This window comes from uncultured Algibacter sp. (assembly GCF_947490405.1).
Classification (GTDB): Bacteria; Bacteroidota; Bacteroidia; order Flavobacteriales; family Flavobacteriaceae; genus Algibacter_B.
In genome coordinates this window covers 1-57671 of sequence record NZ_CANLGU010000003.1, presented here as the reverse complement: position 1 = coordinate 57671, position 57671 = coordinate 1, and the positions used below count along the sequence as shown (strand labels likewise).

Below are 57671 nucleotides of genomic sequence, written 5' to 3'. Positions count from 1 at the left end.
GCCATATAACGTAAAGAAACAGCTGTACCAATAGGTAAATACTTAGTAGACATAAAAAATAAACTCATAGAGGTTACACCTACTAAACCTCTTAAAACCAAAAGTTTTCTTTGATTACCAAAAATGGAAATATTGTTCTTAAGTAAATAACCAAATGTAAAAAACAACGAACTAACTGACCTAAAAAACACAATTTGAAAAGCACTCATATGAACCAAATCTTTAACAATAGCGTTCATACATGCGAACGCCATGGTACTAATAAGCATAAATTTAATAGCCTGTTTAACGTGCAATTCTTTTGAGTTTAAAAGGGCGTTTTGTATTTATAAAATACACTCCTGTTAATAAAATAAAAGCTGCAATTATAGATTGCAGTGTAATATGTTCATCTAAAACCCACCAGCCCAATAGTAAAGCTATTATGGGGTTTACATAAGTATTTGTTGCTACTTTTTCTGGAGAGACTTCTTTTAAAAGGTAATTAAACGATGTAAAAGCAATAATACCACCAAAAACAATAAGACCAAGCATAGACCATAAAACATCTTCCTGCCATTCGTTTGGCATCAACCAAGGCTCATTTAAGCATAAACTAATAATAGCAAGCAATATACCACCAGTAAACATTTGGTAACTAGTATTTACAAAATGATTTTTAGGTAAATCAGCATTTCCAACAAAAATACTACCATAAGCCCAACTTAACATACAAGTAAATATTAAAACAATCCCTAATATTTGCCCCTCTTTAGTAATGATTTCTTTTTGGCTAACCAAAAGAAATATACCAATAAATCCTAAAACTACACCTATATAAGACATTGCTTTTATTCGCTTACCAAGAAACAAGCGCATCATAATTAATATGACTAAGGGTTGAGCAGAAATTTGTAACGCAGCAAAACTACTATCTACGTACATTAAAGCTAATACCGCCAAACCATTACCAAGTGTTAAAAACAAAAATCCAGCAATTATAGTATTAAATAGCTGCTTTCTTGAAATGGAAAGACTAATACCTAAAGATTTAGCAATTATAAAAATAAGGATGCTGGCAACAATAAATCTAATAGCAGCAAGAAAAAATGGAGATAATTGCGAAACCGCAATTTTATTAAGCATATAGGTAGAACCCCAAATAACATAAATAGCAAAAAAGGCTAAAATGATAAGAACCGTTTTTCGCGATACATTCATAATAACCTTTTAGTATAAAGTCTCCGGCTATAACACCAGATAAAATTTAAATTTTCTTAACTCTAACAGCGTTCATGCCTTTCATTCCACGTTCTAACTCGTAAGTTACTTTATCATTTTCCTCAATATCTTCAAGCAATCCGCTAACATGTACAAAATATTTTTCTTGGTTTATACTATCAATAATAAACCCAAAACCTTTAGAGTGATCAAAGAAAGATACTTTCCCTTCTTTATCAACTGGCTCCTCCACTTCTCTATCCTCTTTCTTTGGAATACCAAGCTCAATACTCTCAGCCTCAACTTTTTCACGCATTGCCGGATCTGGTGGCGTGTCAGTTAAATTTCCATTAAAATCTACATACGCAAACTGAATACCAGTTGTACCATTTGCTTCCTTTTCTGCTTTTCGAGCCTCTTTCTTCTTAAGTTTTTCTTCTCTTTTCTTTAAGCGTTTTTTTTCTTTTTCAATTTTGTTAAATGTAACTTGAGATTTTGCCATAGTTTAAAGTGTACTGTGTGTTTTATAAATTAGTAGATTGTAAAGATACATCTAATATTCCTGATGCTATAATAATCAAGCCATTAATAGCCTTTCAGCAAAATAATAAGTTATAATACCCAATTAGTATTTGGGCGTTACCACAAGGGTCGGGCTTTCCGTTGCAAGTCCTCGCTTCTGCGCTAAGGCGCAAAAGCTGTGGGCTTTCCTCTGCAATCCCTAACGCGAGTCTGTTTGCTAAGGTTTGGTTATATAAGGAAATATTTGTGCTGTCTAACTAGTTTCTTTAAATTTTTAAGCACCCAATTTTGCTAATACAAACTAAAAATTCATGATGATTTTCAGAAGTAAATAATAACAAATAATTACTTAAAACCATTATCGTACATAAGTACTATTATTCAGGCTTATGGACTTCAAGTTCAATTTCTACCATAAATTCAGGTAAGGCTAATCCCTTAACTTCAAGCCAAGTGCCAGTTGGAAATCCCTTTTTGTAAATTTCAGATCTATATGCAGATTTTTCAAGCATTTGTGGCATATCAGTTGTAAAAATATCTTCTTTTACTACATCATCAAATGTGCAACCAAAATGTTTTAATATTTTTCCCAAATCAGCATAACAGTTTTTTATCTGCTGTTCTATATCACCAATAGCAGTTGGGTTTCCATTATCGTCCATACTTACTGCTCCAGAAATTTTAATACTATTTCCAATTTTCACAGCATGAGAATATCCGTAAGCCTTTTCTACATCAGGGCGCAATAGGAAATATTCTGGTTTATCAGATTTAACTATCACTTCTTTAGTTTCTTCCTGTTGTTTTTGTTCGCAGCTCTGGAAAATAAAAGCCAATACAAAAAGTGTAGTAAGTAAAGTCAGCCGGTTAATTATTTTTTTCATAATTCTGATTATTTAGTGCCTACTTTAGTCGGTTTTCGGCTATCCCGTTTTGTATTGATTTTCGTTTTCAGTGTGATGCAAAATGCTCTGATAAAAATCACTTCAAAGCTTTTCACCACTCATCAAACGAAATTATCATTTCTTATAAAAAAAATCAAATAAATAAAAACCACAAATAGTAGAAAACCTAAACATTTTCAGTAAAAACCAATAAAACAACTGATTAATCCTCAGGCGGATATCCATGAATCTGCTCAAAAACGTCATCAAAATTCTGACGCAAATACGAGTTTAGTTTCTTTCTGTAGTCGCCTTTTAACCACTCCACAAAATTATAAGTACTTTTACTAATACACTTGGTGTAACGCTGTATTCTAAAGTCTATATCATCACCAAGTTGTTTTGCTAAAGCTAAGGCATCATAAACATCTTCGCTGTTTTCAATACAAATTTTAGCGTGCTGCTCTATCGAGCGTTCTAAAACTACTTTTGAAGACTCACCGCCTCTAATAGAATCCACATAGGTTTTCTGAACATCAAAATGCACATCTTCAGATTTAGCAAATTCTGCTCTTAAAGCATCAGGCATTTCATATCTAAAATTGCTTTCAAGCTCTTCATCACTTAAAATAGCATCCAGATAATAGGTTGGCGATTTAAATATGCGTTGCCAATCTAAATTATCACCCCAAGGTCCAAACCTATGGAAGTTATTACCTAAATCTACAACCGTAAATGATTTTTTGTCCTTTAAAATACGTGACCCACGACCAATCATTTGATAGTAAAGCGTTAAAGATTTTGTAGCTCTGTTTAAAATAATACTTTCTACGGTTGGCTCATCAAACCCAGTTGTTAAAATACTTACCGATGTTAAAATTGCACCTGGGGTCTTTTTAAACCATTGCAAGATTAAAGCTCGTTCCTTTTTGGTATTAGTATTATCTAAATGCGCTACTGGGTAGCCAGCTCTTCTAAACGTATCATACACGTGTAAAGAGGTATTAATACCGTTATTAAATATTAATGTTTTTTTGTCTTTAGAACGTTCTTCGTAAGCCTGTAACAACTTAGATAACATATCGTTATCTGTATATAAGTCTTCTGATGATTTAACAGTGTAATCACCATTAGCGCCAACTACTAAAGAAGTTAAACCTACATTATATGTAAACATTTCAGCTCGTGCTAAAAATCCATTTTCTATAAGTGATTCTATACTTTCTCCAACAATTAATTCATCATAATTATCAGTCATTGGTAATTCAATACTAGAACTTAAAGGTGTTGCAGTAACACCTAAAATAAACGACTGACTAAAAAACTTAAATAATTTAGTAAAGGAGTTATAGTGTGCTTCATCAATAATTACTAATCCAATATCAGAAATATCTAGTTTATCATCATTTAAACGATTGTTTAAGGTTTCAACCATAGCTACAAAACAACTATAATCTGCTTGATCGCTTAAATCTGCTTTACTATCTACTACCTTATTGTGAACACCAAACTCTGTAAGCATATTTGAGGTTTGCTTACATAATTCAATTCGGTGGGTCATCACCAAAACTTTCTTTTTATGGTGTTTTAAATATTGTCTTACTATTTCAGAAAAAATAACTGTTTTACCACCTCCTGTGGGTAATTGATATAATAAATGGTAATCTTTAGGAGATTCTTCAAAAGCTGTGAAAATTTTATCAATCGCACCTTTTTGATAACTATATAAATCTTTGCCCTCTTTTCTTTCTTCTAACTCTAATTCTGTATTTGTAACCGACATACTTTAAATTTAGCAACGTGCAAAAATAACATCTTTAAAGGGTTTAGCAAGCATGTTTAACTTGAAATTATTAAAGGAATATTAACAGACTTAAAAAAATCTTTTCATCTTTGGGACAAGTTTATTTTATTTTAATCATCTAAACTATTGAGCTACAAATCTTTTAATACTAAGAAGTAAGCTCAAATAAAAATGTTTACAGTATATAAATGCTATCAATACATTTTGAACTTAAAAAAATAATTGATGAAAAACTTACTTTACTTAACCTTATACTTGCTAACCTTAATAGGTTGCAGTAGTAATTCTGAAAACACTACAGAAATGGAGGAAGAAATGGAGGAAAATGAAAACCCAAGCACCTCCCCTAATATTCTTTTAGTAATTGCTGACGATATGGGACTTGATGCATGCCCTGGCTATGATATTGGTAGTATAAAACCCAATATGCCAAATCTCCAAAGTTTAATAAATTCTGGAGTTAAGTTTAATAACCTATGGTCTAACCCTACATGCACACCAACAAGAGCGGGCATAATTACTGGGAAATACGGACTTAGAACAGGTGTGTTAGAAGTTGATGACCCACTATCAACTACCGAAGTATCATTACAGAAATATTTAGATTTAAATAAAAATGAAGAATATGCTAATGCCGTAATTGGGAAGTGGCATTTATCCAGAGACGCCAATCATCCAAATGATATGGGAGTCGATTATTTTGCAGGTTTCATTGGAGGTGGCGTTAGGTCTTATACAAACTGGACATTAAATATTAATGGCTCTACAACCACATCAACAGATTATACAACGTCTAAATTCACAGATTTAGCTATTGATTGGGTTAACCAACAAACAAAACCATGGTTTTTATGGTTAGCTTATAATGCACCGCATACCCCTTTTCATTTACCCCCAAACAACTTACACTCACAAAGCAATTTACCGTCAGATCAAGCAAGTATTGATAATAATCCGCTACCTTATTATCTGGCAGCCCTAGAGGCTTTAGATACAGAAATGGGCAGGTTGATAAACACTTTATCCGAAGAAGAAAAACAAAATACCATCATTATTTTTATTGGTGATAACGGAACTCCAGGTCAAGTTGCTCAAGAATATAATTCTAGACGTGTAAAAGGAAGTATTTATCAAGGTGGTGTGAATGTACCCATGATAGTGTCTGGAAATGGGGTATCTAGAACAAATGCTGCTGAGAATGCATTAATTAATACTACAGATTTATATGCTACCATAGCAGATATTGCAGGTACAGGAACCACAGAAATCCATGATAGCAAAAGTTTTAAAGGTTTATTTAATGGCGCTACTTTAAATAATCGTGCCTATACCTACACCGAAAATGATGATTACACGATAAGAAATGAAACCCATAAATACATTTATTTTAGTGACGGATCTGAAGCACTCTATAATTTAAGCACTAATCCTTTAGAAAATCCAAATTTATTAAACGCAAATCAGCTACCATTAAGCACTGATAACGAAGCTGTCAAAGATGAATTAACTTCCAAATTAGCTGAGATTAGAAATTAAACTAAAAGTTTAAAATTTTATTAGAAAAGCCATTTAATAATTCTATTATATGGCTTTTTTTATTATTTAAAATACTAAGAAGTTATTTATACATTTACTGTAAATTAAAAACCATTATGGAAATCAACGATAAATCAAGAGTAACACATTATTTAGCAAATGAGAATCGCTACAAAACGATGACTTATAATCGCTCAGGAAAAAGTGGCGTGTTACTTCCAGCAATATCTATTGGTTTATGGCATAATTTCGGTTTTATAGATGCCATCCAAAACGGTAGAGATATTTTAAGAACTGCTTTTGATCTGGGGATTACGCATTTTGATTTAGCCAATAATTACGGACCACCTTATGGTTCTGCTGAAGAAAATTTTGGCACCATTCTTAAAACAGATTTCAAATCATATAGAGATGAACTTTTTATCGCTACTAAAGCGGGTTATGACATGTGGCCTGGGCCTTATGGGAATCTAGGTTCCAGAAAGTATTTAATAGCTAGTTTAGATCAAAGCTTGAAGCGTATGGGCTTAGATTATGTAGATATTTTTTATCATCATAGACCAGATCCTGATACGCCACTTGAAGAGACTATGGGAGCTTTAACCGATATTGTTCGCCAAGGGAAAGCTTTATATGTTGGGATTTCTAATTACAATCCAGAAGACACTGAAAAAGCTGCTAAGATTTTGAAACATTCCAACACCCCTTTCATCCTGCATCAAGCTAGATACTCTATGTTTGACCGCTGGATTGAAAATGGACTTTTAGATACTTTAGAAAATAATGGAGTTGGTTGTATAGCGTTTTCACCCTTAGCTCAGGGTATGCTTACTGATAAATACTTAAACGGAATTCCTGAAGGTTCACGTGCTGCTAAAAACTTGACGTATTTAGATAAAGAAACTGTTGCTGATAATATTGAGAAAATTCAAAAACTGAACAATATAGCACAAGAACGTGGGCAAAAATTGTCTCAAATGGCTATTGCTTGGATATTAAGGCAACCACAAGTAGCATCAGTATTAGTTGGAGCAAGCTCTTCTAAACAATTAAAAGAAAATGTAAAAGCTTTGGATAATTTAGATTTTTCTGAAGAAGAACTACAAAATATTAAAACGATTATTACTTAAATTTTTATAAACTTTTTTGTTGCGGTGTTTCCAAGCTCATCTTTAATTAATAGGAAGTAAACACCTTTTGACAAGCTTTCAACGTTAACATTATCAGAACTTTTTAATGTTTTAGATATTTTGATTTTACCCAAAATATCATGGATTTGAATTTCGAAGTTGCTTAATTTATTATTTGAAACAATTGATAAAATATTTTCAACTGGGTTCGGGTAAGTAGTAACTAGTTGTGACTTATCTGAAATTGAAGTTGATAAAACACTCAAATGATATATCAATGAATCCCCATTATTACCCAATATTGATAATGTTTTTGGAGATATTGAGGTTTCTTCTTGTATCTGATATGTGAAAGAAGTATTGTTTGTAAATAGCTCTATAAACTTGTTATGAATATTATTGATTTCAGTAAAATTGACACCTTCAACTGGTATACAACCCCCTAAAGTAGTTCCAATAGAACTGTAAGTAAAACTAGATGAGTTTGAGTCGTATACCAGTTCTATACCAGTGGAATCACAAAACCAAGTTGAAAAATATTGATTATTCCCTGAAATTGAACGAAAACTTGAATATACCTGATTTCCATCTGCAGCTATAGGAGTTAAGTGTTGTTCAGAATTAATAATAATGTTATGCAATAACCAATTAGCATTCCCAATTCGTTTTATCTGAGAAAAAGATTTAATTGAGAAGATTAAAAACAAAATAAAGGAGATTTGCTTCATAAAATTAAAATATTATTCTTTAACAATAATAATTGTCACTTTAACACCTTTGGAAAGCGCCCATATTTTACCAGAAATAACTTTATTCCATTGGTCTGTTATTCTGTATTGTGCTGTGTTGGGTAAAAGGCTTCCTTCATTAACAGCATAAAATTCAATTTTGTTTAAACCCTCTTTCAATTTTAACTTAAAACCTTGAAAACCTCCTGTTAACGACACATTAGATTTAACGACATCATCATCAACAATAACTCTTAACAAATCACCATCTATACGTCCGTGATCTCTATACCCAATATGAATGTAATCAGATTTAGTGTAATAATCTCCCCAATATGCGTCTTCTTTTAAACCCGCATATAAACCATGACCCTCTGGTAAAAGTTCTTTTTCTAACTTATCTAATTTTTTAGTGTACAATTCCCCTGGGTTACCAAATTCTTCTTGGGGAAACATAGAAAATTCCTTTTTTGGTGCATCAAGATTCGGAGCAATCTTAGGTCTTTTAAACCCAACTGAAGCATTAGATTTTATTGGTTTTGATGGTGTCAATGGACTAGCATCCAAAGAATCCTTATCACTTACAATTGCAGGAATAGCTATAGACTTCTTTCTATTATCTATTTGAGCTTGTGTAGATAACGATAAGCAAATCAAAAAAATAAATAAAATATAAGGTTTCATCAACATGAAATTACTTTATGATAATAACAGTCATAATTTAGTCAAAGATATTTTATTTTGAATAATACAACTATTACAAAAAACATTTTAATAAGAGTTTAGCAATAACTGTTCCTAAAATCAATAATAAGTAGTGATTTCTTCCCTAAACTTACATACAAGTGTTAAAATTTGTTAAATTACTACTTTGTTATACATAGTACTGTAACAAAAATTGTTTTTGCTCGTCTCTCTAGTATAATCAAAAAATAAATAATCATTTATCAATCAAAATCAAAAATCATGAGAACTTTAAACAACAATCAATTAACCGGAACATTACAAGGAACTAAAAGTAACCAATGGAACACTAAAAGGCGTTATAGATAAGTAACATCTATAAAAACAAAACTTTCATCAATCAATCAATCAATCAATCAAAATCAAAATCAAAAATCATGAGAACTTTAAACAACAATCAATTAACTGGAACATTACAAGGAACTAAAAGTAACCAGTGGAACACTAAAAGACGTTACAGGTAGGTAACATCTTTAAAAACAAAACTTTCATCAATCAATTATTTTTATCAATCATGAAATCTTTAACTAAAATATCTAGACGCTTGGATCTTATTACGCAACAAAACTTGTTAAGTAATAAACGTATTGTAGATTTTAACACATCTTATTCTGGCATCTGGAAAGGAACAAATAGATATACGCACTAACTTGATATACTCATAGTTATGGTATTGTTTTTGTGACTTAATCAGCACATTAACATTTAAATACTATAATTATGAGACATTCAAAATTAGTTCCAGAAGTAAATGCGGGGTCTATGGCAGACATCGCATTTTTATTACTCATCTTTTTCTTAGTAACTGCAACAATATCTTCTGATCATGGCATTAATAGAATGCTACCAAGAGAATGCCCTCCGGGAATGGATTGCAAAAGCAATATTAATGAACGTAATATTTTACGAATTATAATTAATAATAACGATGAGGTTATGATAGAGAATGAAGTTATTCCTATTGAAAAACTAAAAGACCTAACTAAAGTATTTATAGATAATAATGGAACTGGTCATTGTGAGTATTGCAATGGTTTAAAAAGTAGTAATTCTTCAGATAATCCTAAAGAAGCCATCGTATCATTACAAAATGGGAAACAAACTACTTACAAAACTTTTATTGCTGTACAAAACGAACTTACTAAAGCTTATTATGAATTAAGACAAACTTACAGTTTAAACGTTTTTAATAAATCTTCTGATAAATTAACAAAGGAAGAAATAAAAAAAGTAAAAGATGCTTACCCTATTATTCTTTCTGAAGCTGAAATAAAAGATTAATAGTTTAGTAAAGCCATTAATTCTATTTCAAATCTCTCAATTGGTAAGTATAGAGACTCTAAATTACTAGCAAAAGGTATTGGAGTCTCAATACTCGCTATACGCTTTACGGGTGCGTCTAAAAATTCAAAACAATGTTCCATAATTCCTGCAGAAATATCACTGGCCATTCCCCCGAATAAAGAATCTTCTTGAAGAACAATTGCTTTTCCTGTTTTTTTAACAGAACTATAAATAGTTTCTGTATCCAGAGGCTGCAGAGTTCTTAAATCGATAAGATCTGCAGAAATATCCTGGTTTTTATCTAAAGTTTTTAATGCCCAGTGTATAGCTGCCCCATACGATATAATAGTTACATCTTCACCAGTTTTTAAAACTGAAGCTTTCCCAAATGGCAAGGTGTAATAGTTAGTGGGCACGTCCTGACGAATACTTCTATACAAACCTTTGTGCTCAAAAAACAAAACAGGGTTAGGGTCATTAATTGCAGTTGCTAATAAGCCCTTTGCATCACGAGGAAAAGCTGGGTAAACCACTTTTAATCCTGGTGTTTTAGTAAACCATGCTTCATTAGTTTGTGAATGAAATGGACCTGCACCAACTCCTCCGCCACATGGCATTCTTATAACAACATCTGCATTTTGACCCCATCTGTAATGGGATTTAGCCAAATAATTAACAATAGGATTAAACCCAGAACTCACAAAATCAGCAAATTGCATTTCTACAACACTTTTAAACGACGAAATAGATAAGCCCATAGCAGTTTCAACGATAGCAGATTCGCATATAGGCGTATTTCTAACACGATCCTTACCAAATAGATCTATAAAACCATCTGTGATTTTAAAAACACCACCATATTCTGCAACATCTTGCCCCATGATAATCAAATTGTCATGCTTTTCCATGCTTTGTTTTAACCCTTCTGAAATGGCATCAACAAAACGAACTTCCTTCAACTCTTCACATGCATTAATATTCTGATATTCAAAATCTTGATACACATCATTTAATTCTTCAGTTGCACTGGAAGTAATAGATTCTTCATTAAAAGCAATTTCTAAATGTTCATTAATTTCATGAATTATAGTTTCTTTTATTTTTACCTCTTGATCTTCTTTTAAAAAATCATTTTCTTTCAAAAAAGCCTGGAAATTTAAAAGAGGATCTTTAGATGCCCATAAATCCATGAGTTCTTGCGGAACATACTTAGTACCACTAGCCTCTTCATGTCCGCGCATTCTAAAGGTTTTAAACTCTAATAAGATAGGTCTCGGATTAATTCTTATACTTTCGGCTAAACTGCTAACTTTTTTATAAACTTCAATGATGTTATTACCATCAATAATATGAGATTCCATACCATATCCTAAACCTCGGTCTGCAATATGCTCACAATTGTATTGCTCTTTAGTTGGTGTAGATAAACCATACCCATTATTTTCAACACAAAATAAAACTGGTAATTGCCATACTGAAGCCACATTTAATGCTTCGTGAAAATCGCCTTCGCTAGTACCACCTTCGCCTGTAAATACAGCCGTTACATGATTTCTATTCTCCAATTTTGAAGCTAATGCTATACCATCTGCAACACCCAATTGTGGCCCCAAATGCGATATCATACCCACTATTTTGTATTGCTGCGTACCAAAGTGAAATGATCTGTCACGGCCTTTTGTAAACCCAGAAGCTTTTCCTTGCCATTGTGCAAATAACCTGTATAATGGTATTTTTCGAGTTGTAAATACACCCAAATTTCTATGCATCGGCAAGATGTATTCATCTTTATTTAGAGCCATAGTTACACCAACAGCTATGGCTTCTTGACCAATACCCGAAAACCATTTACTTATTTTACCTTGACGCAACAGAATAAGCATCTTCTCCTCTACTAACCGAGGTTTCAACATGCTTTTATACAAATCGAGTAGAATTTGCTCGTCTAATTCCTCAATATCATAATCTATTGTAGATGACGTTTTTACTTTTTTCATGCCAATTGAAAATTGTAGAATTTGCCTTTTATTCTGAAGCTTTCACAATAAAAGTCTTATTTCATTATCAAATATACTATAAATAGTGTTTGTTTATCTAAAAAATTGAACATTACTCAGCAACCATCAAACTGAATGTTTTTGTACATTTGTGTTATTCACTCTTTAAAAATCAAACAGCGATGAATACAATACCAAGTGTTAATTTAAAAGATTTTCTCTCTGATAATCCAGAAAGAAAACAAAGCTTTGTTGATGCCATTGGTAAAGCTTACGAAGAAATTGGTTTTGTGGCACTTAATGGGCATTTTTTAGATGACGATTTAGTTGAAAATCTATACAGAGAAGTAAAAAACTTTTTTAATTTACCAACTGAAACAAAGCAGAAATATGAAATACCAGGAATTGGCGGTCAGCGTGGATATGTTTCTTTTGGAAAAGAAAGTGCTAAAGGTAAAAAAGAAGGTGACTTAAAAGAGTTTTGGCATTTTGGACAATATGTAGAAAACAATGATGAATTGAAAGCTGAATATCCAGATAATGTGATGGTTAAAGAGCTAACAGAATTTAATGAAATAGGAAAGAAAACCTACAGAATGCTTGAGAAAACAGCTAAATATGTATTGCGAGCATTAGCATTATATTTGGGTTTAGAGGAAACCTATTTTGATGAATATATTCATAACGGGAATTCTATTTTAAGACCAATTCACTACCCACCTATCACCAAAGAGCCAGATGAAGCAGTTAGAGCTGCTGCACATGGCGATATAAACCTTATAACACTTTTAATGGGAGCTCAAGGTCGTGGATTACAAGTTAAAAACCATAAAGGCGAATGGATTGATGCTATTGCTAAACCAGATGAACTAATGATTAACGTGGGCGATATGCTTTCGAGACATACCAATAACAAACTAAAATCTACAATACATCGTGTAGTAAACCCTCCAAAAGAACTATGGGGAACATCACGCTATTCCATTCCATTTTTTATGCACCCCATTAGTGACATGAAACTGAATGTTTTAGAAGGCTGTATAGATAATAACAACCCGAAAAAGTTTGATGATATTACAGCTGGTGAGTTTTTAAACGAGCGTTTAATTGAACTAGGGCTTATAAAAAAATAGTTTACAGTTAAATCAAACTTAAACTACTACTGAATAATAAAAATGGATTTACAAGATCAACTTAAAAACTTATTTCCTGACCACGTTGAAGAAAAAACAACTTCAAACAATAATGAAGATTCAGGAATTTGGATACAAGACGCCCCCATAATATGTAAATACGAAAAGCGAAAAGGTAAACCAATCACTATTCTTGAAGGTTATACAGGAGCCACTGAAGATTTTAAAATACTCGCCAAAGACATTAAAACAAAACTTAGTGTTGGTGGGAGTTTTAAAGATGATAAAATTATAATTCAAGGCGATTTTCGAGATAAAATCATGCAAATATTAAAGGATAAAGGTTTTAAAGTAAAACGCGTAGGCGGATAATATATGGAGAATAATATTTTGCACATCACCAACGGCGGTGTTTTAACGTCATATTTACAGGAATTACAAATTGAAGGTGAAATAGTTACATGGCAGGAAATGCTTTGTGAAGGTCCCACTCAAGAAATTGTGCACTCCCCTAGTTTAATTAAAACAAGAGCAGATTTTTTAAATGAGTTTTACGATGTAGAACTTGATTTAAATAAAATAGACTTTGCCTTATCACAATTAGACAAAGCAAATGAACGTTATAACGAGGTTGTGATTTGGTTTGAATATGATTTGTTTTGCCATATTAATATGCTTGCTGTAATCAATCTGTTGAAACAAAAAGGAATTGAACTTCCATTATATTTAGTTTGTAGTGGTAGAATTTCTGGTATAGATGGATTAAAAGGCTTAGGTGAATTAAGTTCTCAGCAATTGCTAAAGCATTACAAAAATAAAATAAAACTAAAAGAAGAAGATTTAGATTTAGCCATAACACTTTGGCAAATTTATTGTGGCGTAGATCACAATCTTTTTAAACCTTACATTACCAAAACGTCTTCGTTTGATTACTTAAGTAATTGTTTAAAAGCACATTTAAAGCGTTTTCCAGATTCTATTACAGGATTAAACACATTAGAAACCAACGTATTGAATCTTATTAAAGAAAACGATATAAAATCGAAACACCATTTATTAGGTTACACACTTAACTACCAAGGTTTTTATGGTTATGGCGATTTACAACTCAACCGTATAATTGATTACTTAGCACCTTTTTATGTAGTAACTAAAGACAGTGTAAGACTCAATAGAAAAGGACATGAAATTCTTCTTGGTCAATACAATGCTTCCAAAGATTTTGATAGTGATATCGCTTTTGGTGGCGTTAAAAAAAGTCATTTTCAGTTCAGTAAAAAACAAAACAAACTTGTCAAAACTGTTATAAATGCCAATTAAAAAGTCTGAACTTATTTTAAATCCTGATGGTAGTATTTATCATTTAAATTTAAAACCTGAGCATATTGCAAATACCATCATTTTTGTTGGAGATCAAGATCGAGTTTCAAAAGTTACGACTCATTTTGACTCTATTGAATTTGAAACTCAAAAACGAGAATTCAAAACTCAAACTGGCATATATAAGGGTAAACGAGTCTCTGTTATTTCAACTGGTATAGGTGCTGATAATATCGATATTGTATTAAATGAGTTAGATGCTTTGGTGAATATCGATTTCAAATCAAGAACTATAAAAGATACGCTAACAAGCTTGAATATCATCAGAATTGGAACTTCTGGAGCTTTACAACCCGATATACCCATAGATTCTTTTTTGCTAAGTTCATACGCATTAGATATAAACGGTATGTTACACTTTTATGATATTAATAATATAGAAAACCCCGATATTCAAAATGCTTTTATAAAACAAACAAGTTGGTCTAAAAACAAATCGAAGCCTATAATAATTTCAGGCAGCCCTCTCCTAAAAGAAAAGTTTCAAAGTAATAGCATCTACGAAGGATTAACAGCAACTGCTGGTGGTTTTTATGGACCTCAAGGACGTGTTCTGAGGCTCAACCTACAAGACTCTAATTTAAATTCAAAAATGGATGCTTTTGAATATCGAAATACAAAAATAACTAACTTAGAAATGGAAACTTCTGCTATTTATGGGTTATCAAAACTATTAGGGCATGAGGCTATTTCATTAAACGCTATAATTGCTAACAGAGCCAATGGCACCTTCAGTAAAAAACCGAATAAAGTTATTGAAGATTTAATCCTATATACACTAAATAAAATTATAGAATAAACGATTGAACCCATGAAGAAAGTAAACATTGGTGGTGTGCCAGAGCATTTCAATTTAGCTTGGTACTTAACACTGAAGGAAGGTGAATACAAGGCACAAGATATAAACTTACGATGGCATGATTACCATGGTGGTACCGGAGCTATGTGCAAAGCCTTAAGGGAAGGTGAAATTGATATTGCAGTTATTTTAACTGAAGGCATCATTAAAGATATTATTGCAGGAAACCCAAGCAAAATTGTTCAAACTTTTGTTGAAACACCTCTAGTTTGGGGCGTACATGTAGCTAATGATTCAACCTACAAAAAAGTTGAGGATTTAAAAGGAACCAAAGCAGCTATTAGTCGATATGGGTCAGGGTCACATTTGATGGCATATATAAATGCTGAGAACCATAATTGGAATCTTGAAAAAGATTTAGATTTTGAAGTTATTAAAAACCTTGATGGTGCAGTTGAAGGTTTAACCAATGGCATTGCAGATTATTTTTTATGGGAAAAATTCACCACTAAACCTATAGTTGATGATGGTGTATTTAGACGCATAGGCAACTGCCCTTCTCCATGGCCATGTTTCGTAATTGCTGTTAGAAATGAATTTATTGAAAAAAATGAAGCTGATTTAAACATAATTTTAGATACCATCAATAACACCACCAGAGAATTTAAGGATATCCCTAGTATTGATAAAACTATAGCTAATCGTTACCAACAGCAGCTTGAAGATGTTCAACAGTGGTTAGATATAACAGAGTGGTCTCAAGAATTGATTGATGAAAAAACAGTCATGAATGTACAGAAAGAATTATTTGCTTTAAATATTATTCCAGAGATAGTTGACTATGAAAAATTAACTCATAAACTTTAGTCATCTAAACAAAACACTAAATGTTAATAATTTACCAAAAAGAATAATAAAGTATCTCTATTCGTTATTTTTGATACTTATAAAGTTTATAAAATGAAAAAAATATTATGTATCGCCCTTGCAATATCAGCTTTGGCTTGTAAAGAAGAAGCAAAGCCTGATTATGCAATAATTTCAGGAAAAATAATTAATAAACTCCCTGGTGATGTTACTATAAATACTGATGATAGAGTTATAAGTGATGTAGTTGCCATTTCTGATGATGGCACTTTTTTAGATACGCTAAGTATTAATTATAAGTCTTATATACTTTATGATGGTACAAACCCTGTTTTTCTTGAGGTAGAATCAGGCTATAACTTAAACATAACTTATGATGCTAAAGATTTCGAGAACACCATAGCTATTACTGGTGTGGGATCTGAAATCAATACTTATATTGTTGCTAAGTATAAACAGAAAAAAGAACAAAGAAAGAGTGCTCAAGAATTTTTTATGCTAGATGAAGCTGGTTACAAAGAAAAAATGTTGGCTTTTAAAAAAACACAAGAAGCATTATTGTTGGGCACTAAAAATTTACCAGAAACTTTTATTAAAAAAGAAAAGAAGGAACTTCACTATGCGTATTTGAGCAGCTTAAATACTTATGAAAGAGCACATAAGTATTATACTAAAAATGAAGATTTTAAAATTTCAGAAGATTTTCTTGAAGAAGTTAACAAACTTGATTACACCAATGTAGAAGACTTTAACGCTTCACCAAGTTTCAAAAGCTTAACCAATAATTATTACAATAAAAAAGCTGAAGAATTAGCAAAAAATGAGTCGTTAAGCTTTGATATAGCTTTTTTAAAGACAGCCAGTAGCATTGAAAATGAGACTGTTAAAAACACATTGCTTTTTGATTTTGCAAATTACAACTTAACTTATGCTAAAGATGTTGATGAATTCTACAACATATTTAAAGCGAATTCAACTAATGAGAAAAACAATAATTTTATTGATGAGAAGTACAATGAATTAATGGTTCTTGAAAAAGGAAAACCTTCGCCTAAGTTTGTAGATTATGAAAACTACGCAGGAGGAACAACATCCTTAGATGACTTAAAAGGAAAATATGTTTATGTTGATGTTTGGGCAACTTGGTGTGGACCATGCGTAAGAGAAATACCAGCTTTAAAAGAAGTAGAAGAAAAATACCATGGAAAAAACATTGAGTTTGTAAGTATATCAATTGATAAAATAACTGATCATGACAAATGGAAAACTATGGTTAATGAAAGAGAACTTGGAGGTATACAATTATTTGCTGATAACGACTGGAACTCTGAATTTGTTAAAGATTATCAAATAGAGGGTATTCCAAGATTTATTTTAATTGATACAGAAGGCAATATAGTAGATTCAAGTGCTCCAAGGCCTTCTAGTAAGGGTTTAATTAAATTATTTGACGAAAACAATATCTAGTCTAGCATTATTAAAATAAAAAAAGCCGCAAATAGCGGCTTTTTTTATTGTTCATTTCCGCCTTCTGGATTTTGCTGTGGTGGCTGCTCTGGCTGTTTAAACAAATCCAAATAAGCTTCACCTAAATAATCAATAACATGGCTTGCTATTAAACTTTGATAACCAAAATCTTCAATAGCAATGTCTGCCGATTTTCCATGTAAATACACACCAAATATGGTAGCTGTAAGTGGATGATAATTTTGTGAAATCAAGCCTGTAATAATACCCGTTAAAACATCTCCGCTACCAGCAGTAGAAAGTCCGGGGTTTCCTGTGGTATTAACATAAAGTTTATCCTCAAAAACAGTAATAGTATTGGCGCCTTTAATAATTATAATAAGTTTGTGTTTTTTAGAAAATGTTTTGACCTTTTTAAGTTTATCAAAATCATCTTTCCAAGTTCCTATTAAACGTTCTAATTCTTTTGGATGCGGAGTTAAAACAGTTGCTTCAGGTAATAATTTTAGCAAAGTTTTCTTTTTAGAAAGAATATTTATGCCATCAGCATCAATAACCAAAGGTGCTTTATTTGTTTTTAAAAATGCTTCAAAGGCTTTAATAGTATCTGTATCTGTCCCAACACCTATGCCTAAGCCAATTACAGTTGGCTCTATAGCAAAACTAATAGATGTTATTTTTTCTTCATTAGTATCAGTAATCACCATAGCTTCTGGAAAAGATGCTTGCAAAGGTGTATAACCACATTTAGGAACAAAAGCAGAAATTAATCCTGCTCCAGCAGATAAAGCGGCTCTACTAGCTAAAGTTACAGCTCCTATTTTTCCATAGCTTCCGCCTATAATTAGTGTATGACCAAATTGTCCTTTGTGTGAAAACTTTTCTCTAGGAATGTAATTTGGCAATACTTCGTGCTTACCAATTAATTCGACTTCAGTTTCTGTAGTAAATAAAAATTCTTGGTCTAAGCCAATATCCAGAACCTCCCATTGCACAGTATATTTAGCTGTTTCTGGCAAAAAGAAAACTAATTTTGGTGACGCAAAACTTAGTGTAAAACCTGCCCAAACTACAGCATCTTCATCTTCAATAGCTTTATCAGGAAATAATCCTGAGGGTATATCAATGGCTAGAGTAAAGGCTTTACTGGCTCTAAAATGTTTAAATAAATTCTTAACCCATTCATCTACTGGTCTATTTAATCCAATTCCAAATACAGCATCAACAATAATATCATCTGGATTAATTTCAGGGAAATCTTCAGCACAACTTAAAAGTACGGGCCACTTTTTAGTAACATTTTTAATTCTATCGTAATTAATGAGAAAATCTTTTGAGCGCTTATCGCTACAATTTATAATAAATGTATTAACATTATACCCATGAGTGATTAAATGGCGAGCTAAAACAAGTCCATCGCCACCATTGTTACCAATACCACAAAACACATGAATTGGTACTTGTGCACCTTGCATACGCATGTGCATCCAATTAAAAATTTGCGTCCCCGCACGTTCCATCAAATCGGTTGAAGATATTTGTTGCTTCTTAGCTGTTAACTTATCGCCTGCGTAAATTTGCTCTTTAGAGAATATTTTCATCTATATTTTAATTGTTGATTTTTCAGTTCTTAATATGGATTGTCGTTTTTTTTCAATCAAAATCCATTGAATATAAGAATACTGTAAAAAAAATATTTTAGTTTTTTTATAAGGCTAAAAGTAATACTTTTGGAGGGTATTATATAACATAAATGAATCATTTCAACCAAAATACACTTACAATTGTTTCTTTTTTATCAAAAGGAACTACGTCTACTTTTGGTACAACTACAAATATTACAACCCTTTGGGGTTACTAGTTATATATATTCCGCAGACTATTTTTGTAATTTATAGAAATTACAACATTTCAAGCATTATTTTTAATTATTCAAGGTATTAAAACATGAAGGTTTTAAAATTCGGAGGAACTTCAGTAGGTTCTTCAAAAAACATAAATAACGTCATCAGCATTTTAGAAAACTATGGAAAAGATGATTCTATAGCATGTGTAGTTTCTGCAGTTGGTGGTATTACAGATAAATTATTATTAGCGGGAAAACAAGCTCAAAATAAAGACAGAGATTTTGTTAAAACGTTTCAATTTATCAAAGACAAGCATTTAAGCATTATTAAAGAGTTAAATCCAGATAATAATAATGCTATTTTAGAATATGCCGAAGAAAGGCATAACAGTTTAAAAAACTTATTAGAAGGGATATTTTTAATAAATGAATTATCACCTAAAACTTCTGACAAACTTGTGAGTTATGGAGAGCGATTATCCTCTTTCATTATTGCTGGAACAATGAAAAATAGAGGCTTATCTGCAGATAGGAAAAACTCACAAGAATTGGTAATTACCAACTCCAATTACACCAAAGCTGAAGTTGATTATTCTATTACAAATCAAAATATAAAAAGCTATTTTGAAACAGCCACACAAAACATTACTATTTTACCCGGATTTGTAGCTAGTTCTAAAACTGGTGAGCAAACAACACTTGGTAGAGGTGGTTCAGATTTTACAGCAGCAATTATTGCAGCAGCTTTAAATGTTGATCAATTAGAAATTTGGACAGACGTAAGTGGTATGTTTACTACCAATCCAAAGATGGTAAAACAAGCCTACCCTATTGATAAAATATCGTACCAGGAGGCTATGGAATTATCGCATTTTGGTGCAAAAGTATTATACCCTCCAACTGTGCAACCAGTATTAAGTTTAGGTATTCCTATTCATATAAAAAACACGTTAGAACCTGAGGCGATTGGTACTATTATTTCAAATGAGGAAATAAAATCTTCGTCGCCAGTAAAAGGAATTAGTAATATTAACAACATCGCTTTGTTAACCTTAGAAGGCACCGGAATGGTTGGTATACCTGGGTTTTCCAAACGATTATTTGAAACATTATCACAAGAAAAAATTAATGTGATTATGATTACTCAAGCCTCATCAGAGCATTCTATTTGCTTGGGTATAGAAGATAAAGATGCAGATAAAGCAAAGGATGCTATTGATGCCGTTTTTGAAAATGAAATTGCATTGGGGAAAATTGAACCTATAATTATTGAATCTGATTTATCGATTATAGCTTTAGTTGGTGATAACATGAAAAACCACCAAGGTATAAGTGGAAAGATGTTTAGTAGTTTAGGCAAAAATAATATTAATATTAGAGCGATTGCTCAAGGTGCTTCGGAGAAAAACATAACTGCAGTTATTAATGAAAATGATGTAAAAAAGGCACTTAACACTTTACACGAGCAGTTTTTTGAAGCAAAAACTAAACAACTTAATGTATTTATAACAGGTGTTGGAAATGTTGGTGAACGACTAGTTGAACAAATAAAACAGCAAAAAAAATACTTAAAAGAAAACCTAAAAATCAATCTTAGAGTTGCAGGATTATCAAATTCTAGAACTATGATTTTTGATGAAACAGGTCTTAATTTAAAAGATTGGAAAATGCAACTTGCTAATGGAGAAAAAGCCTCTTTACAAGGTTTTTTCGAAAGCGCAAAAGCATTGAATTTACGTAATAGTATTTTTGTTGATGTTACCGCAAATAAAGATATTGCAGAATTATACCCGCAATATCTTAGAGAGAGTATTGCTATTGTAGCTTGTAATAAAATTGCTTGCTCAAGCGAATTAAATAATTACAAAGAATTAAAACGATTATCATTAAAATACAATGCACCATTTTTATTTGAAACTAATGTAGGTGCAGGCTTACCAGTCATTGATACATTAAGCAATTTAATTGCTTCTGGTGATAAAGTAAACTCAATTCAAGCTGTTTTATCTGGAAGTTTAAATTTTGTATTTAATAATTTTACCAATGAAACTAAGTTTTATGATATTGTAAAACAAGCTGGTGCTGAAGGGTATACAGAACCTGACCCAAGAATTGATTTAAGTGGTGTTGATGTAGCTAGAAAGATTTTAATTTTGGCCAGAGAAAGTGGTGTAGAAATGAATTTGGAAGATATTGAAAACACATCATTTTTATCAGAAGCAGGTTTAAAAAGTGATACTGTTGATGATTTTTATAAAACATTAATTGCAGATGAGGCACATTACCAGAGTTTATATGCTTCCGCGAAAGCGAACAACTGTCAATTAAAATATGTTGCTAAATTTAATGATGGTAAAGCAAGTGTTGGTTTACAAGAAATTCCTGAAGGCCATCCATTTTACAATTTAGAAGGTAGTGATAACATTGTTATGTTTTATACAGAGCGATACCCTAAACAACCAATGATTATTAAGGGTGCAGGTGCTGGAGCAGACGTAACAGCTTCTGGATTATTTGCTGATATTATTAGATTAGGAAACGATTAATAATATGGAATTACACAAAGAAAGTAATATTTCTTGCTCCAGTGCAGCCGAAAATTATTTAATAGAAAAGATGAACAAAATAAAAATATTTTCTCCTGCAACCGTAGCCAATGTATCTTGTGGTTTTGATGTTTTAGGCTTTTGCTTAGACAGTATTGGAGATGAAATGGTAATAAGAAAGGTTGATAAAAAAGGCATTGCCATAACTCGAATCGAAGGTTTTGATTTGCCTTTTGAAGCAGAATTGAATGTGGCTGGGGTATCTGCATTAGCCATGTATAATTCACTTGACTTAAATTTTGGCTTTGAAATTGAAATCTATAAAAATATAAAACCAGGAAGTGGTATAGGTAGTAGTGCAGCTAGTGCCGTTGGTAGTGTTTTTGGCATGAATGAGCTTTTAGGTAGACCATTCAGCAAAACACAATTAACAGAATTTGCAATTAGAGGTGAAGCTTTAGCTAGTAAATGTGAACATGCTGATAACCTTGCTCCTGCACTTTTTGGAGGATTTACATTGGTAAAAAGCGTTTCGCCTTTAAAAATTTTAGAAATTCCATCTCCAGATGATTTATACGCCACAATTATTCATCCTCAAATAGAGATTAAAACTTCTGAATCTCGAGCTGTACTTCCAAAAGAAGTCCCTCTCGGTGATGCGATTGAACAATGGGCAAATTTAGGAAGTTTAGTTCATGCTTTACACACAAGCGATTACGAATTAATTAGCCATTCTTTGAGAGATGTAATTATAGAACCATATAGAAGTCAATTGATTCCGTATTTTGATAACGTTAAAGAAGCTGTTTTAAATGTTGGTGCACTTGGTGCTGGAATTTCAGGTTCTGGCCCTTCAATTTTCTCATTAAGTAAAGGTTTGGATACAGCCAATAAAGTAAAAGACGCTATGCATGATGTATATTCTAAAACAGATATAGCATTTGACATACATGTGTCGAAAATTAATGCCAATGGTGTAAAAATTATAAACTAAACGTTTAAATAGAAATATTATGTCATTTCGACGAAAGGAGAAATCTCATAGCAAATAACTAATAAATAGATTCCTGCTTTCGCAGGAATTACAGAAAAATGAACTATTACTCACTTAATCATAAAGCACCAAACACATCATTTAAAGATGCTGTTATAAAAGGATTAGCACCCGATAAAGGTTTGTACTTTCCAGAAAGCATTGAACCTTTACCGCAGTCATTCTGGGATAATTTTGAAAACTTATCGTATTCTGAAATTGCTTTTCAAGCTATTAAACAATTTGTGTCTCCTGAAATTCCAGAAGCTATTTTAAAAACAATTGTTGAAGAAACGCTCTCTTTTGATTTCCCTGTTGTCAAGCTAAATGAAAACATTTCAACTCTTGAGCTTTTTCATGGACCAACAATGGCCTTTAAAGATGTTGGCGCACGTTTTATGGCGCGCTGTTTAGGGTATTTTAATCAAAACAACACCAATGAAGTTACGGTTTTAGTAGCTACTTCTGGAGATACTGGAGGTGCTGTGGCTAATGGGTTTTTAGGAGTTAAAGGTGTAAATGTAGTTATACTCTACCCGAGTGGAAAAGTAAGCGACATTCAAGAAAAACAACTAACAACATTAGGTCAAAACATCAAAGCTTTAGAAGTAAATGGGACGTTTGACGATTGTCAAGCCATGGTGAAGACCGCTTTTTTAGATGAGGAGTTAACCAGTAAAATGCAGTTAACATCAGCAAACTCAATAAACGTAGCACGTTGGTTACCACAATTATTCTATTTTATGTTTGCTTACAAGCAATTACATAAAAAATATGAGGACATTGTATTCTCTGTACCAAGTGGAAACTTCGGAAACATTTGTGCTGGTATGATGGCGCAACAATTAGGCTTACCAATCAAACATTTTATAGCATCAAACAATGCTAATAACGTAGTAACACGTTATTTACAATCGCAGTTGTACGAACCAAAACCGTCTATTCAGACTATTAGTAATGCCATGGATGTTGGCGCGCCAAGTAACTTCATTCGTATTCAAGAGATTTATAAAAATAAATTTGATAGCTTAAAACAAAATGTGTCTTCATACAGCTTTACAGATGAAGAAACCAAAGCAGCCATGTTAGAAATTTACAATAACTACAATTATGTTGCAGACCCACACGGAGCTGTTGGTTATTTAGGAAGTAAGACATATCTAAAAGAAAACCCAAACGCCCATTGTGTGTTTTTAGAAACCGCGCATCCAACTAAGTTTTTAGATGTTGTTATAGAAGTCATCAAAGAAGAACAACCTTTACCAAAGCAAATTCAAGAAGTAATAGATAAAGAAAAGGAATCGGTAGTCATTTCTAGCTATCAAGGTTTAAAAGCTTTCTTATTGTCATAAGAGCTTTTTAGCAATAAATTAAAGCTGCAATCAAGCACATGCTAAAAAAATTAATATTTGTTTAACAGGATACCTCATGATGGTATAGTTTGTTTTTTTCTAGAAATTTACACACATAAGAAAAAAACTGCAGCAATGAGAAAAATTACAATTCAAACATCGTACATATTAGTGTTTTCGCTTCTATGTATTCAATTATCAGCACAAACAACAATGTGCGATGGAATTCTACCTTTTGAAGAACAAAATGGATTACTAACCATTGAAATGGAATCTGGGATTAGGAACAATTCCAACTGGAAAACAGGAAGTGAAGCAGATCCTAATTTGTCTGGTTCTACAATTGATTACATATTCTGGGATGGCCCTCAGTCTTTTTCTGCTTTAACAGGAGCGCCTATAACTTACAATATAAAAATTAATAATCCAGGAACATATAGACTTGCGTGGCGAGGGCGCATAGGCACTGGCACTTCTGGTGGTGAGCATAATGATGCTTGGTTACGTATAGTAGCTGATGATTTTTATGCCACGAAACAAAGTAGTGCAACATCTACATTAGCAGTTGAACCAAAACCAAATTGTAATAGTAATGCAGATAGGGATTGTCCAGAAGGTTCTAGTGTTGATGGGTATTTTAAAGCTTTCATGAATAGGCACCCCGTAAATCTTCCAGTAGATCAACGTTGGGGCTTTGTAACAAATACAAATGATGGAGATTCTTTTAGATTTATATGGGCATCTTTCAATACTGCAGGCTTATATTCAGTTATTGTAGATGCAAGGTCTAGTTTCTTTTTTATGGACAAAATGGTACTACGTAGAACAGATGTATCTGATAGTACAGCATTTAATTTAACAAATAGTGAATCGTCTTGTGCTACATTATCAGTTAATAAATTAAATAAAAATAGTGATGTAAAAATATTCCCAAATCCAACTAATGGAAAAGTTGAAATTGATAACTTATTTTCAAATGGGAAATTATTTTTGAAAAATATACACGGTATTACTGTTCGGGAAGTAAACTATATTTCTTCAAAACATTCTATTGATATTTCTGATTTACAAAGTGGTATTTATTTTATTTCTAACTCAGACGTCAACAATTATTTTGTAAAGAAAATTGTTAAATTTTAATCCTTTTATTTAGCAATTGATTTTTTCTAATTAATCTATCTTTCTTGAAATTTTCAATACTTTTGTTTTGAAAAATTTCAAGAAAGATGAAGAACACAGCCTTAACTGAAACTCACAAAATGCTTGGAGCGAAAATGGTGCCTTTTGCTGGATACAACATGCCAGTACAATATGAAGGAGTAAACATAGAACATGAAACCGTTAGAAATACAGTTGGTGTTTTTGATGTATCTCATATGGGCGAGTTTTTAATTGAAGGCGAACATGCACTTGATTTAATACAAAAAGTATCGAGTAATGATGCTTCAAAATTAACTATTGGGAAAGCGCAATACAGTTGCTTACCAAATGATAATAATGGTATTGTTGATGATTTAATTATTTATAAAATTAAAGAAGAAACATATTTATTAGTAGTTAATGCCAGTAACATTAAAAAAGATTGGAATTGGATTCAGTCTAAAAACGATGTCGGTGCTACTATGCGTGATTTGAGCGAAGACTACTCTTTATTGGCTATACAAGGACCGAAAGCTATTGAAGCCATGCAAAGTATAACAAGTTATGATTTATCTGAAATTAAATTCTATAATTTTGTTGTTGCAGATTTTGCAGGTATCGAACATGTAATAATTTCTGCAACAGGGTATACAGGCAGTGGTGGTTTTGAAATTTATTGTAAAAACTCTGAAGTAAAACAAGTTTGGGATAAAGTTTTAGAAGCTGGAGCAAATTTTGGTATCAAACCAATTGGTCTTGCAGCCCGTGATACTTTACGTTTAGAAATGGGGTATTGTCTTTATGGAAATGATATAGATGACACCACCTCACCTATTGAAGCTGGATTAGGTTGGATAACAAAGTTTACAAAAAATTTCACAAATTCTGAAGCTTTAAAAGCTGAAAAAGAGCGTGGTCCTGAACGAAAACTTATTGCTTTTGAGTTGGATGATCGCGGGATTCCTCGACAGGGTTATGATATTGTTGATGGTAATGGAAAAACAATTGGTATTGTAACATCAGGAACCATGTCACCGTCTTTAAGTAAAGGTATTGGCTTAGGATATGTGCCAACTATTTTTGCTGATGTGAATAGTAAAATAAATATTCAAATCCGTAAAAAAACTATTCCTGCCACAGTAGTAAAATTGCCATTTTATAAAAACTAGTTTACTTTAAATTTGAAGATGAAAGTGAAGGGGAAGAAAGCTAGTAAACATAAAGTGTTAATTCTAGGAGCTAGTGGCTTTTTAGGAAGTGCTATTTATAAAGAACTCTGCTCCTACTTTCGAACATTCGGAACCTACAATACGTCTAACAAAGCTTTAGAAAAAAATAATCACTTCTTTCAATATAATATTGAGGAAGATGATATTTATGAAATTTTAGATATTGTAAAGCCTACAATAATAATTTCAAGTTTAAGGGGTGATTTTTCAAAACAAGTTTTGTTACATCAGCATTTAACTGAATATGTATTCCATCATAAAATAAAAATTATTTTCATTTCTTCTGCTAACGTTTTTGATGCTTACACAAAATATCCTAGTTACGAATATGATAAAACATATAGTAATAGCATTTACGGACATTTTAAAATAAAAATTGAAAATATGCTCTTGCGTTTACCAAAAAAGCAAGTGACTATTTTAAGGTTACCTATGGTATTTGGAGCGCAATCTCCAAGGGTTCAAGAAATCATTCATTTTATTAAAACAAAAGAGCCTATTGAGGTGTTTCCAAATTTAATTATGAATGTTACAACCGATTCAAAAGTAACACAACAAATTCATTACATTATTAATAGAAATAAATATGGGGTTTTTCATTTGGGAAGTAGTGATTTAGTTCATCATGACGATTTTTTAGAAGAAATTATTTCCTCTTTAGAGTTGAAAAACAAACCAATATACAAACGTGTTTTTACAACAAATAACGACCGTTATCTGGCAGTTTTACCTAAATTCAACAAACTACCCAAACACCTACAAATTTCAAGCTTAGATATCTTATCAGAATTAAAATTTTAATTGATTTTAATTTTTGAAATCATTAAATTGTAACATAAAAAATACTTTATGAGCAAAATTTCAGAACAAGATATCGAGAAAAAATTATTACACTTACCTGATTGGGAATATTATGACAATGCCATTCATGCAGAGTTTGAATTTGAAAATTTCAAGGATTGCTTTAGTGCTATGAGCAGGATAGCTTTTGAGTGCGAAGCATTAAACCATCATCCTAATTGGAGTAATGTCTATAATGTGCTTACCATTTCATTATCAACTCATGATGCTAATGGTGTTACAATTAAGGATTTTAAATTGGCTGAAGCTATAGAAAACATTGTTGAACCTGAAGAGGAATAATGTATTTTTCTTACTTTAGATTCTTTAATTCTTGTTAATGAACTATAAATACTTTCTACTTTTCTTCTCAATTTTTAGTTTTAATGCTTTATCTCAAAATGATATTTTTTGTGATCAATTATACGGCGTAATTACATTGGTTAAGAAATCTCATTTTTCGCCTAAGCCCATTAATGACAGTTTATCAAAAGAAGTACACAATTTATTCATCAAAAGTCTTGATAAAAATAAGCGTTTATTTACGCATAGTGATATTGAGTTTTTTTCAAACGATAAATATAAATTTGATGATTATATAAATTCAAATAACTGTCATTTTATTGAGCCATATATCATTAAACTAAAAGAGAGAATTGAGTTTTCAAAACGATATATAACTCAACTTGAATCAGAAACATTAAATTATTCTGGAATCGATACGCTTTATTTTGACTCAGATATAAATTATCCTTACTTTAAAAATATTAATGCAGTTAAAAAATATTGGAGTAAACGAATTAGATATAATATTATTAGCCAGCTTATTGAAAATGATTCTGTCTTCGAAAATATAGAAACAAATTTTATTGACTTAGAACGCAATATTAAACCGCAAATTATTCAAAAAGAACTCTGCCTATTAAATGAATTATTGAATCAAAATGGTGGAATAAATCAATTTGTGAAAGAATCCTTTTTAAATTCTTATTTGAACTATCAAGACGCAAATTCTACTTATTTCAATAGTTCAAATAAAGCTTTATTTGAAAACCAGGTGTCAAATAGTCAATTATCATTTGGTATTTCAACAATAAAAAATGATAAAGGAGATATTTTAATATCACACATTGCTCCTGGTAGTCCTGCTGATAAAAATATAGGTATTGAAGTAGATGATATTATAAAATCATTACAATTTAATGGTGAAGTACTAGAGACATATTGTGTTTCAAATAATGATATTGAAGCTTATATTGGCGATAATAAAAAACAAACAATAATCTTTAAGATAAAAAAAGCTAATGGCCAGATTTTGGACGTTGAATTGACAAAAGATAATATCCAGGTTGAAACAAATAGTATTAAAGGCTATATAATAAATGGTGATAAAGCAATCGGGTACATTAAAATCCCTAGTTTCTATACAGATTTAGAATCGCTAAACGGTTTAGGAATGGCTAACGATTTTGCTAAAGAAATTTATAAACTTAAAAAAGAACATATTCAAGGCCTCATAATCGATTTAAGATTTAATGGTGGTGGATCTATGAAAGAAGCCTCAGATTTATCGGGTATGTTTATAGATAGAGGTCCAGTATCAATAATTAAATATAACAACCAGAAAACCTATACTCTAAGAGACTACAAACGAGGTGCTGTATTTACTAATCCAGTAGTTATTCTTGTTAATAGCTTCAGTGCTTCAGCATCAGAATTATTTGCATCAGTCTTACAAGATTATAATAGAGCAGTAATAGTTGGAACCCCTACTCATGGAAAATCTAGTGCTCAAGTAATCTTTCCTTTAAATAAATCCAAAGATTTGGGGTTTGTAAAACTTACTATTGAGAAGTTTTACAGACCATCAGGAAAGAGTCATCAGTCTGTTGGTGTTATTCCAGATATAACTATTCCTTCAATTTATGATAATTTTGAAAACCAAGAGCGTTACTCAAGTTTCGCCTTAAAGAATGATTCTATCAAAGCAGAAATTAAATACTTACCAAATAAAAAAATTAATATAGATAAGTTACAAACACTAAGTAAAGAGAGAATTACAGCTAGTGATCATTTTGAAAATATATCTAAAATGAATACTGAATTAATTGAAAACTACATTAAAAAAAAGAAACAATATCCTTTATCTGTTAAAAACATATACAAAGATATTAACTCTTACAAGGAACTTTGGGAATGGTTTAATAATATTAATAAAACTAGAATATCAGATTTAGTATTTGCAAACACAATATCAACAAATCAAATAATTCAATATGATCAAGTTGCTATGGAAAACAATAAAACTATTTTAAAAGACCTAGAGGAAGATGTTATTTTAATAGAAACATATAACATCATGCTCGATTTAATAAACTTAAAAACAACAAACTAAGCATGAAATTAATTAAACTTTACTTATCTATTTTATTTATTGGCCTTGTGGCCCATTCGTATTCACAAAATTTTAAAAATGCATCTGAGTACTTAGACTTTGTTGGGAAAGAACACACGGCTATTTCCAGAAGCATGTGGAATTACACCAAAGCAATAGCTCATAGTAAAAGAGATAAAACAATCAGAGGCAAGCGAAATGTTTTAATTAAAACAATGGAACGTTCAATAGGGAAAATTCAAAAAGCTAATGGTTTTGATGGCGATGATTATAAAAACAAAGTATTAAAACAATTAAACTTTAATTTAGATTTACTAAATCATGATTATGCTAAAATCATAGATATGAAAGAAGTTGCAGAACAATCATACGATTTAATGGAAGCATACATGTTAGCTCAAGAAATGGCTGACAAAAAAATGGAAGAAGCGCAACAACAGTATGAAACTGATTTTTATGCTTTTGCAAACAAACACAATATAAACATTGTTGAAAGTAATACTGATTTAAGTAAGAAAATGGAAATATCTAATGAAGTATTTAAACATTATAATGAAATGTACCTTACCTACTTTAAAGTCTATATAAACGAAATACATTTGATGGATGCATTGGGCACTTCTGATCTTGGTGCCATAGAACAAAGTGCTAATGCGTTGAGTGAAACTGCAAATGAAGGGTTAGAAAAAATTTCAACACATAAAGTTTATAAAGGTGATAAATCGATAATAAATATTACAAAAGAAGCTTTCGTTTTTTTTAAAGATGAAGCTGAAAACAAAGTATCCAAAATGATAGACTTTCTATTATTACAAGAGAATTTTAATACCATAAAAAACACATTAGATAGAATACCCGAACGAAAAAGAACCAAGGCACAAATAGATAATTACAATGAGCAGGTCAATCTATTAAATAAGGGAGTTAAGGATTACAATAAAATAAATACTGATTTAAATAAAAAAAGAAACATCCTGATTAATAAATTGAATACCGCTAACGAAAGGTTTTTAGCTAAACATATTCCAAACGAATAATAGATTTATTAAATTTGTGAGAATTAAAATTGAATAAATAATAGATTATGGGAAGAGCTTTCGAATTTAGAAAAGCAAGAAAAATGAAGCGTTGGTCAGCAATGAGTAAAGCCTTTACGCGTATTGGTAAAGACATTGTAATGGCTGTGAAAGAAGGTGGTCCAGATCCAGATAGTAATTCACGTTTAAGAGCAGTTATACAGAATGCAAAATCTGTAAACATGCCCAAAGATAATGTAGAACGTGCCATAAAACGTGCCTCAGATAAAAGTCAAGGAGATTATAAAGAAGTTGTTTTTGAAGGTTATGCACAACACGGTATTGCTATTTTAGTAGAAACAGCAACAGATAATAATACTAGAACTGTAGCTAACGTGCGTAGCTACTTCAATAAGTGTGATGGTAGTTTAGGAACGTCTGGTTCAGTAGTTTTTATGTTCGACCATACTTGCAATTTTAGAATAAATGCTGAAGGTTTAGACCCTGAGGAAATTGAATTAGAATTTATTGACTTTGGAGCTGAAGAAGTTTTTGCTGATGACGATGGTATTTTAATTTATGCGCCTTTCGAGAGCTTTGGGGCAATTCAAGCTGAATTAGAGCGTCGAGAAATTGAGATTTTATCATCTGGATTTGAAAGAATTCCGCAAGTAACAAAATCACTAACTCCAGAACAAGCTCAAGATGTAGAGAAACTTCTCGAAAAACTTGAGGAGGATGATGATGTACAAAATGTATATCATACCATGGAAGAGAGTGCAGAATAAAATATATGATGTAAAAAGAGAGCTAAACGCTCTCTTTTTTTTAGATTTTTAGTTTTTCTATTTATGAATTGGGGATTTATAGGTTGTGGTAGTGTAACTGAAATAAAAAGTGGACCTGCATACCAAAACACAAAAGGTTTTAATGTTATTGCTGTGATGAGGCGTGACGAACAAAAGCTGAATGATTATGCAAAGCGTCATAATATCAATAAAGTATATACCAATGCAGATCATTTAATAAATGATTCCTCTATTGATGCTATTTACATTGCTACACCACCAGACACTCATAAAACTTATGCTTTAAAGGTAGCTAAAGCTGGTAAACCGTGTTGTATAGAAAAACCTTTATCTCCAAGTTATACAGAAAGTTTAGAAATTCAAAAAGCCTTTCTAGAAAAGAATATTCCTTTATTTGTTGCTTACTATAGACGATCCTTACCCCGTTTTTTAAAAGTTAAAGAATGGATAGATAATAATTATATTGGAAAAATAAGGCATATAAATGCACATTTAAGCAAACCTGCAAGTGAAATTGATACTTCTAAACAATATAATTGGCGTACAGATTCAAATATTGCTCCAGCTGGTTATTTTGATGATCTTGCTAGCCATGGTTTAGATTTATTTACCTTCTTTCTCGGAGACATTACAGAAGCAAAAGGCATTAGTTTAAATCAACAAAACTTATATTCTGCTAAAGATGCAGTAACTGCGTCTTGGTGCCATAAAAATGAAATTACAGGTTCGGGAACTTGGAACTTTGGTTGTAACAACCATCTTGATAAAGTTACTATTTACGGGAGCAAAGGCACCATAAAATTTTCTGTTTTTCACGAAAAACCAATCGTCATAAATAGCGAAGAAAAGAACGAAGAAATTTTTATAACTAACCCTAAACATATTCAGCAGTTTCATGTGGAAAACATGCGAGATTATTTTCAAGGTCTTATAAAATCACACCCTTCATCTGGAGAAACCGCTTTACATACTAGTTGGGTAATGTCAAAGATATTAGGAGAAATTTAATCTTTATTCTTCACGTAAATCAACTTAAAACGTGCATTATTAGCCTGATCTCTTTGCTCCATATCAAATTGAGGTAACGATTTAAAAAGTGGAGTTAATTTTGCAAAACCAAAGTTTCTAGAGTCAAAATTAGGTTGCTTTTTTAAAATCAAAGAACCAACATCTCCGAGAAAAGCCCACCCATCTTCATCAGCAGCATCGTCAACTGAGTTTTTAAGAAGCTTAATAACTTTAGGAGTAATATTATATAAGTTTTCCTTTTTGGGCTTCCCAGATTTTTTATCTTTTACGTTGTCATCATCGTCGTCATTAGCAAGGATTTCTAAATAAATAAATTTGTCACAGGCAACGATAAAAGGGTTTGGAGTTTTCTTCTCCCCCATTCCATATACTACCATAGCAGCTTCTCTTAAACGTGTTGCTAATTTTGTGAAATCACTATCAGAAGATACTAGGCAAAAACCATTTACTTTTTCAGAATATAAAATATCCATAGCATCAATAATCATTGCAGAATCTGTTGCATTCTTACCTGTAGTATAACCGTATTGTTGAATTGGAGTAATAGCATTTTCAAGAAGTACATTTTTCCATTTTGACAAATGTGGTTTAGTCCAATCTCCATAAATACGTTTTATAGTAGGCGTACCATATTTAGCAATTTCTTCCATCATTTCAGAGATGTACCTTGATGGTATATTGTCTCCATCAATTAAAACAGCGATTTTTGTATCTTTTATCATATTTCATAAAGATATAGAATTAAAACCACGTATAATATTTTAACGTTTCTTTTAATATCTTAACCTTAATTTCTTCATAAATTTGATTGACTAATTCAAGTAACCAGGATTCCAATCCTTAAAATAATCGTTTAAAAATATGGTATTACAAAAAAAATCGATTAAGTATGTATACTTAATACTTACGGCTTTATTATTTATGTTGCCGCATGGGGTTGACGCTCAAAAGAAAAAGAAAAAAAAGAAAAAGAGCAACACTGAAGTTGTGACAACACCTCCTAAAAAATCTCCCAAAAAGACTATTAAGAGTTTAACAAAATCTAGTAAAGAAATTGATGGTCTTTTTACCATTTATCAAGATACCATAACTGGTTCAATTCAAATGGTTATTTCGGAAGATCAGTTGGAGAAAGAATTCATTCATTTTGCACAAATAGCTGACGGCGTTATGGATGCAGGCCGTATTAATAGAGGATCTTATCGAGGATCAAAAATATTTAAATTAAAAAAATATTTTAATAAAATTGAGTTTGTAGCGCAAAATACTTCGTTTTATTTTGATCCAGATAAAGCTATTTCAAAAGCAAAAAATGCAAACATTAGCCAAGGTATTATGGCTAGTTTAAAAATAGAAGCCTATGATAAAAACAAAGGATTATATTTAGTAAAAGCTAATGACTTGTTTCTAAAAGAAACGTTTTTACAGATTAAACCCTCTTTAAGACCAGGGACCTCTCCTAACTCATTTAAATTAGGTAATCTTGATAAGAATAAAACAAAAATTAACTCCATTAAAAATTACCCAAATAACATTAAAGTTAAAGTTGAATATGTCTACTCTAAATCTTCAACTTTAAATAATGGTTCCAATGCAGTAACTGATGGTAGAAATGTGAGCATTAAAGTAATACACAATTTAATTGCTCTACCAGAAAATGATTATAAACCAAGGTTTGATGATCCTCGCGTTGGCTACTTTATTAATCAGGTTGACGATAAAACAGTATCTAGTTCTACACCATATAGAGATTTGATTCAGAGATGGCATTTAAAAAAGAAGGAGCCAAATGCACTAATATCCGAACCAGTAGAACCAATTACTTGGTGGATGGAAAACACCACACCAATAAAGTGGCGTGAAACAATTAAAAATGCCGTATTGGAATGGAATAAAGCCTTTGAAAAAGCTGGGTTTAAAAATGCCATTGTAGTAAAACAACAGCCCGATGATGCTGAATGGGATGCTGGAGATATAAGATACAATGTATTACGATGGACTGCCTCACCTCGTCCACCATTTGGAGGTTATGGCCCGAGTATGAAAAACCCAAGGACAGGAGAAATAATTGGCGCAGACATTATGTTAGAGTATGTTATGCTTACGGGCAGTGATTTTCAATCTAAAATATATGAAACACAAAACGGATATGATAATTCTGCTTACACCCAAGAAGATGTCTTAAATAACCATCACTGTAATTTAGCTAATGGCATGCTTGAAAACTTACAATTTGCAAAGACTTCTGCTTTAGCTTTTGGAGCTACAAAAGAAGAATTAAATACTTTACAAAAAGAAGTTATTACATCTGTGATAATTCATGAAATTGGGCACACTCTGGGATTAAACCATAATATGAAAGCAAGTCAGTTGTATTCTCCAGAACAGCTTGCTGATGCTGATTTTATTAAAGGAAAATGTTTAACAGCTTCAATTATGGACTACGCTATTATTAACGTTACAAATGATAGAACTAAACAAGGCCAATATAATGATGTTACTATAGGCCCTTATGATGTTTGGGCTATTCAATTGGGTTATAAACCATTTAATACTGAAGAAGAACGACAAGCGCTTTTGAATGAATCTACAAAGCCTGAACATATATTTGGCAATGATGCTGATGATATGCGATCTTCAGGTAAAGGAATAGACCCAAGAGTAATGATTTTTGATCAGTCAAGTGATCCCATAAAATATTCTATTAACAGAATTGAACTTTCAAATAAATTGATGGAGAAAATAAAGAGTAAATTTACGAATGAAGGGGAATCTTACCATGAATTAAGACGGGTTTATTACACACTAAGTGGACAAAAAGCAAATGCAGCAACTGTTATTTCTAGATATATTGGAGGTGTTTATGTTGATAGAGCTATGGTAGGACAAGAAGGCGCCTCTCAACCTTATACACCTGTTAGTTTAGAAGATCAAAAAAGAGCTATGAATGCTTTGAAAACTTATGTTTTTGCTCCAAATGCTTTTGATGCTCCAAATGATCTTTATAATTATTTAGCTAGACAACGCAGAGGTTTTGACTATACTCAAGAGGACCCAAAAATTCATGGACAAGTATTAAGATACCAAAAAAATATTTTGAATCATCTTTTACATCCAAATACATTACAGCGTATTTCAGATTCTGAGCTTTATGGAAATAAATACAAACTCTCTACTTTTATGACGGATTTAAATAGTATAATATTTAAATCAGATATTTATGGTTCAATAAATTCATTCAGACAAAACCTACAATTAGAATATACTAATATGCTTATTGACATGTTAACTGGAAAACGAAGTAATGAATATACGCATAATGCAAAATCTATGTTACTATATAATTTAAAAGCAATAAGGAGTATGGCAGCCCCCTCAGGAAATATAGCTTCTAGAGCGCATAAACAGCATTTAAGAGCATTAATTGATAATGCTGTGAAAGAGATTAAATAACTTTAAAAATTATTAAAAAAGCAAAAAAGCTACTTCAGTAAAGAAGTAGCTTTTTGTTTGGGGTAGCTCATGTTTCTTTTTAGGAACAATGAATTGTTTACTTTATGTTTCATGTGCTCATTTTATATTTATCAAAGGTTGTGCCAAAAACTAGGAGTATTCAGGAATTTTTCCTTTAATATTCTTATAAAAGTTATACATGTATTTAAAATCAGCTTCAACATCATCTGATGGATAAAAAGGCTCTGAAACTTTGTTTTCCTTGTTTTCAAAGTCTAAAGTAAACATGATTATAGGCACATTAGCTGCCTTTGCTATATAATAAAATCCAGTTCGCCATTCTTTTACCTTTTTCCTTGTACCCTCTGGTGCCAAAGTCATTCTAAATTCATCATGATCATTAAACAGTTTAGCAATAGCTTCTACTTTGTTTTCATTAGATTGACGATTAATTGGTGCACCTCCTAAAATTCTAAAAAACCACCCTAATGGATATACGAACAGCTCTTTTTTTCCAATAAAATTTGTTTTAACACCAACTGATGCACGTAGCAAAATACCAACATAGAAATCGTGCCAACTTGTATGTGGGGCAGCAATGATAACAGCTTTTTTTATGGTATCTTTTGAGAAATTTTTATTGCCGAGAACTTGCCAACCTAAAATTTTAAAATATATAAGTTTGGCTAACCATCGCATATTACATTTTTTGGTATAGAGCTTTCAATTTTTCTCTTGTAATTGTTTTTTTCCAATATTTACCAAGAGCGTTCTCCCATAACGGTTCCAAACTCATAGCAACATCAATCATAATATCGAATTCTCTATCACTTAAATCGGCACAAAGCCCTTTTGGCAAAATAATATTGTGTTCTGACTTCATCTTTTTGAAGAGACTTACACCTTCTGGATAATAATCTTCCAAATAATCAAAAACGATACAGTTCCCTATACCGTGTTTTATTCCTAGTAAATAAGATAAACCATAACTCATGGCATGTGCAATACCTACTTGAGAATAAGCAATACTCATACCTCCATGCCATGAGGCCATCATAAGCTTTTCCTGAGCATCAACTTCAGAAAGGTTGTTTTCAGAAAATATCTCTTTACATAAATTAAGAGCCATATTCCCGTAGGTTTCGCTAAATGCATTCAAATAAGTACCTGTTAAAGACTCTATACAATGTACATAACAATCCATACCTGTAAAAAACCATTGATCTTTTGGAACATCTTTTGTAAGTTCAGAATCTAAGATAACTTGATCAAAAGGTGTATAATCAGAGTTTATACCTAATTTTCTATCTGGCCCAGTTAAAACAGTAGTTCTTGAAACTTCAGCTCCTGTACCAGATATAGTTGGTATTCCTACATGATAAATTGCAGGGTTTTTAACCAAATCCCAACCTTGGTAGTCTTTTGCTTCTCCGTCATTAGTTAGCATTATAGATACTGCTTTTGCTAAATCCAATAATGTCCCACCACCAATACCAATTATTGCTGAAGGCCGTTCTTTAGACTTCAAAATTATATCTTCTACGATATTATCAACTTGCGATGTCTTGGGTTCTTCATTTGCTGAAATGAAAATTACTCTATCATCATAAGCCAGAGCAATTCTAGACAACAACCAAGTGTTCCCTTTAAAAACATCATCAATTAAAAAAATAAAAGGGGAATTGATGCTTAAGCGCTTTGGGGCTAAAACGTCATTTATTTGATTGAAACTACCTCTGCCAAATAAAACTTTTGGCACCATTGGAAAGTTTTTATAACTCATCTACATGTTTTCTTTTACAGTGTGCAAAAATACCATTATTTTAAATTCAACCCCTTTAAAAACTATAGAAATTTGGTAAAAATAATGATTAATTTTATTGATAATAATTTATATTTTTTAATCAACTTTAACGTCATAAATATAATAATTCATTAGTTAAGTAATTAATTCTAGTATATCCTTTAAACTACTAATTGTTTGATATTTCTTACCATTTTTCTCACTTTCAGTTACTTCTTCATGAGCCCAAGTTGTATGAAAAGGCACATGAATCGCATGGGCTTTTATGTTAACCAGGGGTAAAACATCCGATTTTAATGAATTACCTACCATTAAAAATTCCGAAGGATTTATATCTAAATGATTTAGCAATTTAGCATAATTTTCTTCCTTTTTATTGCTCAATACTTCAATATGATGAAAATAGTTTGTTAAGCCCGATTTCTCTAATTTTCGTTCCTGATCCAGTAAATCACCTTTGGTAGCTAATATTAATTTATACTTTTTTGACAAAGCCTCCAAAACAATTTCAACACCATCAAGCAACTCTACGGGTTTATTTAGCATGCTTTTACCTATATTTAAAATAGCCTCTATAGTTTTTGGTTTAACATTGTAATCTGATAATTCTAAAGCAGACTCAACCATAGATAGAGTGAATGCTTTTACACCATAACCATAAAGTGGAAGATTATCTATTTCCATTCTAAAGAGTTCTTGATCTATTTTATTGGGTGTTTCATATTTTGATAGGAGTTTACCGAAAGTAGTTTCGGCTTCTCTAAAATAGGTTTCATTAACCCAAAGCGTATCATCAGCATCAAAACCTATTACTTTGATGTTTTGGTAATTTATTTCCATACTTTCTTTGCGCGTTCTAAATCAGCAGGTGTATCAATTTCTATACCTTGAACATTTGTTTCAACCATTTTAATACGTTTACCATATTCTAGATACCTTAACTGCTCTAACTTTTCTGTAGCTTCCAATGTCTGCATTGGTAACGTATAAAAATCCATAAGTGCTTCTTTTCTAAAGGCATAAATCCCTTTATGCTTATAATATTTAACTCCTGTATTTTTATCCCTTGGATAAGGAATTGGGCTTCTAGAAAAGTATAACGCAAAATCTGATTGGTCTATAATGACTTTAACAGTGTTGGGATTATTAATTTCATCTTCATCTGTTATATGCACCATTAATGATGCTAAGTCTATATTCTTATTATCATCATCTTTAAAAACGTCAATAAGCTTCGCTAAAGATGCTGCATCAGTAAATGGCTCGTCACCTTGAACATTTACAACAACATCTATATTTAAAGACTCCACAGCTTCGGCAATTCTATCACTACCACAATCATGTTCTTTTTTACTCATGATCACCTTACCACCATTATCTTCAATCTCTTTATAAATAATTTCGCTATCAGTAACTACTATAACATCATCAAACAACTTTGTAGCAACTGTAGCCTCATAAGTTCTTAAAATTACTGTTTTCCCTCCCAAATCTTGCATCAATTTTCCAGGAAAACGAGATGCTGCGTATCTAGCAGGAATCATTGAGATTATTTTCACGATGTTAATTAATTATTGTTAAATCTATTTCAAAAATAGCCAAATATTATGGGTTTTAAGTCTTAGAAGGTTTAAACTTTTTGTATAATTTAAAAATTATAAACAATAGAGCTATCACTAAAATTCCAGCTAAAATGGGAAGAAATATAGAAACTATAGACATTACCACTGAAGTGCCTGTTTCGATAGTAGAAACTAATGGATTTGCAATACCACCTGTAGTAACTGTAGAAGCTAATCGGGTTGTAGTAGAAGTTCCTGCAACAGCTGCTGCTGTACCTCCACCGGCAATAATAGCTAAAGACCAAGTAATTACTGGACTTAAATCTGCTACGGTAGACAACATTATAGCTGTTCCTGCTAAAGCTGCTAATGGTACTGCTACACTGTCTAATAAATTATCGATATAAGGAATAAAATAAGCAAAAATTTCAACAACTGTTGCTGCTCCTAAAGTTATTAAAGCTGCTGTACCTCCAATCCACTCCCAAGATTCGTTGAGTTGCCAAACATCAAAATACGAAGCTAAACTTAGGGCAAATAATGGTAAAAAAACTCTAAAGCCCACTGATGCAGATAATCCAACACCCAGGCAAATACTTAAAATAGTTTCAAATGTCATAAAATAAATTTCATAAAAAGTTATTCTTCAAAAAAATCATCCTTAAAACCAATAAGATACAATTTTTCTTTAGCTCTTGTTAATGCTGTATAAAGCCAACGTAAATATTCTTTATCAATCCCATTTGGCAAATAAGGTTGCTCTACAAAAACAGTATGCCACTGACCTCCTTGGGATTTATGGCATGTAATGGCATAAGAAAACTTAACTTGTAAAGCATTAAAATGTTTGTTACCTTTTACTTTCAAGAACTTTTTATAATTGCTAGTTTCAGTTTCAAAATCTTTCATGACTTCTTGATATAGTCGATTAGAATCATCATAGGGTAATGATGGTGTCTCAGCATTAATTGTATCTAAAAGTAAAACAGTTTCAAAAGGACGCATTCTTGGGTAATCTACCATTCGTATTTTTACTTCCGCAAAGCGAAAACCATATAATTCTTGGATACTAAATATTTCTAGAACTTCTATAATGTCACCATTAGCTATAAAACCAGCTTCTGTAGTTGGCTTTATCCAAAAATAATTGTTTTTTACAACCATTAAATAATCACCGGCAGACAACTCGTTTTCATTAAAAAGAATTCGGTTTCGTATTTGTTGATTGTAAAGGTTTGCTCTTTTATTACTCCTAACTATTATGGCAGTTTCTTCATTTCCTAAATTACTATAAGCATCGTTAATGGCATCCATAATTTCGTAACCGTCAACTAAACGAATAATATCCTCATAACCAGATATATTAAATTTAAAAGCTTCAAAAAAATTATTTGTTAACGTGTCTCTTAATATGGTAGCATTAGCTAAAATACCAGAATCCTGTTCTTGACGTACCACTTCATCCAACTCCATTCTTGTAACTTCTTTGTTATAATTTAAAGCCAGTGTTCTTTCATCTAGTGCAGGACTTAAATCTAATTTTACTGGAGGCAACTGAGCCGTATCACCAATTAACAACAACTTACATTGATGACCAGAATACACATACTGCATTAAATCATCTAATAAAGAACCGTTTTCAAATAGTTTAGAATCCCCCGGAGTATCAGGAATCATAGAAGCTTCATCAACTATAAAAATAGTATTTTTGTGTTTATTGGGTTGCAAAACAAATTTCACACCTCCACCCTTTTCCTTTTTTGGAAAATATATTTTTTTATGAATAGTAAAAGCCTCTTTACCAGAATAATTTGAAATAACCTTAGCTGCTCTCCCTGTCGGCGCCATTAACACAGCACTTTTTCGAGCTTTCCATAAGTTTGTAACTATTGTACCTACTATAGTTGTCTTTCCTGTACCTGCATACCCTTTTAAAACATAAAGCGCATTGGGAGTTTTAGAAAAAATAAACTCTGCTAACTGCTGCAAAACTATGGTCTGCTTTAAGGTGGGCGTAAATGGAAATTGCTGTTTTATAATTGAATAAAATTCAGTTGCAGTCATCTAGCTTATATACTATTTATAATTTATTCAAAGATAGAAATGATTTTTATGCGCTTTGGTTTTAACGATTAAAAAAAAATTGTAGATTTGCTAAATACCATTAAATTAAATTTTAATTAAATAACATACTATGTTAAATTTTATTCTTGTTGCAATTGCAGTCATTTTAGTAACAATAGGTTTGGTTAAACTTGTTGATAAATTTATACCTGCTAAGTTTAAGCCTATTCTAACTGTCTTACTTTGGGTATTAATTGCATTTTTAGGTTACCAAACGTATTTATCAATCTATGAACCAATTAAATTTAATAAATTAAAGAATAAACGTTATGCTTTAGTTATTGAGAGTTTAAAAGATATTAGAGACTCACAATTAGCACACAGACAAGTAACAGGAAAATTCGCCAAAGATTTTAATGGCTTAATTAAATTTATAGATACTGCAGAATTCACCATCACACAACGTAGAGATTCGAGTATTATTGATGAAGAATTAACTAAGCGTTATGGTGTAGATACAACAAAAGATATTGTAATTATAGATACTTTAGGCTTTGTACCTGTTAAAGATTCATTGTTTAAAACATCTAACAGATACAAAACGATGATGAATGTACCCGTTGGTGAAGAAGGTGCTAAATTTGTAATGAAAAGTGGATTTATAGAACAGAATGATATTAACATACCGGTATTTGAAGCTTCTGTAAAAAAGAATGTTCTTTTATTCGACCAAGATAAAGATTTACTTGTACAAGAAAACCAAGTAGTATCAGTAGATGGTGTTAATGGAGATGTTTTAAAAGTAGGTTCTATGGATGAAGTTAAAACAAATGGAAACTGGCCAAAAACATATGGCGATAACGAATAATAACTCTAACAAACTAACTAATCTAGAATTGTCCATTCAACTAAGTTTGAGTGGACTTTCTTTTTGTATACTAAACCGAAACTCTAATACAATAGAGGTTTTAAAAGTACATCGATTTGAAAAACAACTAAATCCTCTTGAAGCGTTAGACACATTGGATTATTTATTAAAAAAAAATACTGCTTTAAATGAGGATTTTAAAAATGTAACGATTATTCATGATAATGATCTTTCAACCTTGGTTCCTGAATCATTATTCGACAAAAACCATTTAGCAGATTATTTGAAGTTTAATTCTAAAATTTTAAAATCAGATTTTATTGCTCACGATCCTATTTTAGAAAATAATAGTGTAAATGTATATGTCCCTTATATAAACATAAATAATTATATCTACGATAAGTTTGGGGCATTTACTTTTAAACATAAATCATCTGTTTTAATAGAATCTATTCTAAAAATTGAAAAAGAATCAATAGATACAAAAGTATACATCCACGTTGGTTTTAATCATTTTGAGATTATTGTAACAGAAAAAGGAAAACTTAAGCTTTACAATACATTTAGCTACAATTCAAAAGAAGATTTTATATACTACATACTCTTTACTGCAGAACAGTTAAATCTTAATCCAGAAACGCTAAATTTAGTTTTATTAGGAGATATAACCGAAAATGATATTTTATATAATATAGTATACAAATACATTCGTAATGTAAGTTTTGGTAATAGAAATGATGGTTTCAAGTACGCTAGCAAACCAAATTCAGAACATTCAAACTTTAGTTTACTTAAAAGTTTTTCATGAGAATTATATCAGGATTATATAAAAGCAGAAAGATTGTAGCACCAAAAAATTTACCTGTACGCCCTACTACAGACATGGCAAAAGAATCTCTTTTTAATATTCTAAATAACTACTATTATTTTAATGAAATTTCTGTCTTAGATCTTTTTGCAGGCACAGGTAATATTAGTTATGAGTTTGCTTCAAGAGGCACCGAGCAAATAATATCTGTAGATCAAGATTTTGGTTGTATAAAATTTATAAACCAAACTTCAGAGAAATTTGAAATGCCAATTCAAACTATTAAAAGTGATGTTTTTAAATTCTTAGAAAAAACAAACATCCAATCAAACATTATATTTGCCGACCCACCTTATAATTTCTCAGATGAGCAATTTGCTAAAATATCAAACTTGGTTTTTACTAATAATATATTGCTTGAGGATGGTCTTTTAATAATAGAACACTCTAAACACACCAACCTCTCAGAGTTAGAAAACTATCAATATTCAAAAAGTTATGGCGGTAATGTTTTTAGCTTTTTTGAAAAAGACTAACTCAATTTATATTTTTATAACTCGTTTTTTTTCAGTAATTTAGAAATCTCCTTAAGAGCCTCCCCGGCTCTACATCTATTTTAATCTCTCAAAAAAAACAATATTTTTTTGTGTCTATTTTATGGTTTTCATTTTAAACTAACCTTTAAAACCATAATAAAAATGAAGAAAATTTTTCTATTAGCATTAGCTGTAACCATGTTTATAGCTTGCCAAAACAAACCACAACGGTATTTTGAGGAATCGGCAGAAATTGAAACTTTAAAAAAAGGCATAACAGCCTACGAAGCCCAAGATTGGGCAACCTGGAAAGCCAATTTTGCTGATACTGCAAAAATATTCCACAATACCAACAAAGGAGCATCTCCAGACCAAATGCTGGAAGGCATGAAAGGTATGCTTTCAAATTTTTCTTCTTACGGGTTTTCCAAAGAAGGCGGTATCTATGAGATGATAATAGACAAAAAAGGTAAAACATGGGTAAACTATTGGAATAACTGGGGAGGAAAAGCTAAAATTACTGATGAAAATTTAGTAATTCCTGTACACTTAACCGTAGAGTTTGTAAACGGAAAAATCACACAAGAATATGCCTATTATGATACCGCCGGAATAAACAAAACCTTAGCAGGTATAGAAAAAGCCAAAGCTGCACTAGAAGCAGAAACATCTGAAGAATAAAATATTAACCAACCAAATATATAATTTATGAAAACTATTAAATCCATTTTATTGGCACTTATAGTGTGCCTAACAGCAAATTTCTCTCAAGCTCAACAAGCTTTTCAAATCCATCAAGACAATGTAAAACCATCTAAAGTTATGGAGTATGAAGCCATAGCAAAAGAGTTTAATACAGCCTGTAAAGAGCACAATGTTCAAGGTACATGGTATGCAGCTAGCTCAAATGATTTCAAATATTTTTACATCACCCCTATTGAGAAAATGGCAGATTTAGATGAGCGTCCAATGGCAGATATGGCAGAAGCTATGGGTGATAAGTTTGGAGAAATGTTCGAACGTTTTGATAAATGCTACGATACTCATGGTACTTATATTGTTGTAAGAGATGATGAGTTATCTTATATGCCAGAAGGCCAAGTAAATGCACCCGACGATGAAAACTACCGCAAATGGTTTTACATGTACTTCACACCAGAAAACGGAAAAAAGATGCACGAAGGCATGAAGGCTGTTAAAGCATTTTTTAAAGAAAAAGGCTCAACAGAATACTACCGTGTATACACTAACGGTATGGGGCAAATGGAACAATATTACATGGTTTCTGTTTCAGCAAAAGATGAAATAGATTCAGCAAAAAGAGAAAAAGCTAACCGCGAGGTTTTAGGTCCAGATCGTTGGGACGTATTTAGTAAAGTAATGAACTATACTAGCAGAATGGAAGAATACAGCGGAGCAATGCGCCCAGATTTAGCTTACGTTTCAAAAAAAGAAGAATAAAGTAATCTACCAATTACCTAGAGTAACCAACTTTGTTTTAAACATAAACCCTTCTTAAATAAGAAGGGTTTATTATTTATAAGTAAATCTATAAGCCGAATTCTGTAATTCGCATCAACGAATCCCTTATCATTTATCTACATGTATTGTTACCAATACACTCTAGCTGCTTACCCTCCAGCATCAAGCGTGCCGCCTTCAAACGCTGGTTTACATAGCATTGCACCACATAGAGTTTACCTGGTTTCACTACAGCATAACCTGTACATACTTTCTGTTGCACTTTTCCTAACCTCTCGGTTGGTGGCCGTTAACCACTACGTTGCACTATGGTGTTCGGACTTTCCTCTTTTAATGCTAAACTTGTTTCAATACCTTTCTAAATTAACTTAAAAGTTAAAAAGCATAAGCTACTGGAACAAATTCAGCACAAAAGCGATAAGGCGATTTACTGCTGCAAAATTACAATTCCTAAATTGTATAATCTAAATAAAATTAATTATTTGGGCGTTACCTATATCCTGAATTTAGTTCAGGATATAGGTCAGGCTTTCCGCTACAAGTCCTCGCTTATGCGCTAAGGCGCAAAAGCTGTGGGCTTTCCACTGCAATCCTTAACGCGGGGGTGCTTGCTAGTCTAGTGTTTTTTAAAATGAAAGTTGGTGTCTTTTTGGGAAGGTTCGTTTAACGTTCTGTATAAGATGTCGTAGCCATCCCGCAGGGTGGCTATGCATTTTATACCTTGTTGTATGCCGTTATTTTAGTCGTTCAACATTTGTTAAATATTTTTTACAAAGTCTCTTTTCTCTAGTGTCAAAAAGAGCTCTTTTTATTGCGTATGTTCCTCCAATTCCTATTCCAAGTGCTCCTAATATTTCTTTTGAATATTCCGCTGATAGAGCCTGTGGATTATTAATAAGCATATATGTCGCAAAAGGGATTGAAGCAAGTCCAATTCCCATAAGGACTATTTCTCTCGTTAATTCGGAATAAATATTATTGAAGCTGTTTATAAAATCTCTTTCTGTAATTCCGTTTCCAATTGAATCTTCTAAAAGATTGATTTGATTATTGAATACAGTAATACTTTCTCTATTTCTATTTCTGAATTCAATTAATCTGTCAAATCCTATTTCTGAAATATTTGCAGGTACGAGCAAGTTTATAATTCCTTTCATAAACTTGTTTCTATTTCGTACTCCAGAGTTATGAACTCTTGAGAAATTTGAATAATTGTCAAATTCAATATTGTCTGTTATTATCGAACCGTCTCTCTCATATGAAATTTCTTGAGCTAAATGAGTCATAAATAAAAAGGCTAATTCTTTAGGTAACAACAAACCCTCTCCATTCCTTCGCCCTATTCTTTCACTTTCGCAAAATTCTCCAAATCGATATGAGAATTTTTCCGAAAATATTTGATATGTCCAATTTCTTTCGTTTCTCCAACTCCTTTCTATGTTTACTCTATTCATTAGAGGTCCACGTCCGTATGGGTCTCGCAAAAACTTTTGAGCTTCCTCAATTGATTTAATTGAAGCTCTTTCTCCTTGCATATATTCAGGTGAATACATTTCGACCAAGTCGGTTTCGTTAGATAATCTTCTATATTCATCTGAAATTAAATGTTGTCTTCCATAAGGAACAATACTTTCAAACCTTTCTAAATAAAGAATAGAGAATTTTAGCCATTCTGTATTTGGTGGTTCTAAATTTGGATAGTATAAAAATTTCTTCATTTGATAATTGTTCTTATTGCTCCAATTTCATGCCCTCAAAAATTTCTTTAAACATTTCTCCTGGGTCAATATCAATTGCAAGAGCAATTAAATACAATTCATCTGCTCGGAGTTTTGTTGATTCGTTTGAAGTCAGTTGAGATAGTCTTGCTTGACTAATTCCTGTTCTTCTTGAAACCATTGCTCTATTAACTGATTTTTTTGTTAAGTATAGCCCTAAAGAAGTCATAAATCTTTCGAATTTGTTGATATAAATTTAGCTCTTGAAAAGAAAATTATAGAATTTCTAAAGTTTTATTTTTAATTTCGATAGATTTTAAATAGATCTGTTTAGAAATTCTAAAGAATACTTTTCAATACTTATAGATTATGAGCAAAAGATATACCAAAGCCGATTTAGAAGAGATTGTTTATAAGCAATTAGAAAATCTAAACGCAATGCACGATTTATTAGGGATTATGAAATTTCAAAATGACCTAATCCAAAATATCAATCAAACGTTAAGAGAGGAAATCGGTCAATTCAAAGAGAAGCAAGTTATGTGTCCAACACGAAGGAAGTCTAAATCATAAATTTGCAGTTGGCTTTTCCGCAATGGCATACAATGTTTTTACGGATATAAAATCGTTTTAATGTTTTATATCCGACGTTAAACGAAGTTATCATTTTTTTCTGACAAAGTCAAGTGATTTAGTATTCCCTAATGGTTTAATTTTTGTTAATAACTCCTATTAAATTATAGCTTCAAAATTCCTATTTCAAAACTGAATTTTTAACTTTGTTATCAATTCAAAAAGCATCATGAGATGCTGAAATAAATTCAGCAAAATTGGAACACTTTGTAGTATCGGCCAGAAAATACAGACCTCAAACGTTTAAAGACGTTGTAGGGCAGCAGGCTATTACAAATACCCTACTTAATGCTATTGAAAACAATCATTTAGCACAAGCCTTACTCTTTACAGGGCCTCGTGGTGTTGGTAAAACCACTTGCGCGCGTATTCTAGCTAAAATGATTAACAGTGATGGCTCTGAAACTGGCGATGAAGATTTTGCTTTTAATATCTTCGAACTCGATGCCGCTTCAAACAACTCTGTTGATGATATAAGAAGTTTAACAGACCAAGTTAGAATCCCACCACAAGTTGGGAAATACAAAGTGTATATTATTGACGAGGTGCACATGCTCTCTCAAGCCGCTTTTAATGCCTTTCTTAAAACTCTAGAAGAGCCACCAAAGCATTGTATTTTTATTTTAGCAACTACTGAGAAACATAAAATTATCCCAACCATTTTATCGCGTTGTCAAATTTTTGATTTTAAACGCATTACGGTAAAAGATGCCAAAGGCTATCTAAAATACATTGCTGAAGAACAAGGTATAACTGCCGAAGATGATGCTTTACACATTATTGCACAAAAAGCAGATGGCGCCATGCGTGACGCCCTTTCTATTTTTGACCGTGTGGTTAGTTTTTCAGGCAAAAACCTAACTAGACAAGCCGTTACAGAAAACTTAAACGTTCTTGATTACGAAACCTATTTTACAAGCACAGATTTAATTTTAGAAAATAAAATCCCAGAGTTATTATTACAATTTAATAGTACACTCTCAAAAGGTTTTGATGGTCATCATTTTATAGCAGGTTTAGCATCACACTTTAGAGATTTACTAGTTAGTAAAACTCAAGAAACTATTGAGCTGTTGGAAGTTGGCGACCAAACCAAAACCAAATATTTAGAGCAATCAAAAAAAGCCTCCCAAGAGTTTCTCATGCAAGGTATAAATCTTGCCAACGATTGCGATCTCAAATACAAAACAAGTAAAAATCAACGCTTACTTGTTGAACTGTGCCTTATGCAACTTGCCTCTATCACTCATGATGGAGAAAAAAAAAATAGCAAACATTACATAATTCCAGCGTCTTACTTCCAGAAAAAGGGCATCACCCCTATTCCAGTTACTATACCTAACAAAACCGAAAACGTTACACCTTCTGCGGAAGCTATAACTGAAAACACCGAACCTTTAGAACAAGTTGCTGAAGTTGTTGAAAAATTTCAAGTAAAAGAACCACCAAAAATTGTTTTAAAACAAGATTCTAAACGAACATCTGGTCTTTCATTATCAAGTATAAGAGCAAAGAAAGAGCACGAAATTAGGCAAATGGATGTGGTTATTGATGAGGAAAACTTGCCTAAAGAACCATTTACCGAACAAGAACTCCTTACCGCTTGGAATACATTTATTGAAAAATTAAGAACCGACGGGAAACATAATTTGGCTTCCATTTTATCTATAGACACACCAAAAGTAAAAGGAACAACTATTCATTTAGAGTTTCCTAACGCTACAAACAAAGTGGAAGTAGAACGCCAGCAGTACGATTTATTAGCATATATTAGAAAAACACTTAGTAATTTTGATATCAGTTTAGATATTACAATTAATGAAGTTCTGGAAAAAAAATATGCCTACACAACAGCTGATAAATTTGAAAAATTAAAAGAGAAAAACCCAAATATTGATATTTTAAGAAAAACTTTCGATTTAGATGTTTAAAACACTATTTAACAGTAGGTTAATTGTACTTATATTTATATTCGTCATATCACTAATTAGTTGTGATGGCAGAGATAGAAAGTACATGAATAACACAGAAATATTACAAGAAAACAATTTACTAAATAAGTTTAGTGAACAGGTGAAATTTGTACCAAACTCCCCTGTAGCGATTAACACAGATACTATTTTAAGTAATGGGTTTAATGTTAAAATTAATTATCGCTCAATTGAAAACAATGCCTTTTATAAAGTTACAAAAAAGGAAAAGGATTCAATAATAAAAATGAACTACAAAAACTTTGAAGCTCATATTGAAGTTTTTAAAGATGATACACCAATAAATCAATCCACAATTAATAAACTATTATTTAGTGAGTTTGAAAACGCTTCGTTTTCGAATCAGGCCATTATGCAGTATGTATGGGTAGACCATAACAAATCAAGTGATGATGTGTTATATTTAAATACGTCTTTTAATATTCCTGAAACTGAAACTTTCAAAGATTTTATTGTAGCAATAGATAAAAAAGGCACCATTCGTATAGAACAAAACCCAACCTGTTAAATATTATTAGTTATGCTAGGACTTAAACTGCCAACAGACCCACGTTGGGTTAACATTGTTGAGAAAAATATTGAAGAGATATTAACCGATCATGCTTTTTGCGAGCAAAAAGCTACCAGTACAGCTATTTCACTAATAGTGAGTTTCCCAGAATACACAGAGTTGGTGCAAGAAATGGTGGCACTAGTAAAAGAAGAAATTAGCCATTTTAAAATGGTTCATGACAAAATACTAGAACGCGGCTGGACTTTAGGTAGAGACAGACGTGATGATTATGTTATTGAACTTCTTAAGTTTTTCCCTAAAGGTGGCAGCAGAACTACCCAGCTAGTACATCGTTTACTATATGCAGCATTAATAGAAGCAAGAAGTTGCGAACGCTTCAGATTGCTTTCAGAAGAATTAGAAGATAAAGAACTTGCTGAATTTTACAGAAACCTAATGGTAAGCGAAGCCAACCACTACACTATGTTTTTAGGCTTTGCAAGACAATATGGTGAAAAAAAAGAAGTTGATACCAAATGGCAACAACTTCTTGAATATGAGGGTGAAATTATGAGTAATTTAGGAACTAGTGAAACTATTCACGGTTAAAATTTATAGCCTACACCTAACTGAATATTTCTGTTTTTTGCTACAATTCCTAATTCTTCATCAAAAACATTCCTAATACCATAGTTATATCTAATGTCTACAAAAAGAGCATAAGTAATTTTATAATCTGCACCAATAACTGCTGAGTATGCTAAGTTTTTAATACCATCATCTTTTTTATGGACTTTCAAACCCATTTGAGGACCAATACCTGCATGAAATTTTTCACTAAATCTAAACCTAAACAAAACAGGCATTTGGATATAATCCAAATGCAGTGGCTCTGCATTGGCACCTTCTGCAGAAAACTGTATTTCTGGCATTAAAGAAAGGGTTCTTGATAAACCAATATTGGCAAAAAAACCAACATATAAACTATTTCTGTGTTTGTTAGTAGCAATAGGATCTTCTTCAAAATCTAAATGAGAAATGGTGTAACCACCTCTAATACCATATTTTATTCCGCTAGAAGCAGACCATTTTTCTTTAACAGCAACCGTATCACTAACTTTTTCTGTAGCCTTTGCATCATTATTCTCTTGAGAAAAGCCATAAAATGAAAAACTAAGTAGTACCGCTAATAGTAATATTTTTTTCATCTGTTTGTATTATTTAGTTAAATCTATCAGATGTCATTTGCCAAAATAAAGAAGTCACTGGGAGCAACACAAGTATAATAGGCTTATTTCAATATTAATAGATTTGGGTTATTAATAATAGTAATTATGCGGGTACGAATATATATTATAAATTTAAAAAACTACAATTATACAAGCTAAAGTGCATAATTTTACTGTGTATTGCTAGAAACCGTATCATAATAGATACTTTTAATAATGCCGTCTGCTAATCCTATTTTTGGAACATATATGTTTTTTGCACCACTCCATTTCATCGCAGACAGGTAAATTCGCATTGCTGGAATAATAACATCTGCCCTATCTTGATTAAGTGATAATTCAGTTATACGCTCTTCATAAGAATAGGTTTGAAGCGTGTTATAATAAGAGGTCATGTAAAAATAAGAAAGTGGTTTTCCTAGTGCTTTTCCTGATACCTTAAATATTTTATTAATATTTCCACCAGAACCAATAACATCAATTTTATGGTAGCCCTTGGTATTAATACTTATCCATTCCTGTAATTCTTGCCACGTTTCTTTCTTCACCATATCATTTAAAAGCCTTACTGTTCCTATTTTAAAAGACCTTGAGGCTCCATGATTTCCCCTATCAATAATTGTAAACTCTGTGCTTCCACCACCTACATCAACATATAAATAGGTTTTATTTGGATCTATATATTTGTTCAAATCTGTAGCAGCTATAATAGCAGCTTCTTCCTCTCCACCTATAATATCTATACTTATACCAGAATGGCTTAAAATAGAATCCACAACCTTACGTCCATTTGCTGATTCTCGCATCGCAGAAGTTGCACAAGCTTTGTATTTTACAACTTTATGAGACTTCATAAGAAGTTTAAAAGCTAGCATGGTATCTAACATACGTTGCGTGTTCTCTTTAGATATTTTACCTTTTATAAAAACATCTGCACCAAGACGGATAGGAACACGAACTAATGAGTTTTTTTTGAATGTTACTGGCTTTCCTTTTTCTTCTATTATATTTGAAATAAGTAATCGTACCGCATTAGAACCAATATCTATGGCCGCATATTTTTTAATTGAAAGCATGCTTCGTTTTCTATTTGTTTAAGTAATAATCATAGATGGCAAATTGAGATCTCACCTTATCTTTATCATTCTTTAAATATTCATTCTCTTGTGAGTCATTTAACACCCGAGCCTTTACATTATCACTCCAACTGATGTTAAATGTATCTATAATTTCTTTTTTTATGTCTTCATCATAAATAGGGCAACTCACCTCTACTCTATTTTCTATGTTTCTTGTCATCCAATCTGCAGAAGAAATATATAATTTTGAGTTACCATTATTTCCAAATATATAAATTCTAGAATGCTCTAAAAACTTATCTACAACACTGATAACTTCAATGTTTTCACTCATACCCTTAATACCTGGAATTAAACAACAAATACCTCTTACTATCATTTGGATTTTAACTCCTGCCCTACTTGCCTCATAAAGCTTATCAATCATAGGGTAGCTAGAAATACTATTCATTTTTAATCTAATAAGTCCTTCTCGCCCTTGTTTTACATTTTCTATTTCAGCATTAATAAGTTTAAACACGGCATTTTTTGTATAATGTGGCGATACAATTAAGTGCTTATATCTATAAATTCTATAATTTGTTTCGAAGAAATTGAAAATTTTATTCACATCTTTTAAAATCTTTCTATTGGATGTGAAAAGCGTATAATCGGTATAAATTTTGGCTGTAGATTCGTTAAAATTACCTGTACTAATAAATCCATAGCGCTTAATTTTTTTTCCTTCTTGACGCTCAATAACACACATTTTACTATGCACTTTTAAACCTACAACGCCAAAAATTAAATTAACACCTTCATCTTTCATTTGTTGAGCATAATTGATATTTGCCTGCTCATCAAATCTAGCACGAAGTTCTATAGATACAGTTACTGATTTACCATTAATTGCCGCATTAATAAGCGAACTAGCAACATGTGAAATTTCTGCAAGACGGTAAATAGTGATTTTTATAGTCTTTACTTTAGGATCTAAAGCCGCTTCTCTTAAAAACTTCACCACATAAGAAAAAGTCTGATATGGTGCATGAAGTAAATAATCTTTTTTAGCAATGGCCCCGAAAATACTATTTTTTAAACTTAAGTTTTTTATGGGTAGCGCCTCAATTTTATCATAAAGCAAATCTTTTCTTCCTAAACTTGGAAAGCCCATATAATCTCTTCTGTTATGATATCTCCCTCCAGGGATTATACTGTCCGTATCATCAATTCCCATTTTAGACATCAAGTAGCGTAAAGTCTCTTTATGTATAGTCTTATCGTAAACAAATCTTACTGGCTCTCCAACTTCACGATGCTTAACACTATCTGATATTTTTTCGATAAAACTTTTACTTAAATCACTTTCAAAATCCAGCTCACCATCTCTGGTTATTTTAATCATGTGGGCAGAAACGGCTTTGTAATCGAAAATATTAAAAATATCTCCTAAACAATGACGCAACAAATCATCTACCATGATAATATGATCTTTGTCGCCTTGTTTAGGTAAAACTATAAAACGGTTAACTGATTTTGGAATTTCAATTAAAGCAAACTGTTTATTATCACCAGACATTAACATTCTAACTGCTAAATAGGCAGCACTATCCTTTAAATTAGGTAGAACAATAGAATCATTAAGTATTATAGTAACTAATGCAGGACTTATTATTTTTAAAAAATATTCTCTAATAAACTCATCTTGAACATCATCTATTTGAGTTTCATCAATTATATAAATATTTTCCGCCTTTAAAAGTTTATCAATATCATTTAAAATATCAACACTTTCACTTTGTTGTTTAATTACAATTTGAGTAATTATTTCTAAAAGTTCTTTAGCTCTTATGCCACCAAGCTCATTTTTACCACCTTTTCCAGCTTCTACTATACGCTTAACGGTAGCATAACGTACTTTAAAAAATTCATCTAAATTGTTTGAAAAGATCCCTAAGAAACGTAATCTTTCAATTAGAGGTACTTTCTCATCTGTAGCTTCCTGCAAAACTCTTGCATTAAATTGCAACCAACTTATTTCTCTATTTATGTAACTATTATTATTTGAAACCTCAGGTATTGTCATTCAAAAATCGCTTTAATCTTACTAAAAACAAATATATTCTATTTGACTAGAAAAATACTAGTTTTAATCTTTAAGCTACTGTAAAATTCTAATTTTTATTGAATAACCAAGAGATAACTATTTATTTGAGGATTTCAAATCCCTGGGAAAGATAGAATATGATGTTTTGCCAGAATTTAAATCATTCCATTGGTTAATATCAAATTTAATAACCACCACACCACTGGTAGGGACATTATCTATATACTTATCTCCGTACGTATTAACAAAAGCTGTAATAGCATGATTGTGCCCAAAAATCATGAGTGTATTTATGTGGTCTTTACAAGCTTTTATAGTCTTAACTAAATTTACTCCAGAAAAATCATATAAATCATGACTAAAATGCACAATCTCTTTATTGATATTTAAGTTAGAAATAAATATGTCTGCTGTCAACATTGTGCGAACAGCATCGCTACACAATACTAAATCTACTCTATTGACTTCTTTAGCTAAAGCTTTTGAAACCAAATTAGCATCATTTATACCTCTATTTTTTAATGGTCTCTCATGATCAATAACATCATGCTCCCAAGACGATTTTGCATGTCGGATTAAGATTAGTTTTTTCATAAAACATCGATTAAACGCAATTTTTATCGACAAAAAGTTGTTTTATTCGATAAAAATCAGGTTATTTGTTTCATAAAATTATAAAAAATGAAATAAAATCATTCAATAGCCTCAATTATACAGATCAAAATATCACATAAAAAACTCATTATGTGACTAATAGCATCATTATGTGTCTATATATAATATGATTTAAAAATTTACATAACAGAAAAATGAGAACACTATTTACATTGATAATGGTATTAATAGTTAATGGAATACCTCAAACAAACAACGTTTCAAATGAAGTATCACAAAGCTCTAGTGCAGAAATTTCTGTTGAAAAAAATAGAAGTTTTAAATCTATAGGTCAAGACGGCGCTAATTTTATACTAAAACTAAAAAACACATCTGGCTCAAGAAATTCCTTTATAATAAGGGCAACATTAGATTCTTCTCCTTGTTCAAACAAGTATAATTCTAATCTATCAACTAAAGCAAATAATTCAAATTTATATATGTTACTTGAGACGGATAACTCCCGAAGCATGTCTAACAGCGAATCTAGAATTCAAATCACTTTAGATGCTGAACAAACAAAAGAATTCACTTTAACTGCCACAGCTCCAAATACTACAGTATATAACACTTGGGGATGTATTAAAGTAGAAGCTATTTCTGATACAAATGAAACTATTTCAGATGAAATAATTTTAAGTGTATATATACCCGATCCCTCACAAAACTAAAATTCAAATCGTTGAAAATTAGTTTAAAAAGATAATTATGATAAATCAATTACTTTTTCAAAAAATAAACCCCAAACAACTAAAGAATTATGCTTTAGTTGTTTTATTGTTTTTCACTTATCACGCATTGTTTTCTCAAGAAGTTGTTGCGAATAAATATACTATTGATAATTCTGTTGAATGTAATCAATTTGATGTTACTCTTGAAATTATAGGTAACCCCCCTCCTCAACCACAAGAAACTGTTCTAGTGATTGACAGATCTGGTAGTATGAGTTTTGGTCCAAATCCAAAGCCGATTGATTTTGCTCAAGATGCTGCAATAGATTTTGTAAATAATTTCTTTTTACCAGCCAATAACCCAACAGGTTTAAATAGAGTTTCTATAGTTAGTTTTAGTACAACAGCTACTGTAGATATTGGGTTAACTGATAGTAGTGGACAAGCAGCTGTTATTGCTGCTATAAATAGTATTGTTACTGGTGGCGGTACTAATACCGAAGATGGTATTATTAAAGCGGATGAGGTTTTAACAACAACAGGAACCTTTGATTGTATAACCTCCAGAAGTATAATTCTTTTATCTGATGGTGTGTCTACAGCCCGAAATGTTGGTCCTGTAACTAGTTTTTGTGACTCTACAACCACGGTTACTATTTGTCAAACTGAAGCGATTCAAGCTGGAATTGACGCACAAACAACTACTGTCTCTGGAGAAACATATAATCAGAATATTTTTACAATAGCTCTTATTGGAGCCATCAGTGGTACAGAAGAAACTGTTGCATTAAACACCTTAGACGGAATACAAAACTCAGGCGCATTCTCAACTGAGAACAATGCAGATTTAAATGCAATTTATAGTCAGATTTTAGGCAGATTAGCTGCTGCTGCTACTCAACTCCCTGGACAATCATTAGTTACAGATACTATACAAAACGGGTTCACTTTGGTACCTGGTAGTATTAATACAAATGCTGGATCAGCAAGTAATTCTGGTTCTGTAGTTTCTTGGTTTGTATCTCAGTTATATGATGAAACTATTACATTAACCTATACCATTGAATCTGACGGTGTTAATGCTTGTGGTAATCAAGTGCCAGGTAATTCTGTAATTAACTATGAAGATTCATCTTGTAATACGTCATCAATTACATTTTCTAATCCAAATATTTGTGTTCCCTGTCCAGAGATAAATCCAATTATATCTAGAATAGGATGTACAAATACAATAGAATACTCAGGTAATTTAAATCAAGGCGAATGTAATTCCGTATCAGATTCTTTTCAATGGATTTTTAGATTAAACGGGACACAAATTGGCTCTTCAAACTCTCAAAATGGTACTTTTAATTATACTGGTACTGATAATTTTGAAGGTTCTTTTTCTGCAGAACTCACCTATTCTGGTTCGTATGGAAATGGGACTTGCTCATTAAATGATATCTCCACTGCATCAAATATTATAACTCTTCCTTCAGGTTTAGTTATAAGTTTAGAATCAATTACTGACGTTAGTTGCATAAATGGCGACGATGGTGCAATAGATATATCTGTTTCTGGAGGTACAGGAATTTATTCTTATGATTGGGATTATAATGGACTTGAAGATCCAGATTCTGATACTCAAGATATTACTAACTTACAAGATGGGAGTTATACGGTTATTGTTACAGATACTAACACTGGATGTTTTATATCTGAAAGCTTTGATGTATCTACTATTATTGATAATATAAACCCAACCATAACCTGTGCAGCTCCTGTGTCGTTCAATGTTACTGCTACCGGATGTACCGTAGACTTAGCAGATGTTAACTTAGGAACTCC

The 57671-nt window shown here is 31.6% G+C and carries 55 protein-coding genes and 1 other RNA gene (1 of these 56 running past the window's edge); 33 read left to right on the top strand and 23 right to left on the bottom strand.

Annotation, left to right across the window (positions count from 1 at the left end; translation table 11 throughout):
- From Q0772_RS07985 to Q0772_RS07965, 5 genes are all read right to left on the bottom strand, one after another.
- On the bottom strand, nt 1-269 hold the beginning of the coding sequence (locus Q0772_RS07985; RefSeq protein WP_298342622.1) for a DMT family transporter. Its footprint begins 544 nt before the window's first position; the window shows 269 of its 813 coding nt (coding positions 1-269); it begins with the start codon at nt 267-269; its stop codon lies off the left edge, out of view.
- 16 nt (nt 270-285) lie between these two features.
- Entirely contained in the window at nt 286-1200 is a 915-nt protein-coding gene (locus tag Q0772_RS07980) for an EamA family transporter (protein WP_298342619.1), read from the bottom strand.
- Between the two features lie 46 nt (nt 1201-1246).
- Nucleotides 1247-1702, bottom strand: coding sequence for a cold shock domain-containing protein (locus Q0772_RS07975; protein WP_298342615.1), 456 nt, complete (start codon nt 1700-1702; stop codon nt 1247-1249).
- Between the two features lie 397 nt (nt 1703-2099).
- A complete protein-coding gene (locus Q0772_RS07970) occupies nt 2100-2606 on the bottom strand; it encodes a Rid family hydrolase (protein WP_298342611.1) in 507 nt (168 codons plus the stop codon).
- Between the two features lie 223 nt (nt 2607-2829).
- Complete coding sequence (locus tag Q0772_RS07965; RefSeq protein WP_298342608.1) at nt 2830-4389, bottom strand: DEAD/DEAH box helicase family protein; 1560 nt, start codon at nt 4387-4389, stop codon at nt 2830-2832.
- Between the two features lie 246 nt (nt 4390-4635).
- Between Q0772_RS07965 and Q0772_RS07960 the strand changes: the two genes are divergently transcribed.
- The gene (locus tag Q0772_RS07960) at nt 4636-5946 is read left to right on the top strand and encodes a sulfatase-like hydrolase/transferase (protein WP_298342605.1); all 1311 of its coding nucleotides are present in this window, start codon (nt 4636-4638) and stop codon (nt 5944-5946) included.
- Nucleotides 5947-6062: 116 nt separating this feature from the next.
- Entirely contained in the window at nt 6063-7076 is a 1014-nt protein-coding gene (gene mgrA / locus Q0772_RS07955) for an L-glyceraldehyde 3-phosphate reductase (protein WP_298342603.1), read from the top strand.
- Here mgrA and Q0772_RS07950 read toward each other — a convergent pair.
- Together Q0772_RS07950 and Q0772_RS07945 are read right to left on the bottom strand one after the other, a co-directional pair.
- Complete coding sequence (locus tag Q0772_RS07950; protein WP_298342601.1) at nt 7073-7804, bottom strand: T9SS type A sorting domain-containing protein; 732 nt, start codon at nt 7802-7804, stop codon at nt 7073-7075. The two genes, mgrA and Q0772_RS07950, sit on opposite strands and share 4 nt — an antisense overlap.
- A 12-nt stretch (nt 7805-7816) precedes the next feature.
- Nucleotides 7817-8488, bottom strand: a complete 672-nt coding sequence (locus Q0772_RS07945) for a hypothetical protein (RefSeq protein WP_298342599.1) — start codon at nt 8486-8488, stop codon at nt 7817-7819.
- Nucleotides 8489-9062: 574 nt separating this feature from the next.
- On the opposite strand from Q0772_RS07945, the gene Q0772_RS07940 reads away from it, so the two are divergent.
- Both Q0772_RS07940 and Q0772_RS07935 read left to right on the top strand, forming a co-directional pair.
- Nucleotides 9063-9197, top strand: coding sequence for a hypothetical protein (locus tag Q0772_RS07940; protein ID WP_298342596.1), 135 nt, complete (start codon nt 9063-9065; stop codon nt 9195-9197).
- A gap of 71 nt (nt 9198-9268) precedes the next feature.
- Nucleotides 9269-9829, top strand: a complete 561-nt coding sequence (locus Q0772_RS07935) for a biopolymer transporter ExbD (RefSeq protein ID WP_298342594.1) — start codon at nt 9269-9271, stop codon at nt 9827-9829.
- Here Q0772_RS07935 and Q0772_RS07930 read toward each other — a convergent pair.
- Complete coding sequence (locus Q0772_RS07930; RefSeq protein ID WP_298342590.1) at nt 9826-11829, bottom strand: dehydrogenase E1 component subunit alpha/beta; 2004 nt, start codon at nt 11827-11829, stop codon at nt 9826-9828. The genes Q0772_RS07935 and Q0772_RS07930 overlap by 4 nt on opposite strands.
- 182 nt (nt 11830-12011) lie before the next feature.
- Here Q0772_RS07930 and Q0772_RS07925 point away from each other — a divergent pair, with 182 nt between their 5' ends.
- The 6 genes from Q0772_RS07925 to Q0772_RS07900 all read left to right on the top strand — a co-directional run bounded on the left by Q0772_RS07925 (nt 12012) and on the right by Q0772_RS07900 (nt 17475).
- Nucleotides 12012-12962 (top strand): 2-oxoglutarate and iron-dependent oxygenase domain-containing protein, encoded by a 951-nt coding sequence (locus Q0772_RS07925; protein WP_298342587.1) that lies wholly within the window; start codon nt 12012-12014, stop codon nt 12960-12962.
- A gap of 42 nt (nt 12963-13004) precedes the next feature.
- Nucleotides 13005-13334, top strand: coding sequence for a translation initiation factor (locus Q0772_RS07920; RefSeq protein ID WP_298342584.1), 330 nt, complete (start codon nt 13005-13007; stop codon nt 13332-13334).
- Between the two features lie 3 nt (nt 13335-13337).
- On the top strand, nt 13338-14282 hold the full coding sequence (locus tag Q0772_RS07915; RefSeq protein WP_298342581.1) for a DUF1835 domain-containing protein: 945 nt from the start codon (nt 13338-13340) through the stop codon (nt 14280-14282).
- The gene (locus Q0772_RS07910; RefSeq protein WP_298342578.1) at nt 14272-15141 is read left to right on the top strand and encodes a nucleoside phosphorylase; all 870 of its coding nucleotides are present in this window, start codon (nt 14272-14274) and stop codon (nt 15139-15141) included. Before Q0772_RS07915 ends, Q0772_RS07910 begins: the two co-directional genes overlap by 11 nt.
- 12 nt (nt 15142-15153) lie before the next feature.
- A complete protein-coding gene (locus Q0772_RS07905; protein WP_298342575.1) occupies nt 15154-16008 on the top strand; it encodes a substrate-binding domain-containing protein in 855 nt (284 codons plus the stop codon).
- Nucleotides 16009-16101: 93 nt separating this feature from the next.
- A complete protein-coding gene (locus Q0772_RS07900) occupies nt 16102-17475 on the top strand; it encodes a TlpA disulfide reductase family protein (protein WP_298342572.1) in 1374 nt (457 codons plus the stop codon).
- A gap of 44 nt (nt 17476-17519) precedes the next feature.
- Here Q0772_RS07900 and Q0772_RS07895 read toward each other — a convergent pair whose 3' ends face one another.
- Nucleotides 17520-19076, bottom strand: coding sequence for an NAD(P)H-hydrate dehydratase (locus Q0772_RS07895; RefSeq protein ID WP_298342569.1), 1557 nt, complete (start codon nt 19074-19076; stop codon nt 17520-17522).
- A gap of 346 nt (nt 19077-19422) precedes the next feature.
- On the opposite strand from Q0772_RS07895, the gene thrA reads away from it, so the two are divergent.
- The 11 genes from thrA to Q0772_RS07840 all read left to right on the top strand — a co-directional run bounded on the left by thrA (nt 19423) and on the right by Q0772_RS07840 (nt 32689).
- Entirely contained in the window at nt 19423-21867 is a 2445-nt protein-coding gene (thrA, locus tag Q0772_RS07890; protein WP_298342566.1) for a bifunctional aspartate kinase/homoserine dehydrogenase I, read from the top strand.
- Nucleotides 21868-21937: 70 nt separating this feature from the next.
- Nucleotides 21938-22861: a homoserine kinase gene (locus Q0772_RS07885; RefSeq protein WP_298343554.1), complete on the top strand. Its 924-nt coding sequence runs from the start codon at nt 21938-21940 to the stop codon at nt 22859-22861.
- Between the two features lie 98 nt (nt 22862-22959).
- Nucleotides 22960-24252: a threonine synthase gene (thrC, locus tag Q0772_RS07880; protein ID WP_298342562.1), complete on the top strand. Its 1293-nt coding sequence runs from the start codon at nt 22960-22962 to the stop codon at nt 24250-24252.
- Between the two features lie 135 nt (nt 24253-24387).
- Nucleotides 24388-25392 carry a T9SS type A sorting domain-containing protein gene (locus tag Q0772_RS07875; protein ID WP_298342559.1) on the top strand — a complete coding sequence of 335 codons (1005 nt, stop codon included), beginning with the start codon at nt 24388-24390 and terminating at the stop codon, nt 25390-25392.
- An 86-nt stretch (nt 25393-25478) separates the two neighbouring features.
- Entirely contained in the window at nt 25479-26561 is a 1083-nt protein-coding gene (gcvT, locus tag Q0772_RS07870; RefSeq protein WP_298342556.1) for a glycine cleavage system aminomethyltransferase GcvT, read from the top strand.
- A gap of 18 nt (nt 26562-26579) precedes the next feature.
- On the top strand, nt 26580-27422 hold the full coding sequence (locus Q0772_RS07865) for a sugar nucleotide-binding protein (protein WP_298342553.1): 843 nt from the start codon (nt 26580-26582) through the stop codon (nt 27420-27422).
- Nucleotides 27423-27470: 48 nt separating this feature from the next.
- Nucleotides 27471-27764, top strand: coding sequence for a 4a-hydroxytetrahydrobiopterin dehydratase (locus tag Q0772_RS07860; protein ID WP_298342550.1), 294 nt, complete (start codon nt 27471-27473; stop codon nt 27762-27764).
- Nucleotides 27765-27801: 37 nt separating this feature from the next.
- Nucleotides 27802-29856: a carboxy terminal-processing peptidase gene (locus Q0772_RS07855; protein WP_298342547.1), complete on the top strand. Its 2055-nt coding sequence runs from the start codon at nt 27802-27804 to the stop codon at nt 29854-29856.
- Between the two features lie 2 nt (nt 29857-29858).
- Complete coding sequence (locus tag Q0772_RS07850) at nt 29859-30893, top strand: hypothetical protein (RefSeq protein ID WP_298342544.1); 1035 nt, start codon at nt 29859-29861, stop codon at nt 30891-30893.
- Between the two features lie 47 nt (nt 30894-30940).
- On the top strand, nt 30941-31660 hold the full coding sequence (locus Q0772_RS07845; protein WP_298342541.1) for a YebC/PmpR family DNA-binding transcriptional regulator: 720 nt from the start codon (nt 30941-30943) through the stop codon (nt 31658-31660).
- 63 nt (nt 31661-31723) lie between these two features.
- Nucleotides 31724-32689, top strand: a complete 966-nt coding sequence (locus Q0772_RS07840) for a Gfo/Idh/MocA family oxidoreductase (RefSeq protein WP_298342538.1) — start codon at nt 31724-31726, stop codon at nt 32687-32689.
- Here the strand turns inward: Q0772_RS07840 and Q0772_RS07835 are convergent.
- Nucleotides 32686-33432, bottom strand: a complete 747-nt coding sequence (locus Q0772_RS07835) for an NYN domain-containing protein (RefSeq protein WP_298342536.1) — start codon at nt 33430-33432, stop codon at nt 32686-32688. The two genes, Q0772_RS07840 and Q0772_RS07835, sit on opposite strands and share 4 nt — an antisense overlap.
- A 139-nt stretch (nt 33433-33571) precedes the next feature.
- On the opposite strand from Q0772_RS07835, the gene Q0772_RS07830 reads away from it, so the two are divergent.
- The gene (locus Q0772_RS07830; RefSeq protein ID WP_298342533.1) at nt 33572-36163 is read left to right on the top strand and encodes a zinc-dependent metalloprotease; all 2592 of its coding nucleotides are present in this window, start codon (nt 33572-33574) and stop codon (nt 36161-36163) included.
- A 150-nt stretch (nt 36164-36313) separates the two neighbouring features.
- Here Q0772_RS07830 and Q0772_RS07825 read toward each other — a convergent pair whose 3' ends face one another.
- The 6 genes from Q0772_RS07825 to Q0772_RS07800 all read right to left on the bottom strand — a co-directional run bounded on the left by Q0772_RS07825 (nt 36314) and on the right by Q0772_RS07800 (nt 41593).
- Nucleotides 36314-36862, bottom strand: coding sequence for a 1-acyl-sn-glycerol-3-phosphate acyltransferase (locus Q0772_RS07825; RefSeq protein ID WP_298342530.1), 549 nt, complete (start codon nt 36860-36862; stop codon nt 36314-36316).
- A gap of 1 nt (nt 36863) precedes the next feature.
- Nucleotides 36864-37946, bottom strand: a complete 1083-nt coding sequence (locus tag Q0772_RS07820; RefSeq protein WP_298342526.1) for an iron-containing alcohol dehydrogenase family protein — start codon at nt 37944-37946, stop codon at nt 36864-36866.
- A gap of 156 nt (nt 37947-38102) precedes the next feature.
- Entirely contained in the window at nt 38103-38807 is a 705-nt protein-coding gene (locus Q0772_RS07815) for an HAD family hydrolase (protein WP_298342523.1), read from the bottom strand.
- On the bottom strand, nt 38798-39526 hold the full coding sequence (gene kdsB / locus Q0772_RS07810) for a 3-deoxy-manno-octulosonate cytidylyltransferase (RefSeq protein WP_298342520.1): 729 nt from the start codon (nt 39524-39526) through the stop codon (nt 38798-38800). Before kdsB ends, Q0772_RS07815 begins: the two co-directional genes overlap by 10 nt.
- A gap of 55 nt (nt 39527-39581) precedes the next feature.
- Nucleotides 39582-40148 (bottom strand): DUF4126 domain-containing protein, encoded by a 567-nt coding sequence (locus tag Q0772_RS07805; RefSeq protein ID WP_298342517.1) that lies wholly within the window; start codon nt 40146-40148, stop codon nt 39582-39584.
- 20 nt (nt 40149-40168) lie between these two features.
- A complete protein-coding gene (locus Q0772_RS07800) occupies nt 40169-41593 on the bottom strand; it encodes an AAA family ATPase (protein ID WP_298342515.1) in 1425 nt (474 codons plus the stop codon).
- A 130-nt stretch (nt 41594-41723) separates the two neighbouring features.
- Between Q0772_RS07800 and Q0772_RS07795 the strand changes: the two genes are divergently transcribed.
- The 5 genes from Q0772_RS07795 to Q0772_RS07775 all read left to right on the top strand — a co-directional run bounded on the left by Q0772_RS07795 (nt 41724) and on the right by Q0772_RS07775 (nt 45266).
- Complete coding sequence (locus Q0772_RS07795; RefSeq protein ID WP_298342513.1) at nt 41724-42461, top strand: hypothetical protein; 738 nt, start codon at nt 41724-41726, stop codon at nt 42459-42461.
- Nucleotides 42409-43269: a DUF3822 family protein gene (locus tag Q0772_RS07790; protein WP_298342512.1), complete on the top strand. Its 861-nt coding sequence runs from the start codon at nt 42409-42411 to the stop codon at nt 43267-43269. Before Q0772_RS07795 ends, Q0772_RS07790 begins: the two co-directional genes overlap by 53 nt.
- Entirely contained in the window at nt 43266-43805 is a 540-nt protein-coding gene (gene rsmD / locus Q0772_RS07785) for a 16S rRNA (guanine(966)-N(2))-methyltransferase RsmD (RefSeq protein ID WP_298342511.1), read from the top strand. The genes Q0772_RS07790 and rsmD overlap by 4 nt, the downstream gene beginning before the upstream one ends.
- Before the next feature lie 162 nt (nt 43806-43967).
- Nucleotides 43968-44486, top strand: coding sequence for a nuclear transport factor 2 family protein (locus Q0772_RS07780; RefSeq protein WP_298342509.1), 519 nt, complete (start codon nt 43968-43970; stop codon nt 44484-44486).
- 27 nt (nt 44487-44513) lie between these two features.
- On the top strand, nt 44514-45266 hold the full coding sequence (locus Q0772_RS07775; protein ID WP_298342506.1) for a hypothetical protein: 753 nt from the start codon (nt 44514-44516) through the stop codon (nt 45264-45266).
- A gap of 75 nt (nt 45267-45341) precedes the next feature.
- Here the strand turns inward: Q0772_RS07775 and rnpB are convergent.
- From rnpB to Q0772_RS07760, 3 genes are all read right to left on the bottom strand, one after another.
- Nucleotides 45342-45721: RNase P RNA component class A (gene rnpB, locus Q0772_RS07770), an RNA gene on the bottom strand.
- Between the two features lie 300 nt (nt 45722-46021).
- The gene (locus tag Q0772_RS07765; protein ID WP_298342503.1) at nt 46022-47005 is read right to left on the bottom strand and encodes a hypothetical protein; all 984 of its coding nucleotides are present in this window, start codon (nt 47003-47005) and stop codon (nt 46022-46024) included.
- Between the two features lie 13 nt (nt 47006-47018).
- Nucleotides 47019-47234, bottom strand: a complete 216-nt coding sequence (locus Q0772_RS07760) for a helix-turn-helix transcriptional regulator (RefSeq protein WP_298342501.1) — start codon at nt 47232-47234, stop codon at nt 47019-47021.
- A gap of 140 nt (nt 47235-47374) precedes the next feature.
- On the opposite strand from Q0772_RS07760, the gene Q0772_RS07755 reads away from it, so the two are divergent.
- From Q0772_RS07755 to Q0772_RS07740, 4 genes are all read left to right on the top strand, one after another.
- On the top strand, nt 47375-47578 hold the full coding sequence (locus Q0772_RS07755; protein ID WP_298342498.1) for a hypothetical protein: 204 nt from the start codon (nt 47375-47377) through the stop codon (nt 47576-47578).
- Between the two features lie 257 nt (nt 47579-47835).
- On the top strand, nt 47836-49569 hold the full coding sequence (gene dnaX / locus Q0772_RS07750; RefSeq protein WP_298342495.1) for a DNA polymerase III subunit gamma/tau: 1734 nt from the start codon (nt 47836-47838) through the stop codon (nt 49567-49569).
- Complete coding sequence (locus Q0772_RS07745) at nt 49562-50137, top strand: DUF4738 domain-containing protein (RefSeq protein WP_298342492.1); 576 nt, start codon at nt 49562-49564, stop codon at nt 50135-50137. Before dnaX ends, Q0772_RS07745 begins: the two co-directional genes overlap by 8 nt.
- A gap of 12 nt (nt 50138-50149) precedes the next feature.
- A complete protein-coding gene (locus Q0772_RS07740) occupies nt 50150-50731 on the top strand; it encodes a tRNA-(ms[2]io[6]A)-hydroxylase (RefSeq protein ID WP_298342490.1) in 582 nt (193 codons plus the stop codon).
- On the opposite strand, the gene Q0772_RS07735 is transcribed toward Q0772_RS07740, so the two are convergent.
- The 4 genes from Q0772_RS07735 to Q0772_RS07720 form a co-directional block, all read right to left on the bottom strand.
- Nucleotides 50728-51330: a porin family protein gene (locus Q0772_RS07735; protein ID WP_298342487.1), complete on the bottom strand. Its 603-nt coding sequence runs from the start codon at nt 51328-51330 to the stop codon at nt 50728-50730. The genes Q0772_RS07740 and Q0772_RS07735 overlap by 4 nt on opposite strands.
- Before the next feature lie 191 nt (nt 51331-51521).
- A complete protein-coding gene (locus Q0772_RS07730) occupies nt 51522-52427 on the bottom strand; it encodes an exopolyphosphatase (RefSeq protein WP_298342485.1) in 906 nt (301 codons plus the stop codon).
- A gap of 10 nt (nt 52428-52437) precedes the next feature.
- Nucleotides 52438-54495 carry a polyphosphate kinase 1 gene (gene ppk1, locus Q0772_RS07725; RefSeq protein ID WP_298342482.1) on the bottom strand — a complete coding sequence of 686 codons (2058 nt, stop codon included), beginning with the start codon at nt 54493-54495 and terminating at the stop codon, nt 52438-52440.
- 117 nt (nt 54496-54612) lie between these two features.
- Nucleotides 54613-55110, bottom strand: coding sequence for a histidine phosphatase family protein (locus Q0772_RS07720; protein ID WP_298342479.1), 498 nt, complete (start codon nt 55108-55110; stop codon nt 54613-54615).
- Between the two features lie 215 nt (nt 55111-55325).
- Between Q0772_RS07720 and Q0772_RS07715 the strand changes: the two genes are divergently transcribed.
- Both Q0772_RS07715 and Q0772_RS07710 read left to right on the top strand, forming a co-directional pair.
- Entirely contained in the window at nt 55326-55841 is a 516-nt protein-coding gene (locus tag Q0772_RS07715) for a hypothetical protein (protein WP_298342476.1), read from the top strand.
- A 37-nt stretch (nt 55842-55878) separates the two neighbouring features.
- On the top strand, nt 55879-57671 hold a 1793-nt coding region (locus tag Q0772_RS07710), incomplete at its 3' end, for a VWA domain-containing protein (RefSeq protein ID WP_298342473.1).

What these genes read in the sequence shown, in the direction of transcription:
- Q0772_RS07945 (WP_298342599.1), bottom strand. Translation starts at nt 8,488, where the DNA reads ATGAAACCTTATATTTTATTTATTTTTTTGATTTGCTTATCGTTATCT.
- Q0772_RS07825 (WP_298342530.1), bottom strand. Translation starts at nt 36,862, where the DNA reads ATGCGATGGTTAGCCAAACTTATATATTTTAAAATTTTAGGTTGGCAA.
- Q0772_RS07745 (WP_298342492.1), top strand. Translation starts at nt 49,562, where the DNA reads ATGTTTAAAACACTATTTAACAGTAGGTTAATTGTACTTATATTTATA.
- Q0772_RS07795 (WP_298342513.1), top strand. Translation starts at nt 41,724, where the DNA reads ATGTTAAATTTTATTCTTGTTGCAATTGCAGTCATTTTAGTAACAATA.
- Q0772_RS07975 (WP_298342615.1), bottom strand. Translation starts at nt 1,702, where the DNA reads ATGGCAAAATCTCAAGTTACATTTAACAAAATTGAAAAAGAAAAAAAA.
- Q0772_RS07905 (WP_298342575.1), top strand. Translation starts at nt 15,154, where the DNA reads ATGAAGAAAGTAAACATTGGTGGTGTGCCAGAGCATTTCAATTTAGCT.
- Q0772_RS07970 (WP_298342611.1), bottom strand. Translation starts at nt 2,606, where the DNA reads ATGAAAAAAATAATTAACCGGCTGACTTTACTTACTACACTTTTTGTA.
- Q0772_RS07855 (WP_298342547.1), top strand. Translation starts at nt 27,802, where the DNA reads ATGAACTATAAATACTTTCTACTTTTCTTCTCAATTTTTAGTTTTAAT.
- Q0772_RS07910 (WP_298342578.1), top strand. Translation starts at nt 14,272, where the DNA reads ATGCCAATTAAAAAGTCTGAACTTATTTTAAATCCTGATGGTAGTATT.
- gcvT (WP_298342556.1), top strand. Translation starts at nt 25,479, where the DNA reads ATGAAGAACACAGCCTTAACTGAAACTCACAAAATGCTTGGAGCGAAA.
- Q0772_RS07830 (WP_298342533.1), top strand. Translation starts at nt 33,572, where the DNA reads ATGGTATTACAAAAAAAATCGATTAAGTATGTATACTTAATACTTACG.
- Q0772_RS07850 (WP_298342544.1), top strand. Translation starts at nt 29,859, where the DNA reads ATGAAATTAATTAAACTTTACTTATCTATTTTATTTATTGGCCTTGTG.
- Q0772_RS07775 (WP_298342506.1), top strand. Translation starts at nt 44,514, where the DNA reads ATGAAAACTATTAAATCCATTTTATTGGCACTTATAGTGTGCCTAACA.
- Q0772_RS07965 (WP_298342608.1), bottom strand. Translation starts at nt 4,389, where the DNA reads ATGTCGGTTACAAATACAGAATTAGAGTTAGAAGAAAGAAAAGAGGGC.
- Q0772_RS07815 (WP_298342523.1), bottom strand. Translation starts at nt 38,807, where the DNA reads ATGGAAATAAATTACCAAAACATCAAAGTAATAGGTTTTGATGCTGAT.
- Q0772_RS07820 (WP_298342526.1), bottom strand. Translation starts at nt 37,946, where the DNA reads ATGAGTTATAAAAACTTTCCAATGGTGCCAAAAGTTTTATTTGGCAGA.
- Q0772_RS07865 (WP_298342553.1), top strand. Translation starts at nt 26,580, where the DNA reads ATGAAAGTGAAGGGGAAGAAAGCTAGTAAACATAAAGTGTTAATTCTA.
- Q0772_RS07940 (WP_298342596.1), top strand. Translation starts at nt 9,063, where the DNA reads ATGAAATCTTTAACTAAAATATCTAGACGCTTGGATCTTATTACGCAA.
- Q0772_RS07835 (WP_298342536.1), bottom strand. Translation starts at nt 33,432, where the DNA reads ATGATAAAAGATACAAAAATCGCTGTTTTAATTGATGGAGACAATATA.
- Q0772_RS07895 (WP_298342569.1), bottom strand. Translation starts at nt 19,076, where the DNA reads ATGAAAATATTCTCTAAAGAGCAAATTTACGCAGGCGATAAGTTAACA.
- Q0772_RS07740 (WP_298342490.1), top strand. Translation starts at nt 50,150, where the DNA reads ATGCTAGGACTTAAACTGCCAACAGACCCACGTTGGGTTAACATTGTT.
- Q0772_RS07845 (WP_298342541.1), top strand. Translation starts at nt 30,941, where the DNA reads ATGGGAAGAGCTTTCGAATTTAGAAAAGCAAGAAAAATGAAGCGTTGG.
- Q0772_RS07900 (WP_298342572.1), top strand. Translation starts at nt 16,102, where the DNA reads ATGAAAAAAATATTATGTATCGCCCTTGCAATATCAGCTTTGGCTTGT.
- Q0772_RS07885 (WP_298343554.1), top strand. Translation starts at nt 21,938, where the DNA reads ATGAACAAAATAAAAATATTTTCTCCTGCAACCGTAGCCAATGTATCT.
- Q0772_RS07860 (WP_298342550.1), top strand. Translation starts at nt 27,471, where the DNA reads ATGAGCAAAATTTCAGAACAAGATATCGAGAAAAAATTATTACACTTA.
- Q0772_RS07720 (WP_298342479.1), bottom strand. Translation starts at nt 55,110, where the DNA reads ATGAAAAAACTAATCTTAATCCGACATGCAAAATCGTCTTGGGAGCAT.
- Q0772_RS07715 (WP_298342476.1), top strand. Translation starts at nt 55,326, where the DNA reads ATGAGAACACTATTTACATTGATAATGGTATTAATAGTTAATGGAATA.
- thrA (WP_298342566.1), top strand. Translation starts at nt 19,423, where the DNA reads ATGAAGGTTTTAAAATTCGGAGGAACTTCAGTAGGTTCTTCAAAAAAC.
- Q0772_RS07920 (WP_298342584.1), top strand. Translation starts at nt 13,005, where the DNA reads ATGGATTTACAAGATCAACTTAAAAACTTATTTCCTGACCACGTTGAA.
- Q0772_RS07925 (WP_298342587.1), top strand. Translation starts at nt 12,012, where the DNA reads ATGAATACAATACCAAGTGTTAATTTAAAAGATTTTCTCTCTGATAAT.
- Q0772_RS07760 (WP_298342501.1), bottom strand. Translation starts at nt 47,234, where the DNA reads ATGACTTCTTTAGGGCTATACTTAACAAAAAAATCAGTTAATAGAGCA.
- Q0772_RS07980 (WP_298342619.1), bottom strand. Translation starts at nt 1,200, where the DNA reads ATGAATGTATCGCGAAAAACGGTTCTTATCATTTTAGCCTTTTTTGCT.
- Q0772_RS07800 (WP_298342515.1), bottom strand. Translation starts at nt 41,593, where the DNA reads ATGACTGCAACTGAATTTTATTCAATTATAAAACAGCAATTTCCATTT.
- Q0772_RS07930 (WP_298342590.1), bottom strand. Translation starts at nt 11,829, where the DNA reads ATGAAAAAAGTAAAAACGTCATCTACAATAGATTATGATATTGAGGAA.
- rsmD (WP_298342511.1), top strand. Translation starts at nt 43,266, where the DNA reads ATGAGAATTATATCAGGATTATATAAAAGCAGAAAGATTGTAGCACCA.
- Q0772_RS07755 (WP_298342498.1), top strand. Translation starts at nt 47,375, where the DNA reads ATGAGCAAAAGATATACCAAAGCCGATTTAGAAGAGATTGTTTATAAG.
- thrC (WP_298342562.1), top strand. Translation starts at nt 22,960, where the DNA reads ATGAACTATTACTCACTTAATCATAAAGCACCAAACACATCATTTAAA.
- Q0772_RS07805 (WP_298342517.1), bottom strand. Translation starts at nt 40,148, where the DNA reads ATGACATTTGAAACTATTTTAAGTATTTGCCTGGGTGTTGGATTATCT.
- Q0772_RS07765 (WP_298342503.1), bottom strand. Translation starts at nt 47,005, where the DNA reads ATGAAGAAATTTTTATACTATCCAAATTTAGAACCACCAAATACAGAA.
- mgrA (WP_298342603.1), top strand. Translation starts at nt 6,063, where the DNA reads ATGGAAATCAACGATAAATCAAGAGTAACACATTATTTAGCAAATGAG.
- Q0772_RS07790 (WP_298342512.1), top strand. Translation starts at nt 42,409, where the DNA reads ATGAAGTTAAAACAAATGGAAACTGGCCAAAAACATATGGCGATAACG.
- Q0772_RS07950 (WP_298342601.1), bottom strand. Translation starts at nt 7,804, where the DNA reads ATGAAGCAAATCTCCTTTATTTTGTTTTTAATCTTCTCAATTAAATCT.
- Q0772_RS07730 (WP_298342485.1), bottom strand. Translation starts at nt 52,427, where the DNA reads ATGCTTTCAATTAAAAAATATGCGGCCATAGATATTGGTTCTAATGCG.
- Q0772_RS07935 (WP_298342594.1), top strand. Translation starts at nt 9,269, where the DNA reads ATGAGACATTCAAAATTAGTTCCAGAAGTAAATGCGGGGTCTATGGCA.
- Q0772_RS07915 (WP_298342581.1), top strand. Translation starts at nt 13,338, where the DNA reads ATGGAGAATAATATTTTGCACATCACCAACGGCGGTGTTTTAACGTCA.
- Q0772_RS07780 (WP_298342509.1), top strand. Translation starts at nt 43,968, where the DNA reads ATGAAGAAAATTTTTCTATTAGCATTAGCTGTAACCATGTTTATAGCT.
- Q0772_RS07840 (WP_298342538.1), top strand. Translation starts at nt 31,724, where the DNA reads ATGAATTGGGGATTTATAGGTTGTGGTAGTGTAACTGAAATAAAAAGT.
- ppk1 (WP_298342482.1), bottom strand. Translation starts at nt 54,495, where the DNA reads ATGACAATACCTGAGGTTTCAAATAATAATAGTTACATAAATAGAGAA.
- Q0772_RS07875 (WP_298342559.1), top strand. Translation starts at nt 24,388, where the DNA reads ATGAGAAAAATTACAATTCAAACATCGTACATATTAGTGTTTTCGCTT.
- Q0772_RS07960 (WP_298342605.1), top strand. Translation starts at nt 4,636, where the DNA reads ATGAAAAACTTACTTTACTTAACCTTATACTTGCTAACCTTAATAGGT.
- Q0772_RS07735 (WP_298342487.1), bottom strand. Translation starts at nt 51,330, where the DNA reads ATGAAAAAAATATTACTATTAGCGGTACTACTTAGTTTTTCATTTTAT.